Source organism: Novispirillum itersonii (genome assembly GCF_014205675.1).
GTDB lineage: Bacteria > Pseudomonadota > Alphaproteobacteria > Rhodospirillales > Rhodospirillaceae > Novispirillum > Novispirillum itersonii_A.
Genome location: NZ_JACIIX010000009.1, coordinates 112,594 through 170,264 on the forward strand (window position 1 = coordinate 112,594; position 57,671 = coordinate 170,264).

Annotated in this window: 44 protein-coding genes (2 of these 44 only partly in view); 24 read left to right on the forward strand and 20 right to left on the reverse strand. The window is 64.7% G+C overall.

Translation table 11 applies throughout. The annotated features are described in order from the left end of the window. Positions 1-789: the 5' portion of a helix-turn-helix domain-containing protein gene (locus tag FHS48_RS12665; RefSeq protein ID WP_184263933.1), read on the reverse strand. 51 nt of this gene lie to the left of the window's left edge; only the first 789 of its 840 coding nucleotides appear in the window; the start codon lies at positions 787-789; its stop codon lies off the left edge, out of view. Between the two features lie 267 nt (positions 790-1,056). Between FHS48_RS12665 and FHS48_RS12670 the strand changes: the two genes are divergently transcribed. From FHS48_RS12670 to FHS48_RS12685, 4 genes are read left to right on the forward strand one after another with little or no spacing between them, the layout of a single operon-like run. After that, on the forward strand, positions 1,057-3,216 hold the full coding sequence (locus tag FHS48_RS12670) for a TonB-dependent siderophore receptor (RefSeq protein WP_184263934.1): 2,160 nt from the start codon (positions 1,057-1,059) through the stop codon (positions 3,214-3,216). A 24-nt stretch (positions 3,217-3,240) separates the two neighbouring features. Next, entirely contained in the window at positions 3,241-4,344 is a 1,104-nt protein-coding gene (locus FHS48_RS12675; protein WP_260402461.1) for an ABC transporter substrate-binding protein, read from the forward strand. Next, positions 4,341-5,405: a FecCD family ABC transporter permease gene (locus FHS48_RS12680; protein ID WP_221443498.1), complete on the forward strand. Its 1,065-nt coding sequence runs from the start codon at positions 4,341-4,343 to the stop codon at positions 5,403-5,405. The genes FHS48_RS12675 and FHS48_RS12680 overlap by 4 nt, the downstream gene beginning before the upstream one ends. Next, positions 5,402-6,181 (forward strand): ABC transporter ATP-binding protein, encoded by a 780-nt coding sequence (locus FHS48_RS12685; RefSeq protein WP_184263936.1) that lies wholly within the window; start codon positions 5,402-5,404, stop codon positions 6,179-6,181. Before FHS48_RS12680 ends, FHS48_RS12685 begins: the two co-directional genes overlap by 4 nt. A 202-nt stretch (positions 6,182-6,383) precedes the next feature. Here FHS48_RS12685 and FHS48_RS12690 read toward each other — a convergent pair whose 3' ends face one another. The 7 genes from FHS48_RS12690 to FHS48_RS12720 form a co-directional block, all read right to left on the reverse strand. Next, a complete protein-coding gene (locus FHS48_RS12690) occupies positions 6,384-8,177 on the reverse strand; it encodes an acyl-CoA dehydrogenase C-terminal domain-containing protein (RefSeq protein ID WP_184263937.1) in 1,794 nt (597 codons plus the stop codon). 72 nt (positions 8,178-8,249) lie between these two features. Beyond that, the gene (locus tag FHS48_RS12695) at positions 8,250-10,592 is read right to left on the reverse strand and encodes a 3-hydroxyacyl-CoA dehydrogenase/enoyl-CoA hydratase family protein (protein ID WP_184263938.1); all 2,343 of its coding nucleotides are present in this window, start codon (positions 10,590-10,592) and stop codon (positions 8,250-8,252) included. Positions 10,593-10,621: 29 nt separating this feature from the next. Then, complete coding sequence (locus tag FHS48_RS12700) at positions 10,622-11,764, reverse strand: thiolase family protein (RefSeq protein WP_184263939.1); 1,143 nt, start codon at positions 11,762-11,764, stop codon at positions 10,622-10,624. A gap of 252 nt (positions 11,765-12,016) precedes the next feature. Continuing rightward, positions 12,017-12,406, reverse strand: coding sequence for a MerR family transcriptional regulator (locus FHS48_RS12705; RefSeq protein ID WP_221443499.1), 390 nt, complete (start codon positions 12,404-12,406; stop codon positions 12,017-12,019). A 374-nt stretch (positions 12,407-12,780) separates the two neighbouring features. Continuing rightward, positions 12,781-14,469: a methyl-accepting chemotaxis protein gene (locus tag FHS48_RS12710; RefSeq protein WP_184263940.1), complete on the reverse strand. Its 1,689-nt coding sequence runs from the start codon at positions 14,467-14,469 to the stop codon at positions 12,781-12,783. A 489-nt stretch (positions 14,470-14,958) separates the two neighbouring features. Next, a complete protein-coding gene (locus FHS48_RS12715) occupies positions 14,959-16,689 on the reverse strand; it encodes a long-chain-fatty-acid--CoA ligase (protein ID WP_184263941.1) in 1,731 nt (576 codons plus the stop codon). Between the two features lie 240 nt (positions 16,690-16,929). Further along, entirely contained in the window at positions 16,930-18,252 is a 1,323-nt protein-coding gene (locus FHS48_RS12720) for an OmpP1/FadL family transporter (protein ID WP_184263942.1), read from the reverse strand. Positions 18,253-18,793: 541 nt separating this feature from the next. On the opposite strand from FHS48_RS12720, the gene FHS48_RS12725 reads away from it, so the two are divergent. Continuing rightward, positions 18,794-20,194: a class II 3-deoxy-7-phosphoheptulonate synthase gene (locus FHS48_RS12725; RefSeq protein WP_184263943.1), complete on the forward strand. Its 1,401-nt coding sequence runs from the start codon at positions 18,794-18,796 to the stop codon at positions 20,192-20,194. A 169-nt stretch (positions 20,195-20,363) separates the two neighbouring features. Here the strand turns inward: FHS48_RS12725 and FHS48_RS12730 are convergent, their stop codons facing one another. After that, positions 20,364-20,960: a rhodanese-like domain-containing protein gene (locus FHS48_RS12730; RefSeq protein WP_184263944.1), complete on the reverse strand. Its 597-nt coding sequence runs from the start codon at positions 20,958-20,960 to the stop codon at positions 20,364-20,366. Between the two features lie 14 nt (positions 20,961-20,974). Further along, on the reverse strand, positions 20,975-21,400 hold the full coding sequence (locus FHS48_RS12735; protein WP_184263945.1) for a DsrE family protein: 426 nt from the start codon (positions 21,398-21,400) through the stop codon (positions 20,975-20,977). 270 nt (positions 21,401-21,670) lie between these two features. Here FHS48_RS12735 and FHS48_RS12740 point away from each other — a divergent pair, with 270 nt between their 5' ends. The 11 genes from FHS48_RS12740 (at position 21,671) to bluB (ending at position 37,012) form a co-directional block, all read left to right on the forward strand. Beyond that, entirely contained in the window at positions 21,671-23,335 is a 1,665-nt protein-coding gene (locus tag FHS48_RS12740; protein ID WP_184263946.1) for an NAD+ synthase, read from the forward strand. A 36-nt stretch (positions 23,336-23,371) separates the two neighbouring features. Then, positions 23,372-24,715: a glutamate--tRNA ligase gene (gene gltX, locus FHS48_RS12745; protein ID WP_311769138.1), complete on the forward strand. Its 1,344-nt coding sequence runs from the start codon at positions 23,372-23,374 to the stop codon at positions 24,713-24,715. 208 nt (positions 24,716-24,923) lie between these two features. Beyond that, positions 24,924-27,125 (forward strand): putative bifunctional diguanylate cyclase/phosphodiesterase, encoded by a 2,202-nt coding sequence (locus FHS48_RS12750; protein ID WP_184263948.1) that lies wholly within the window; start codon positions 24,924-24,926, stop codon positions 27,123-27,125. Positions 27,126-27,493: 368 nt separating this feature from the next. Beyond that, the gene (locus FHS48_RS12755; protein WP_184263949.1) at positions 27,494-28,024 is read left to right on the forward strand and encodes a PAS domain-containing protein; all 531 of its coding nucleotides are present in this window, start codon (positions 27,494-27,496) and stop codon (positions 28,022-28,024) included. A gap of 47 nt (positions 28,025-28,071) precedes the next feature. Next, positions 28,072-29,892: a methyl-accepting chemotaxis protein gene (locus FHS48_RS12760; protein ID WP_184263950.1), complete on the forward strand. Its 1,821-nt coding sequence runs from the start codon at positions 28,072-28,074 to the stop codon at positions 29,890-29,892. A gap of 543 nt (positions 29,893-30,435) precedes the next feature. Continuing rightward, complete coding sequence (locus FHS48_RS12765) at positions 30,436-30,966, forward strand: PAS domain-containing protein (protein WP_184263951.1); 531 nt, start codon at positions 30,436-30,438, stop codon at positions 30,964-30,966. A 114-nt stretch (positions 30,967-31,080) separates the two neighbouring features. After that, positions 31,081-32,901 carry a methyl-accepting chemotaxis protein gene (locus tag FHS48_RS12770; protein ID WP_184263952.1) on the forward strand — a complete coding sequence of 607 codons (1,821 nt, stop codon included), beginning with the start codon at positions 31,081-31,083 and terminating at the stop codon, positions 32,899-32,901. A gap of 169 nt (positions 32,902-33,070) precedes the next feature. Beyond that, positions 33,071-34,663, forward strand: a complete 1,593-nt coding sequence (gene cimA / locus FHS48_RS12775; protein WP_184263953.1) for a citramalate synthase — start codon at positions 33,071-33,073, stop codon at positions 34,661-34,663. Continuing rightward, entirely contained in the window at positions 34,660-35,421 is a 762-nt protein-coding gene (locus tag FHS48_RS12780) for a DUF2927 domain-containing protein (RefSeq protein WP_184263954.1), read from the forward strand. Before cimA ends, FHS48_RS12780 begins: the two co-directional genes overlap by 4 nt. 3 nt (positions 35,422-35,424) lie before the next feature. Then, positions 35,425-36,369 carry an RNA methyltransferase gene (locus tag FHS48_RS12785; protein WP_184263955.1) on the forward strand — a complete coding sequence of 315 codons (945 nt, stop codon included), beginning with the start codon at positions 35,425-35,427 and terminating at the stop codon, positions 36,367-36,369. Continuing rightward, the gene (gene bluB, locus FHS48_RS12790) at positions 36,362-37,012 is read left to right on the forward strand and encodes a 5,6-dimethylbenzimidazole synthase (RefSeq protein WP_184263956.1); all 651 of its coding nucleotides are present in this window, start codon (positions 36,362-36,364) and stop codon (positions 37,010-37,012) included. The genes FHS48_RS12785 and bluB overlap by 8 nt, the downstream gene beginning before the upstream one ends. A 572-nt stretch (positions 37,013-37,584) precedes the next feature. On the opposite strand, the gene FHS48_RS12795 is transcribed toward bluB, so the two are convergent. The 5 genes from FHS48_RS12795 to FHS48_RS12815 form a co-directional block, all read right to left on the reverse strand. Continuing rightward, on the reverse strand, positions 37,585-38,499 hold the full coding sequence (locus tag FHS48_RS12795) for an AraC family transcriptional regulator (protein ID WP_184263957.1): 915 nt from the start codon (positions 38,497-38,499) through the stop codon (positions 37,585-37,587). A gap of 118 nt (positions 38,500-38,617) precedes the next feature. Next, positions 38,618-39,463 carry an isocitrate lyase/PEP mutase family protein gene (locus FHS48_RS12800; protein WP_184263958.1) on the reverse strand — a complete coding sequence of 282 codons (846 nt, stop codon included), beginning with the start codon at positions 39,461-39,463 and terminating at the stop codon, positions 38,618-38,620. Positions 39,464-39,530: 67 nt separating this feature from the next. Then, on the reverse strand, positions 39,531-40,421 hold the full coding sequence (locus FHS48_RS12805; RefSeq protein ID WP_184263959.1) for an EamA family transporter: 891 nt from the start codon (positions 40,419-40,421) through the stop codon (positions 39,531-39,533). Between the two features lie 161 nt (positions 40,422-40,582). Continuing rightward, positions 40,583-42,571 (reverse strand): methyl-accepting chemotaxis protein, encoded by a 1,989-nt coding sequence (locus FHS48_RS12810; protein ID WP_184263960.1) that lies wholly within the window; start codon positions 42,569-42,571, stop codon positions 40,583-40,585. A gap of 119 nt (positions 42,572-42,690) precedes the next feature. Then, positions 42,691-44,079, reverse strand: a complete 1,389-nt coding sequence (locus tag FHS48_RS12815) for an MFS transporter (protein WP_184263961.1) — start codon at positions 44,077-44,079, stop codon at positions 42,691-42,693. A 120-nt stretch (positions 44,080-44,199) separates the two neighbouring features. Between FHS48_RS12815 and FHS48_RS12820 the strand changes: the two genes are divergently transcribed. Further along, positions 44,200-45,105 carry a LysR family transcriptional regulator gene (locus FHS48_RS12820; protein ID WP_184263962.1) on the forward strand — a complete coding sequence of 302 codons (906 nt, stop codon included), beginning with the start codon at positions 44,200-44,202 and terminating at the stop codon, positions 45,103-45,105. Between the two features lie 23 nt (positions 45,106-45,128). On the opposite strand, the gene FHS48_RS12825 is transcribed toward FHS48_RS12820, so the two are convergent. Both FHS48_RS12825 and FHS48_RS12830 read right to left on the reverse strand, forming a co-directional pair. After that, entirely contained in the window at positions 45,129-45,932 is an 804-nt protein-coding gene (locus tag FHS48_RS12825; protein ID WP_184263963.1) for a DODA-type extradiol aromatic ring-opening family dioxygenase, read from the reverse strand. Positions 45,933-46,096: 164 nt separating this feature from the next. After that, positions 46,097-46,543 carry a DoxX family protein gene (locus FHS48_RS12830; protein ID WP_184263964.1) on the reverse strand — a complete coding sequence of 149 codons (447 nt, stop codon included), beginning with the start codon at positions 46,541-46,543 and terminating at the stop codon, positions 46,097-46,099. 130 nt (positions 46,544-46,673) lie between these two features. On the opposite strand from FHS48_RS12830, the gene FHS48_RS12835 reads away from it, so the two are divergent. The 5 genes from FHS48_RS12835 to FHS48_RS12855 all read left to right on the forward strand — a co-directional run bounded on the left by FHS48_RS12835 (position 46,674) and on the right by FHS48_RS12855 (position 51,450). Further along, a complete protein-coding gene (locus FHS48_RS12835; RefSeq protein WP_184263965.1) occupies positions 46,674-47,597 on the forward strand; it encodes a LysR family transcriptional regulator in 924 nt (307 codons plus the stop codon). A gap of 94 nt (positions 47,598-47,691) precedes the next feature. Further along, positions 47,692-48,228, forward strand: coding sequence for a group III truncated hemoglobin (locus FHS48_RS12840; protein WP_184263966.1), 537 nt, complete (start codon positions 47,692-47,694; stop codon positions 48,226-48,228). Positions 48,229-48,305: 77 nt separating this feature from the next. Next, positions 48,306-49,220 (forward strand): LysR family transcriptional regulator, encoded by a 915-nt coding sequence (locus FHS48_RS12845; protein WP_184263967.1) that lies wholly within the window; start codon positions 48,306-48,308, stop codon positions 49,218-49,220. 97 nt (positions 49,221-49,317) lie between these two features. Further along, positions 49,318-50,370 carry an agmatinase gene (gene speB / locus FHS48_RS12850; RefSeq protein WP_184263968.1) on the forward strand — a complete coding sequence of 351 codons (1,053 nt, stop codon included), beginning with the start codon at positions 49,318-49,320 and terminating at the stop codon, positions 50,368-50,370. A gap of 33 nt (positions 50,371-50,403) precedes the next feature. Further along, entirely contained in the window at positions 50,404-51,450 is a 1,047-nt protein-coding gene (locus FHS48_RS12855; protein WP_184263969.1) for an ABC transporter substrate-binding protein, read from the forward strand. Between the two features lie 135 nt (positions 51,451-51,585). On the opposite strand, the gene rpsD is transcribed toward FHS48_RS12855, so the two are convergent. Beyond that, positions 51,586-52,200: a 30S ribosomal protein S4 gene (rpsD, locus tag FHS48_RS12860; protein WP_184263970.1), complete on the reverse strand. Its 615-nt coding sequence runs from the start codon at positions 52,198-52,200 to the stop codon at positions 51,586-51,588. A 685-nt stretch (positions 52,201-52,885) separates the two neighbouring features. Further along, a complete protein-coding gene (locus FHS48_RS12865) occupies positions 52,886-53,473 on the reverse strand; it encodes a UbiX family flavin prenyltransferase (protein WP_184263971.1) in 588 nt (195 codons plus the stop codon). Between the two features lie 152 nt (positions 53,474-53,625). Here FHS48_RS12865 and FHS48_RS12870 point away from each other — a divergent pair, with 152 nt between their 5' ends. Both FHS48_RS12870 and FHS48_RS12875 read left to right on the forward strand, forming a co-directional pair. Further along, complete coding sequence (locus FHS48_RS12870) at positions 53,626-53,793, forward strand: YdcH family protein (protein WP_184263972.1); 168 nt, start codon at positions 53,626-53,628, stop codon at positions 53,791-53,793. A 1,000-nt stretch (positions 53,794-54,793) separates the two neighbouring features. After that, positions 54,794-56,707 carry a propionyl-CoA synthetase gene (locus FHS48_RS12875; protein WP_184263973.1) on the forward strand — a complete coding sequence of 638 codons (1,914 nt, stop codon included), beginning with the start codon at positions 54,794-54,796 and terminating at the stop codon, positions 56,705-56,707. 68 nt (positions 56,708-56,775) lie between these two features. Here FHS48_RS12875 and FHS48_RS12880 read toward each other — a convergent pair whose 3' ends face one another. Next, on the reverse strand, positions 56,776-57,671 hold the 3' portion of the coding sequence (locus FHS48_RS12880) for a response regulator (RefSeq protein ID WP_260402462.1). It continues 112 nt past the right edge of the window; only the last 896 of its 1,008 coding nucleotides appear in the window; its start codon lies off the right edge, out of view; its stop codon occupies positions 56,776-56,778.

Below are 57,671 nucleotides of genomic sequence, written 5' to 3' on the forward strand. Positions count from 1 at the left end.
CGAGAAGTGTGCCGGGCTGTATCCCACCTTATAGGCGGCGGCTGAGACGCTCATGTCCTCTTCGGTCAGCAGGCGGTAGGCGACCCCCAGGCGGAGCTGCTGAAGATAGGCGAACACGCTGTCCCCATAAAGGTGGCGGAACCCGGTCTTCAGCTTTTTGACATTGATGCCCACGGCCAGACTCAGCTCCGACAGCGAAGGCGGGGATTGCAGGCGGCTGACCAGAAGGTCGTGGGCGGCCCGGATCCGTTCGATGTCTCCCGGCGGCAGGCGCGGCAGGGCGGCGACCGCGGGGGAGGGGTCGAGGGTGTCGAGGACCAGCGCCGTGATCTCCAGGGCCTTGGCGGTCAGGTAAAGGGTGCGGGGTGCCCCTTCCTTCAGCGGGCAGGCCGCAATCTGCGCGCACAGTGCCTGAACCGGGCGGGTTGCCGCCACGGTCATCAGATGCGGGCGCCCGTTATCTTTCAGGCGAAGACGTTCCTGCATCGATTGGGCATCTTCGGCCAGATGCACCCCCAGCGACTGTGGCGACAGTTCGATGGCGGTATAGCGGATCGGTGTTCCCGGCTCGAAGGCCTGCATCCCTTCATTCTCGCCCAGATTCCAGACGGCGCAGACCGTCGGGGAGCTGATGGTGGTCTGCGGGCAATCGGGGATCTTGCAGCGCAGGCGGCCATTGCTGATGACGATCAGTTTCAGGCCCTCGCTCATCCGCTCGGTTTCCCAAGACTCCGACTGTACGGCGATGGTGCCGCTCTTCAGGGCAACGCTGCCGTCATAGAACGCCATCGCGGTCCGGCCCTCGGGCGGGGCCCATCCATTCACCGCCGTGCTGTCATATGTCATGTCGCGCCATACGCTGGGACAAAGGGGGATTCCGGACGCGATCGTATATGAGAATGATTGTCGATTGCAATGAAAACAGGCTGATGACGGGGCCGGAAAATTCATCGAAAGAAAGAGTTCCGCCAGCTAAAGCCGACAGGATTGTCCCGGGTTCGGCGGGTGTGCGACCCCTTGAGCAGGAATTCAGTCATCCAGTTCAGGGATACCGATATGAGCAGAACCGAAGGTCCGGGGCAGCATTTCCTCCCGGCGGCCCTTGCCACCACCCTGCTGTTCCCCCTCCCGGCCGTTGCCCAGCAAAGCACATCCGGCCAGCCCGTGACCCTGCCGCCCGTCACGGTGACGGAAAGCGCCGAACAGCCCAACGGGCCGGTGCAGGGGTATGTCGCCCGGGAAAGTGCGACCGCCAGCAAGACCGGTGCATCCATCATCGAGACGCCGCAGTCGGTGACGGTGATCGGGCGGGAGGAACTGTCTGACCGCAATGTTCAGTCGGTCACGCAGGCGGTCGGCTATACGCCGGGGGTCTTTGCCTCGACCTCGGCCATCAGTCAGCGGTTCGACTATTTCAGCATCCGGGGGTTTGACGCTACCAATACCGGCACGGTTCTGGACGGGCTGCGGTCCACCACCAACCAATCCTATGTGCGCTACCAACCCTATGGCATGGAGCGGGTCGAGGTTCTGCGCGGCCCCAGTTCCTTCCTGTTCGGGGGGAATTCGCTGGGCGGGACGGTCAATCTGGTCAGCAAACGCCCGACGGCTGAGACCCTGCGTGAGGTCGGCGTTCAGTTCGGCAATCATGGGCGGCTGCAAGGGCAGTTCGATCTTTCCGGGGCTGCTGACAAGGACAAAACGCTGCTGTACCGCCTTGTCGGTGTCGGCCGCGACAGCGAAACCCAGTTTGACGGCGTGCCCGACGATACCGGGTATATCGCCCCCTCCCTGACCTGGCGCCCCAATGCCGACACCAGCCTGACCCTGCTGTCATCCTACAGCCGGGATGAGTTCGGTCCGCCGCGCCCGTTCCTGCCCTTGAAGGGAAGTCTACAGGCCAATCCCAACGGTGCCTTGCCCCGCAATCTGTACCTTGATGGCAAGGAACTGGAAAACAACAATACCCAGGTCAATTTTGGCTACAGTCTCGACCACGCGATCAGCGATGGCTGGTCCCTTCAGTCTTCGGCGCGCTACACCTATAACGATCTGATGACCCAAACCTTTTCGGGTCTTGCTTTGGCTGCCGACAACCGCACCCTGAACCGCCGTGCTTACGAGTTCGGCATCACCGGCCGTGTTTTTGCCACCGATAACAGCGTCCGGAAGGACTGGGATGCCGGGCTGCTGCGTGGCACTTCGACGGTCGGGCTGTCCTACCGCCATACCGGGGAAGAGTATTACCTCAACACCGGCGCGGCCCCGGCCATTGATATCTATGCCCCGGTCTATGGCGGGGCCTTTGCGGCCAACACCCCCTTCACCAAAACCGACCAGACCGGGCACGAGGCCGGGCTGTACGTCGCCAACACGGTCCATCTTGCCGACCGTTTCGTGGTCGATCTGGCCGGGCGGCGCGACTGGGTCTCTGTTGATACAGACAATCTGCTGACCAACAGGAACACGTCGCAGCAGGATCAGGCCTCCACCTACCGTGTCGGGCTGACCTATCTGGCCGGGTGGGGCCTTGCCCCCTACACCAGCTATGCGACCTCGTTCAGCCCGGTGCTGGGCACCAATGTGTATGGCGATGCCTACAAGCCGACCGAAGGGAAGCAGTTTGAGGCGGGCATCAAGTATCAGCCTGACTTTGCCGATGCCCTGTTCACCGCAGCCTACTACGATCTGACCCAGACCAACGTCTCGACCGCGGATCCCAACAATGCGCTGAATACCCTCCAGACCGGCGAGGTCCAGTCGCGCGGGATTGAACTGTCGGCCACAGTCAGCCTGATGCCGGGGCTGAAAACCGTGGCCAGCTATACCTATAACGATCAGGAAGTGACCGCCACCACCACGGCGCAGGCGCTGGGCAAGCGCCCGACCGCGCAGCCGGAACAGATGATCAGCCTGTGGGGCGATTATACCGTGCAGGATGGCCCGCTGGCGGGGCTTGGGGTCGGGGGCGGCGGGCGTTACGTCGGCTCAACCTACGCCGATGCGGCCAATCAGATCCGGGTTCCGTCCTACACGCTGTTTGATGCCGCCATCCGGTATGACCTGAGCGGCGTTGACAGCAGACTCAGCGGACTGAATCTGGCCCTGAACGTCAATAACCTTTTCGATAAAGAGTATTACGTCAGCTGCTCCTCCACCTCGTGCAACGAGGGCTATGGGCGCACGGTCCTCGGCACCGTCAGTTATCGCTGGTAATCACACAGAATGCGGAGAAAAAACATGAACGGCTTCCTGCGCCGGGCCCGGGCCCTGCTGTGTGTGGCAGGCCTTGTGCTGCCCGCCGCTGCCACGGCAGCGCCGATTTCCGTCACCGATATGCTGGACCGCTCCGTCACCCTGCCAGCCCCGGCAAAGCGGGTGGTGCTGGCCGAGGGACGGCATATCCTGACGCTGGCCCTGCTGGACCGCCAGCCGCTGTCGCTGGTGGCGGCCTGGGGGAATGACCTCCGGCGGTTTTCACCGGAAACCTATGCCGCGCTGGGGTCTGCGTTCCCCGAGGTTGACGCGATCCCCGACGTGGGCGGGCTGGGCAACGGGTCGTTCTCCATGGAGGCGGTGATCAAGGCCCGGCCCGATCTGGTCCTGTTCACCCTGTACGGGCCGCCGCCTGAGGGCATCCGCAAGCTGGACGAGGCGGGTATTCCCTATGTGTTTGTGGATTTCTTCCGCGACCCGCTGACAAAAACGGTCCCGAGCCTGCGTCTGCTTGGCAGGGTCCTCGACCGCGAGGCGCAGGCGGAGGAGTTCATCAGTTTCTATGAAAGCCATATGGCGGGCGTTGCCGGGCGGCTGAAAACCGTCTCCCGCCGTCCCGATGTGCTGTTCCACCTCAACCCCGACGGAAAGGACTGCTGCTATTCCTCCGGGCCGGGCAACATGACGGACTTCATCGCGGCGGCAGGCGGGCGGAACATCGGTGCCGACGTTATCCCCGGGTCGATCGGAAAGCTGGGGCTGGAATATGTCCTGTCCCGGAACCCGGACTTTTATCTTGCCGGAGGCGGGTCCTCGGTGACGCTGACCGGGGTACAGATCGGGCCGGGGGTTTCCGCCGATCAGGCCGGGGCCACACTGCGGTCGGTGCTGGAGGCACCGGGTATCCGTGGCCTGAAGGCGGTGCAGGAGGGACGGGCCGGAGGGGTCTGGCTGTTCTTCTTTGACAATCCGCTGTTTGTCGTCGGGATCGAAGGGATCGCCAAGATGCTGCACCCGGCGGCCTTCCGGGATCTGGACCCTGACCGGACCCTGGCCGAGCTGAACGAGCGGTTCCTGCCGTTTCCGCTGCGGGGGACCTTCTGGACGGGTACCGGGGGCCAGCCATGAACGCGGGCGGACAGGCCGATGCGGCGGTCATGCAGGCGATTGCCGGACATGACCGCCTGATCCGGCGGCGGCTTGCCGTGATCGGCGGTCTGGCCTGTCTGGTGCTGGCGGGAGTGGTGCTCGACATGGGCACCGGCCCGGCAGGTGTATCGCTGCGGGAGGTGGTTGAAATCCTCTCCTTCCGCCACAGCGGGGATACCGCGCTTCAGGTGATCGTCTGGCAGGTCCGGCTGCCGACCGCGCTGCTGGCGGTGCTGGTCGGTGCCAGCCTCAGTCTGGCCGGGGCCGAGATGCAGACCATTCTGGACAATCCCCTTGCCAGCCCGTTCACGCTGGGGGTGTCTTCGGCGGCGGCCTTCGGGGCGGCACTGGCCATCGTCATGGGGATCACCGTGCCGATGGTGCCCAAGGGGGTGGCCGTTTCGGTCAATGCCTTCGTGGCCGCCTTCGCATCGGTGCTGCTGATCCAGCTTTTTGCCCGTCTGCGCGGCAGTTCTTCGGCTTTGGTGCTGTTCGGGATCGCTCTGGTGTTCGGCTTCAATGCACTGGTCGCGGTCATTCAGTTTGTGGCACCGACGGACTCCCTGCAACAGCTGGTGTTCTGGACCATGGGCAGCCTCAGCGGCGCTGACACGGCCTCGGTGACGGTTCTGGCCGTTCTGCTGGCGGCAACCTTTCCCTTTTCCCTGCGGGCGGCCTGGCCGATGACCCTGCTGGCCTTGGGGGAGGAACGGGCGCAAAGCCTTGGCGTGCATCCGGAACGCCTGCGTTTTGCCTGTCTGCTGCGGGCCAGCCTGCTGGCATCCCTGGCGGTGGCCTGCGCCGGAACCATCGGCTTCGTCGGCCTGATCGGGCCGCATGTGGCCCGCCTGCTGGTGGGGCAGGATCACCGCTATTTCCTGCCGTCATCCCTTCTGGCCGGGGCGGCGATCCTGTCGTTTTCCAGCGTGGTGGCCAAGGTCATTCTGCCGGGGGTGCTGTTGCCGATCGGAATTGTCACCTCGCTGGTGGGATTGCCCTGTTTCATTGCCCTGTTGATGATGGGAAGGGGCGGGAAATGAGTCTGGTCATCACCGGATTGACGGTTGGGTACGGGGCGCGGCGGATCTTCAGCGGGCTCGACCTGCCGGAGATCCGGGCCGGGCGGGTCACTGCTCTGGTGGGCCCCAACGGTGCGGGGAAATCGACGGTGCTGCGTGCCATCGCCGGAGGGATCGCCGCCTCGGGGCAGGTTTTCTGGAAGGAAAACGATCTGCTGCGGATGGATGTCAGGGCGCGGTCCCGGATCATCGGCTTTATGCCGCAGGGCCTCCGCGATACGCCGGGGCTGTCGGTTCTGGACAGCGTGATTGCCTCGCTGCGGGTTTTTGCCCCGGGTCTGCCGATGTCCGCCTGCCGGGGGCAGGCCCTGACGGCGCTGTCCCGCGTTGGGATGATCGATCTGGCGCTGCGGCCGCTGGCGCAGGTGTCAGGCGGGCAACGGCAACTGGCGGGGCTGGCCCAGTCCTTGGTCCGGGATCCGGCGGTTCTGCTGCTGGATGAACCGACCAGTGCCCTTGATCTGCGCCACCAGACCGATGTGATGGGACTCCTGAAGGGGCTGGCTGCCGAAGGGCGGACCATTGTCACGGTGCTGCATGACCTGTCGCTGGCCGCCAACTGGGCCGATGAGATCATCGTGCTGGCCGATGGCGGGGTTTACGCGGCCGGGCCTGCCCGCACGGTGCTGACCCCGGATCTGTTCCGCAGCGTCTACCGGGTTCAGGCCTGCACCGGGCAGGCGGCAGACGGTGGCACCTATGTGGTGGTGACGGGGCCGCTGGAGCCCCCGCCGTGAGAGAGACCGTCGCGGAGGAAGGGAAGGCTCCGGCCCTGACCCCGGACAAAAAAGCCCCGCCCCTGTTGCTGCTCAGGGGCGGGGGTCAGTCTGTCCGCCTTGGTTCGATGGGGGTGAACCGCAGCGGAGTGGCCCGGGCAGTCCGCGGGCCGGATCCCCGCCGGGGTTGCGCACCCCGGCGGAAACTCTGTCAGCGTAATACTCAGAACTCGTGGTCGGCGAAGTCCATCATCGACGCGCCCCCGGCCATGATGCAGGAGAACAGCGCCCCGGTCTGCGGCAGCACCCGCTGCATGTAGAACCGCGCGGTCTTGATCTTCGCCTCGTAGAAGGCCGCATCGCCGTTGGCCCCTTCGGCCAGTCTGGCGCGGGCGACATCGACGGTGCGGCACCACAGGTAGGCCAGTGCGGTCAGGCCGAACAGGCGCAGGTAATCCGTCGCCGCCGCCCCGGCCTCGTCACGGTTGACCATACCCTTCTGCGCCACCGCGCCGGTGGCCTGTTGCAGGCGGGTGAAGGCCTTGGCCAGCGGCAGGACGAATTCTTCCATGTCGTCGTCATCGCCCTTGGCTTCCAGATACTCCGCCACCGGATGGAAGAACCGCCGCAGCGAGCGCCCGGCGTTGGCCGGCATCTTGCGCCCGACCAGATCCAGCGCCTGAATGCCGTTGGTGCCTTCATAAATCTGGGCAATGCGGGCATCGCGGATGTACTGCTCCATGCCCCATTCGCGGATGTAGCCGTGGCCGCCGTAAACCTGCACGCCGATGTTGGTGGCTTCATACCCCAGGTCGGTCAGCAGGGCTTTCACGATCGGGGTCAGCAGCGCCACCAGATCCTCGGATTCCTGCCGCACCGCCGGATCCGGGTGATGATTGGCAAGGTCCAGCGCCTGCGCCACCCAGCCGACCAGCGCCCGCGATCCTTCCATGGTTGCCTTCTGGGTCAGCAGCATGCGCCGCACGTCCGGGTGGACCAGAATGGGGTCGGCCTTGGCCTCCGGGTTCTTGGTGCCGGTCAGGGAACGGCCCTGAATCCGGTCTTTGGCATAGGCCAGCGCCCCCTGATAGGAGGCCTCGCCCAGCCCCAGACCCTGTACACCGACGGCCAGCCGTTCGGTGTTCATCATCGCGAACATCGCCTGCATGCCCTTGTGCGGCTGCCCGACCAGCCAGCCGGTGGCACCGTCGAAGTTCATCACGCAGGTGGCGGAGGCCTTGATGCCCATCTTGTGCTCAATCGCCCCGCACATCACGCCGTTGCGCGGGCCGGGGGTGTTGTCGGCATCGGGCAGGAACTTCGGCACCAGAAACAGCGAAATGCCCTTCGCCCCTTCCGGCGCGTCCGGCAGCTTGGCCAGCACCAGATGGATGATGTTTTCCGTCAGGTCATGTTCCCCGGCGGAAATGAAGATCTTGGTGCCGGTGATGGCATAGCTGCCGTCGCCGCGCGGCTCCGCCTTGGTGCGGATCATGCCCAGATCGGTGCCGCAGTGCGGTTCGGTCAGGCACATGGTGCCGGACCATTCGCCGGAAACCATCTTCGGCAGATACTGCTGCTTCAGCTCGTCCGCCCCATAGGCTTCCAGCGCCACATAGGCCCCGTGGCTGAGGCCGGGATACATGCCGAACGACAGGTTGGAAGAGCAGATCATCTCTTCCACCATGCTGTTGACCAGCTTGGGCATGCCCTGACCGCCGAATTCCGGCTTGCAGGCGATGGAGGTCCAGCCGCCGTCGCAGAAGGTCTGATAGGCTTCCCTGAAGCCCTTGGGGGTGCGGACCACCCCGTTCTCATAGGTGCAGCCCTCTTCATCGCCGGAGCGGTTGATCGGGTGCAGCACCTGTTCGCAGATCTTGGCGGCTTCTTCCAGCACCGCATCAATCACGTCCGGGGTCATGTCTTCATACCCGGGCAGCTGGTGCAGCGTGGTGCCGCTGAACAGTTCGTTCATCACAAAGCGCATGTCGCGCAGGGGAGCCTTATAGGCGGCCATGGCGGGGAATCTCCCTAAAGGGTGACGGAAAGCGGGGGAGGGCCGGGCGGCAGCCTCACCCCGTCCGGATCATCAGTTGCGCAGCGGCTTGCCGGTCAGCAGCATGTGTTCCACGCGGGCCAGCGTGCCGGGGTGGCGCACCAGCGTCATGAACGCCTTGCGTTCCAGCGCCAGAATGTCCTCTTCCTTCAGCACTTCGGTGTGGTCGGTGGCCCCACCGGAGAGGATCCCGGCCAGCTGCATCGACACCACCTCGTCATGCGGCGTGGCTTTGCCCATGCGGCGGAACTGCCCCAGCGCCATTTCCAGCGCCACCTTGCCGGACGGACCGGGCAGGCGGAACTCGATCGGCTCGGCGGGGGCGTAGCCTTCCACCAGCGCCAGCGCTTTGGCCTTGGCATCGGCCAGCAGGCGGTAGCGGTTCATGGTGATGCCGTCGGTCTCACGCAGGAAGCTCTTCTCCTGCGCATCCATTGCCGACTTTGCAACGGTGGCGGTGGAGATGGTTTCAAACGCCTTGGCGACGGCGGGCATCGGCCCGCGCGGCAGCACCTTGGACCTGGACAGGCGGTGCAGCATTTCCTTACAGCCGCCCCAGCCGGGGATCAGGCCGACGCCCACTTCGACCAGACCCATGTAGGTCTCGGCGTGGGCCTGCACCGCATCGCAGTGCAGCAGGATTTCGCAGCCGCCGCCAAGCGCCATGCCGCTGGGGGCACCGACCACCGGGAACGGGGCGCGCTTCAGGGCCATATAGGCCTTCTGCCCGCCTTCGACCATCTCTTCGATGATCGGCCACGCGGCGATATTGGCGGCGAAAATCGCCAGCCCGAGGTTGGCCCCGACCGAGAAGTTGGACCCCTCGTTATACACCACCAGCGCCTTGTAGCCCTTCTGCGGCACCAGTTTCACCGCCTGCCCGATCAGCTTGAGGATCTCGGGATCCAGCGCATTCATCTTGGAGGTGAACTCAAGGCAGACCACACCGTCGCCGATATCCCACAGGGCGGCGGAACCGTTCTTCAGCAGCGGCTTGCTGGTGCGCTTGATGTCTTCCAGCATCAGCACACCATCGGGGCGCTTCAGCTCGGCATAGGATCCGTCAAGGCGCAGCTCATACCGCTTGCCGTCTTCGACCTTATAGAAGGTCTTGCCAACGGCGGCGGTCAGGAACGGCGGGACCTCCATCCCTTCGGCGCTGAGGATGGCAATCAGGGCATCAACCCCGATGCTGTCGATCAGCTCGAACGGGCCGAATTTCCAGTTGTAGCCAAGGCGCATCGCCTCGTCGATATCAGCGACGCTGTCGGTGACATCGGGCACGAGGGAGGCGGCATAGGCCAGCGTGCGGGCCATGACGCGGCGGGCGTAGACCCCGCCCTTGTCGGGATGGGCCAGCAGGGCGGCGGCGGCCTTCTTCCCGGCCTCAGTGGCGGCGGAGATCGAGGCCAGCTGCGGCTTGACGGAAACCCGGTACTCCCCGGTCTTCAGATCGACCGCTTCCTTCACCTTGCCGCCACCGGCCTTGTTGATGCGGTAGAAGCCGCCCTTGCCCTTCCGGCCGGTGTAGCCGTCGGCGATCATCTTTTTGATCAGGTCAAGGTCCCGGTTGAGGATATGGAAGGTATCCCCGGCGGGCAGGGACCCGACCATCGACGCCAGCACATGCGGCATCAGGTCCAGCCCGACCAGATCCATCAGGCCGAACACCCCGGTTTTGGGGATGCCGAACGGACGGCCGATGATGGCATCGGCTTCTTCCACGGTCAGGCCGTTGTCGATGGCTTCGACGGTGGCGGCCAGAATCCACAGGATGCCCAGACGGTTGCCGATGAAGCCGGGGCGGTCCTTGCACATCACCACCGACTTGCCCAGCCGCACATCGGCAAAGGCCGACACGGTGCTGATGGCGTCAGCCCGGGTCTGCGGGCCCTGCACGATCTCCAGCAGGCGCATGTAGCGCGGCGGGTTGAAGAAGTGGGTGATGCAGAAATCGGCCTTGAAGGCGTCCGACAGGCCACCGGTCAGCTGGTCCAGCGGAATGGTCGAGGTGTTGGACGACACCACCGACCCGGCCTTGCGGACGGCATCGACCTTTTTGTACAGGTCCTGCTTGATGTCCAGCCGTTCGATCACCGCTTCGACGATCCAGTCGCAGTCGGCCAGCAGGTCGAGGTTGTCCTCGATGTTGCCGGTGGTGATCAGGCGGGCGCAGCGTTTGGACATGAACGGGGCCGGATCCGCCTTCAGCATCTTTTCGACGGCGGTTTCGGCGATGGTATTGCGGTTGGTGGCCCCGGCCGGAACAATATCCAGCAGCACCACCGGCACCCCGGCATTGGCGACGTGGGCGGCAATGCCGGCCCCCATCACGCCCGCGCCGATGACGGCGACTTTTTTGATGGTCGTTTCCATTGGTTTCGGTCCTTCCCGTCCGGTGCCGGTTACGCCACGGCTTCCAGAACGGTGGCGATGCCCTGACCGCCGCCGATGCACTGGGTGGCAAGGGCGTAGCGCCCGCCTTCCCGCTTCAGCAGGCTGGCGGCCTTGCCGACGATGCGGGCCCCGGTGGCGCCCAGCGGGTGCCCCAGCGCAATGGCGCCGCCGTCAAGGTTGATGCGGTCCAGCGGCAGGCCGAGATCGCGGATGCAGGCCAGCGACTGGCTGGCGAAGGCTTCGTTCAGCTCGATGATGTCGATATCGGCAACGGTCAGACCGGCACGGGCCAGCGCCTTGCGGGTGGATTCCACCGGGCCGATGCCCATGATTTCCGGGGCGCAGCCGGAGACGGCAACGCTCTTGATCCGCGCCAGCGGGGTCAGGCCATGCTTCATGGCGTAGTCTTCCGAACACACCAGAACGGCGGCGGCCCCATCGGTCAGGGGGGAGGAGGTTCCGGCGGTGACGGTGCCTTCGGCATTGAAGGCGGGCTTCAGACCGGCCAGCGTTTCCGCCGTGGTTTCCGGGCGGATGCAGCCGTCGGTGCTGATCTGGGTGCCCTTGGCGTCGGTGATGGTGACCATCTCGGCGTCATAGCGGCCTTCGGCCTGCGCCTTGGCGGCCTTGGCGTGGGAGGCGGCGGCAAAGGCTTCCTGATCGGCGCGGCTGATCTGGTATTTGGCGGCCAGATTTTCAGCGGTGTCGCCCATGCCGACAAAGGCCTGCGGATAGGACTTGTACAGCCCCGGATGCGGCATCGGGTTGAAGCCCATGATCGGCACGCGGGTCATGCTTTCCACCCCGGCGCACAGGAAGGCATCCCCGGCCCCGAGCTGGATCGCCCCGGCGGCCTGATGCACCGCCTGCATCGACGACCCGCAGAAGCGGTTGACGGTGACCGCCCCCATCGACAGCGGCAGACCGGCGACAAAACCGATGATCCGGGCAACGTTGAAGCCCTGTTCCCCTTCGGGGAAGGCATTGCCGACGATCAGGTCTTCCAGATCTTCCGCCTTCACCCCGGTGCGTTCCACCAGCGCCTTCACCACCTGTCCGGCCAGATCTTCCGGCCGCACCTTGGTCAGGCCGCCCTTGTTGGCGAGGTGGAAGGGCGACCGGGCATAACCGGCGATAACCACGTTCTTCATACCATCTCACTCCGTTTCCCGATGACGGGCCGCGCTGGCGGGTCCCTGCGGACCCGGCGGCCGTTCCCCCTGCGGTGGTGTCCCGGTGGGTGTGTACCCGGCGGGGGGTGTTCCCTATGGTGACGTCCCCCGAAAAGGCCGGGTGGCCCCCGGGGGTTGGTCGGTGGCAAACCTGCCCGCGCGTGGCGGGAAGGGGTCAGGGGCAGGAACAGGAAGCGCCGGAGTGGCGGGGAACGGGGTGGACCGGCGGGATTATTGTCCCGCCATTTTGTTCCGCAGGGCGTCTTCAACCAGCAGGTTGATTTCGCTCAGCTCCGACAGGGTCTGTTCCAGATCTTCCTGCTGCTTGCGCAGGTCGGCCAGACGGGCCTGAACCTTGCCCTGCAACAGGGTCAGCTGTTCGGTCTGGGTGGTGTCGACCACGTACAGATCGAGGTATTCCTTGATATCGGCCAGACTGAAGCCCAGCCGCTTGCCGCGCAGGATCAGCACCAGACGCGCCCGGTCCTTGTGGGTGTAGATACGCGTCGATCCGGCCCGCCGCGGCTTTAACAGCCCTTTGGTCTCATAAAAGCGCACGGCCCGGGGGGTGGTCCCCAGTTCGTCCGCCAGTTCGGTCACTGTGTAGAATTGCTCGCTCAAGGGATGCTCCCGTGGATGGGGTGGCGACTCTCTGTCAGTGACCTAACCGTATAATGGGTGACGTATACGTCATGGTCAAGTCCTAACATTCCTTTCCCTAGCACAAGTGCAGTGCAAAAAACGAGAGGAGAGATCCCTGCCGTAAGGGGAAGATGAGGCAGCATCGGCGGAACCCTGCTGTCGCAGCGGCAGATGGGGGACGGAAGGATAGAAAAAGCCCCTGACGGCAGGGTACCGACAGGGGCGGGCAAGGGGGGGAAGCAACCGGAGGCCCGAAGGGCCGACTGGCGCGTTGAGCGCCCGCGCGACCATTCGCGCGTAAGGCAAGCGGGCGGACGCCCGCGCCCGCCGCCTGAGGGGCCCAACACTAAAAATCAAGCCGTCCGCACGTCGTGCAGGAAAATGGTGACGATGGATTTCAGCTGTTCGGCCTCGCTGGACAGGGACTGGGCTGAGACCAGAACCTGCTGGGAGGCAGCCCCGGTGCTGGCGGCGGCTTCGGTGACATCGCCGATGCTCGACGAGATCAGGCCGGTCCCCTGCGAGGCCTGCGCCACGTTGTCGGCGATTTCGGCGGTGGCGACCGCCTGTTCCTCGACGGCCCCGGCGATGGCGGTGGAGATATGGCTGATGTCGTCAATGCGCCGCACGATCTGGCGGATGGCATCCACCACCAGCTGGGTCTGGGTCTGCACATCGGTGATCTGGGTGGCGATCTGGTCGGTGGCCTTGGCGGTCTGGCTGGCGAGGTTTTTCACCTCGTTGGCGACGACGGCAAAGCCCTTTCCGGCGTCTCCTGCCCGTGCGGCCTCAATGGTGGCGTTCAGGGCCAGCAGGTTGGTCTGGCTGGCGATATCGTTGATCAGGCTGATCACGTCGCCGATGCGGGCGGCGGTGGCGGCCAGACCGCGCACGGTCTCATCGGCCTTGGCGGCATCGGCGCTGGCGCTGGCGGCGACGCTGCTGGCATCTTCCGCCTGACGGCCAATTTCGCGGATGGAGGCCGACAGCTCTTCGGCCGCGCTGGCGACGGTCTGCACCGCGCCGGACGCCTGGGCGGTGGCGGAGGCAACCGTGGTGGCCTGACGGGTGGTCTGCTCGGCGCCTGCCGCCATCGAGGTGGCGGTGGCTTCCAGCTCCGTGCTGGCCCCGGCGACGGTTTCCAGCACGCTGCTGACGGAACGGTCAAAGTCTGCGGTCAGGGCGGAGATGGCGACGGCGCGCTGCTCCCGCTGTTCCTGATCTTTCCGGATCTGCTCTTCCACCCGTTGGCGCTCGACGGCGTTTTCCTTGAACACTTCGACGCTGCGGGCCATCAGGCCGACTTCGTCGCCGCGGTCGCGGTCCGGCACCTCGGCGGTCAGGTCATTTTCCGACAGGCGTTTCATCACCCCGGCCAGCGCGGTCAGGGGGCGGACGATCTTAGTGGTTGACATCCACAGGCCGAGGGCGGCGGTCAGCAGGGTACCCCCCAGAACGACGGCGATCGACAGCAGGGTGGTGACGTTACTGTCAGTCTTCAGGATGGCAACCTGCTCGGCGCAGGTGTCGTACAGATGGTCTGTCAGGCTTTTCTGGGCCTCGTAAGCTTTCAGAATACCGAGTTCGCAGTAATTCTTCAGGGCAATCCCGGCGCGGTAAGCCTGATCGGCTCCGCTGCTTTGTGCCGCCTGCCGGATCAGGGGATTACAGGTTTTGAAAGCGGAATCGGCAAGGGTCCCGGCCTCATCAATACGGGCCTTCAGGGAAGGGACTTCCTGCCGCAGTTCTTCCAGGGCGTTGCGATAATCCTGCTGGGCCCGGTCAGAGACATCCAGCTTCCAGTCGTTACCGGATTCATCGGTTTCAAGGGCAAGGCTGTAGGCGGTACCGATCATCACCCGCAGCATCCGTTCAGCCCGGGCGCTGATGATCGCGGCCTTTGCTTCCTGCGAGATCAGGGCGCTGTAGCCGGTGCTGATGGAACGCATCATGGAGCCGGCATAAACCGACCCAAGGATACTGATGATGCCGAGGGACGACAGGATCAGGAGAATTTTGAGACGGATACTGATGTTGTTCATGGGGGGTGGGGCTCTGTAAAACAGGGGGCGGGGGGAGGGGTTTCTTTTTGGCGTTCTATAGGATGGGTCTGTATATCATTTTGTTGTTATATTTTATGTGGATACTGCACATTGAATTTTGTTTATCAATAATCATTCGCCATTTATTTCATAATTGCCCCGCATAAATCATTTTTATGGATGACTATTGTGGAATATCTTCGGTCGGAATGAGGTTCTGTCAGGAGTAAAATGATAAATTAAAAGTCTTAGATAGAAAGTTTAGTGTAATCGGCACAATAAAGCCCGGCGTGGAGCCGGGCTGTCTGTTGTTGCGAATGAGGCGATATGGCGGAGGGGGAGGCTGATCGAGAAAGCTCCGGTCCGTTACAGAAAAAGCATCTGTATTGAAAGGGTTATGGTGTTTCCGCCCGCCAAACCTTGTGCCCCCTTCGCAGAGGATGGATTCAGAAAAAAAGCCCTGCAATCGCAGGGCTTTCCGGGTTTATCTCACAGCGGGGCGTTGGCTTTTTCCGCCTCCAGCCGTCGTTTTTCTTCTTCAACCAGTTCTTTCTTCGACAGCTTACCAACCATGGTCTTGGGCAGTTCGTCCCTGATCTCAATCGCTTTTGGCATTTCGATGCGTGAAATTTTATCCCCAAGAAACGCCTTCAGATCGTCGGGGCTGACCTCTCCGGCGGCGGATTTCAGGCGCACAAAGCACTTCGGCGCCTGCCCGCGGTACTGATCGGGGATGCCGATGCACACCACCTCGGCAACATCCGGGTGCAGGTACAGGGCTTCCTCGATCACCCGGGGGTAGACGTTATAGCCCCCGGCGATGATCACATCCTTGATCCGGTCGACCAGAAAGATGAAGCCGTCGGGATCGACGTAACCGACATCGCCGGTGTGCAGGCGGCCGTCGCGGATGGTCTGGGCGGTGTCCTCGGGGCGGTTCCAGTAGCCTTTCATCACCTGCGGCCCGCTGATGCAGACCTCGCCCTTTTCGCCGGGCTCAACCTCGCGGTCGGGGTGGTCGAGGGAGTGGATGGTGATGGTGGTGCCGGGGAAGGGCACGCCGATCGCCCCGTCCTTGTTGGGGCCGTCAATCGGGTTGCAGGTCGCCAGCGGGCTGCTTTCCGACAGGCCATAGCCTTCCACCAGACGGCAGCCGGTCAGGCTTTCAAATCGGTGTTTGACTTCCACCGGCAGCGGGGCCCCGCCGGAAATGCAGAAGCGGAAGGCCGACAGGTCGTACTTTTCGCGGTCCTTGGCATTGAGGATGGCGGTGAAAATGGTCGGTACCGCCGCCATCAGGGTCGGGCGGTACTTGTGGATCGCCTTCAGGAACTGCTCCAGCTCGAACCGGGGCAGCAAAATCAGCTCCGCCCCGGCGGCGGTGCCGAAATTGAGGATCGCCGTCATCGCGAAGACGTGGAAGAACGGGATGACCGCCATCACCTTTTCTTCCCCGGCCTTGACCCCGGGGAACCAGCGGCGGGCCTGATCGGTGTTGGCCGACAGGTTGGCGTGGGTCAGCATCGCCCCTTTCGGCACACCGGTGGTGCCGCCGGTGTATTGCAGCACGGCGACATCATTCAGCGGGTCAATCTCCGGCACGGTGAATTTACCGTCGTTGTCCACCAGCTGGGTGAAGGAGGCGTGTTGCAGATCGTTGGGGATCTCCGCCAGTTCCGAGCGCTTGAACACCCGGAACAGCACCCCCAGCACGGTCGGCATCACGTCACGCATCGGGCAGATCACCACCCGTTCCAGCGGCGTCGACGGATCATTCATCACCGCCTGCACCTTGGGGTAAATCTGCTTCAGGTCCAGCGTTACCATGATGCGGGTGCCGGAATCGCGCACCTGATGGGCGATTTCCCGTTCCACATACAGCGGGTTGAAGTTCACCACCGTGCCGCCCGCCTTCAGGATGCCGAAATAGGCGATCGGGTAATAGGGGCAGTTGGGCAGGCACAGGCCGACGCTGACACCTTTGCGCACGCCCATCTTCTGGAAGCCTTTGGCGGCGCGGTTGATCAGGTCGGCGGTTTCGGCATAGGTCCAGACCCGGCCGAGAAAGTTAAGGTAGGGGCGGGGGCCATGGCGGGCGACGGACCGGTCCAGCGCCGCAAAGGCGGGCTCCGGCGTGATCGGGCTGTCCCAGTCGACCTGCGGGGCGTTGTGCCGGTGGTCCGGCCGGGCCGCGGGCGTTGCCGTGATGGAAGAGGTCATCGCAACACCTGTCTGCTGACAAGAAAATCGGGGAAGGGTGCTGCCGGGCGGGCCATCGGGCCCATCCACCGACAATACCACGGATCACCACCGCCGATCTGCGGAAACCGTGCCGGAAAGGCCTGCGGACCGGATCGTTACGGTGGATTGGAAGAGTGCTAAAGTCTGCTTGAGGGTCTGGGGTAAGAAAAGGCCGGTCCCGCCCCGCCGTACCGGCGGAACGCGGGACCGGCCGCAGCCTCAGAACTTGGCGGTCAGGCCCAGCGTGAAGATATCAATCGCACTGTCGTAGGTACCGCGCAGATTGTCGGTACTGGCGTTCAGGGCGAAGCGGGTGGAGTCATTGATGGTGGCATCCGCCACCCAGATGTGGGTGTAGGCGGCGTTCAGGCGCACGCCTTCCAGCAGAGTATACCCGAGACCGGCGGACAGCCAGGTACGGTCCGCATCCGGGATGCGGGCGGTGCGGTAGGTGTCGGAGACCGGGGTCTGGTCGTAGGCGATACCGAAGTTCAGGTCGAGGTCCTTGGTCGCCTGATAGCGGGTGCCGAGGGCCAGGAACCAGGTGTCGCTCCAGTTTTCTTCCTTGACCGAGTCCGCCCCGCCATCAGCCCGCTTGACGCGCAGTTCATCAAACACCGACCAGTTGGTCCAGGCGGCATCGGCCATCACCGACCACTGGGGGGTGATGTCCTGATGAATGCCGATGCTGATCACGTCCGGGGTGGTCAGGTCGGCGGTGGCGGCGGTGTTGCGGAAGGCGGCGGCAACGGCGGCGTTGGCGTAGGTGGGGACGTTGCTCTGGGTGATTTCCCCGTCAAGGGTATGATCCACCCGCGACTTGTAGGACACCCCGATGCGGGTGGTGTCGGTCGGCTGAATGGTCAGGCCGGCGGTGAAGCCCATGCCCCAGTCATCACCTTCCAGCTTGGTCACCCCATCCTGCGACCCCGGCGAGGCCCCCGGCATGCCGAGGGCGGCCATGATGCGGCCATGGTCAACGGCGTTGGTCAGTTCGGCTTCGGCACGCTGGAAGTTCAGCCCGGCCCCGACCGAGATCAGGTTGCTGAGGCGGTAGGCCACCGACGGCTGGATGTTCAGGGTTTTCAGCTCGGACTTCAGGGCGTGGTAGCGGCCCTGCCAGCCGTTGTCATATTCGGTGGTCAGGCCGTAGGGGGCATTGATGCCGATGCCCAGCTTCAGGTTTTCGTTGACCGAATACATGCCGTACAGCGACGGCACCAGCGCCCCCCCACCGGCATCACCGCCGCTGCTGCCGGTGGCGGCACCGCCGCCGTAGGTGGTCGACCCGCCGTTCTTGAACTTGGCGGAGGGAACAATGTAGTTGTTGTTCACCTCAAACCCGTTGCCGGAGAGATTGGTCATCCCGGCGGGGTTGAAGAAGATGGTCGACAGGTCTTCGGCAGAGGCGGTGGCCCCGGCGGTGGCGCGGCCCTGTCCGGCGGCGGCCTGTTCCTTCAGCTGAAAGCCCGAGGCAAAAGCCTGCCCGGAGACCAGCGCCAGCGCAGAGACGGCTGTGGCGCCCATAAGAAAACGACGCATACGGAAAACCTCCCAAGAAATTCGTTTTTGCTTCGTTGGAGCGGCAGCCTTTGTTTTGGTTATGGCAGCCATTGCCTCTACGGTATTCACGGATTGGGTCACGTCAAGGTTTTTTAGATGACGTATGCGTCATGCTGAGTCTGTGTTGCATCTGCGAGAAATGTTCGCATTTGCGGTTTATTGATATTTTTCAAAGAAATAAACTGTGCTTACGACCAACCTGCGGTATTGGGAGTCTCGTTGACCTATACGTCAGTATGGGGTCGGTGCATGCGCTTTCATGGCGGTGAAACTCTGCTGTCATATTTCCTGTGTCATCAGGATGACCTATGCGGAATCAACATAATCTGTCCTGTGGGGTAATATTCTTTCGTGCGGCAGAACGAATGAACCCGCGCCGAAAGAATGCGGCTTTTTTTATCGCACCCGCCCCGGCGTGTTGCAACGCGGCGCGGTGCGGCGTATAGCTGATTCCCCGCCAGACGGCGGACAGTCTTGGATCAGAAAACAGTATCTGTTCGGATAACAAAGGAAGACAGCCATGACCGGCACCTGGACCCCTGAAAGCTGGAGAAGCATCGTCGATGCCGCCATTCGGGATGGGAAGACCTTTGAGTCCTTTCAGATGCCGACCTATCCGGATGCTGCGGCCCTGACCCATACCGAAGAAACCCTGAAGGTGATGCCGCCGCTGGTGTTCGCCGGGGAAGCGCGCAACCTGAAGAAGCACCTCGCCGAAGTGGCCGAAGGCCGGGCCTTCCTGCTTCAGGGCGGCGACTGTGCCGAAAGCTTCGCCGAATTCCGCGCCGACAACATCCGCGACACCTTCCGCGTGCTGTTGCAGATGGCGGTGGTGCTGACCTTCGGCGCCGCCTGCCCGGTGGTCAAGGTCGGCCGCATGGCCGGTCAGTTCGCCAAGCCGCGCTCCGCCCCGACCGAAACCTTTGATGGCGTCGAACTGCCGAGCTACCGCGGTGACATGATCAACGGCCCGGATTTCACCCCGGCTGACCGCATCCCCGATCCGCAGCGCATGCTGCGCGTTTACAATCAGGCGGCGGCGACGCTGAACCTGCTGCGCGCCTTTGCCGAGGGCGGTTACGCCGATCTGCACAAGGTGCACCAGTGGACTCTGGGCTTCGTCAGCGCCGAGCAGTCAACCCGCTATCAGGAAATGGCCGACCGCATTCAGGAAACCCTCGGTTTCATGGAAGCCTGTGGTCTGACCGGTGACCGGGTGCCGCAGATCCGCAAGACCGACTTCTACACCTCGCACGAGGCGCTGCTGCTGCCCTACGAGCAGGCGATGACCCGTGTCGACTCCACCACCGGGGATTGGTACTGCTGTTCCGCCCACCTGCTGTGGATCGGCGAGCGCACCCGCGACCTGACCGGCCCGCATGTGGAATTCCTGCGCGGTGTCGGCAACCCGGTCGGGGTCAAGGTCGGCCCGTCAACCACCCCGGAAACCCTGCTGCGCCTCTGTGACGCCCTGAACCCGCAGAACGAGGCGGGCCGCCTGACCCTGATCACCCGCATGGGCGCCGGTCCGTTGCAGGAGAAGCTGCCGGCGCTGATCCGCGCCGTGCAGGCGGAAGGCCGCAAGGTGGTGTGGTCGTGCGACCCGATGCACGCCAACACCATCAAGGTGGCCAACGGCTACAAGACCCGGTCCTTCGACAGCATTCTGGCGGAACTGAAGGCCTTCTTCGCCGTCCACCGCGCCGAAGGCAGCCATGCCGGCGGCCTGCACTTTGAACTGACCGGCCGCGATGTCACCGAATGCATCGGCGGCTCGCAGGAAATCACCGAAGCCCGTCTGGGCGACGCCTACCACACCTTCTGCGATCCGCGCCTGAACGCGGCGCAGTCGCTGGAACTGGCGTTCCTGGTGGCCGAGGCCCTGAAGGAAGAACGGACCCGCGTCGCCGCTCTGGCGTAACGGATCCGCCCCTGTTTTCCTGAAAAAGGCCCCGCTCCGGCGGGGCCTTTTTGCGTCAACGGGCAGGAACCGGGACGGGGAACAACCGGGGCGGGGAGCAACCGGGGAGGGGGCTGGCCCTTACACCTTCACCATCGGCCCGTGTTCCGCCTTTCTTCCGCCGTTCCGGTCAGGGGGCGGCGACATAGACGACCCCGGACGGCAGTCTGTAGCTCCACGGCAGACCGGCATTGCGCCAGCCGTCCACGTCTCGGACCCCTTTACTGGGGCCGTCCTTGCGGGTGTTGCCTTCGAAACCGTCAACCATGGTGTAGGTCCGGGCCCAGCCGCGGGCATGCAGAAGATCAGCCGCCGGGGCGCTGCGGGTGCTGCCGGAGCGGCACATGAAAATGACCTTGGTGGTGGCCCGGTCGGCACCGAGGGCGGCGAGTCTGGCCTCCATTTCAGTGGCGAAGGACGGATTGACCTTCATGGCGAAGGTGCCCTTTTCGGCGTTCAGGCTGCTGCGGTCGGCCATCATGTAAGGAACGTGAATATCGGTGTCGGAGGCAAAGCCGGTGAACATCGCCTCCACCGGATCCCGGACATCGACAAGCACCACCGACGGGTCTGCCTGCATCAGGGCCCAGGCTTCGGTGGCGGTGACATAGAGGTCGGACTTGACCTGTGCCCCCGCCTCAGCCGGGCGGTCAGCGGCCTGAACGCAGACCGGCGCGGCCAAGGTGATGGCCGCGGCCAGAAACAGGGAACGGATTCGGTTGGGCATGATTGGCTCCTGTCTCAGAAGGCGAGATAGCGGACGTCGGGCTGGATCATGTAATCGCCGATTACCGGCGGCGTCACCGGGCTGACACCATCAATCAGGGTGTCGGCGGTTTTGCCGCTGTTGGGCAGGTAAAGTGCGCAGACCTCTGCGGTGGCACCCTGCGCCAGCAGGCCCTGCAACATCTGCTGGGGCGTTTTTCCGGCCGGTTTCAGGGGCGGCATTTCTGCCCCTTTCAGGGCAAGGTCGCCCCCGGGGCCACACAGCAGGATCCGCACGTCGGTTCCGCGTTTGCGGGCTTCCATGCCAAGGACCATGGCCATGCCCTGCACCTGCGGTTCAGCCGTTGTGACGGTGATGAACAGTTTTTCCGCCGCCTGTGCGGGCAGGGTCGCGGTGGCGGCGATGGTGCCGATGGCAAGGGCGGACAATAAAGAGCGCATGGCAGTTTCCTTCCGGTGATCGACTGCCGGGGACAGTATCGGGGGACGTTATATTCGTCATTGCTAATTATCAATCGGACTGAAGCTCCTGCCGTTGTTGCAGTGCGGCGGGAACGTGCCGCCTCACCGGAACGATGTGGTGGAACAGGGTGTCCTGAACCGACCGTGCTGCAACGCGTTGACATCGCCGCCACACCCCCCTAGCTTCGACCTCTGTTTTTCCGGCGGTTGGCCGGGGTGTCTGAGGCAGGATAAAGGGGGTGTCTGGCGATGGCCGAGACCCTGAGGATTGCGCTGGCGCAGTTGAACCCGGTGGTCGGGGATGTGAGCGGCAATGTGGCGCGGGTGCGGGCGGCGCGGGCGCAGGCAGCGGCACAGGGTGCCGATGTGGTGGTCTGTACCGAGCTGGTGCTGTCCGGATATCCGCCGGAAGACCTGATTTACCGGGCTGCCTTCATGGACGCCATCGAGGAGCAGGTCCACGCGCTGGCGGCGGAAACCGCCGACGGCGGACCGGCCCTGATTGTCGGCAGCCCGTGGCGCAAGGACGGCCACAGCTACAACGCCGCGCTGGTGCTGGATGGTGGGCAGATCAAGGCCGCCGTGCTGAAGCACCACCTGCCGAACTACGGCGTGTTTGATGAAATCCGCGTTTTTGCCAGCGGTCCGCATCCCGGCCCGGTGGAGGTGCGCGGCGTCCGCCTTGGCATCATGGTCTGCGAAGACATGTGGTATACCGATGTGGCGGAAACCCTGTCGGAGACCGGGGCGGAACTGCTGGTGATCCCCAACGGATCGCCGTTCGAGCTGGACAAGGGCGATGAACGCCTGAGCCACGCCGCCGCCCGGGTCAAGGAAACCGGCCTGCCGCTGATCTACGTCAATCAGGTCGGCGGGCAGGATGAGCTGGTGTTTGACGGGGCCAGCTTTGTGCTGGATGCCGACTGCGCCCTGCGTCACCGTGCCCCGTCGTGGCAGGAAAGCCTGACCGTCACCGAGTGGCGGAAGGGGCCGCAGGGCTGGTCCTGTGTGCCATCCACCCTCGCGGCGGAAGGATCGCGGGAAGAGCAGGTTTATCAGGCGATGGTGCTGGGCCTGCGCGATTATGTCGGCAAGAACGGCTTCCCGGGGGTGATTCTCGGCCTGTCCGGCGGCATTGACAGTGCGCTGGCCGCCGCCGTTGCCGCCGATGCGCTGGGGCCGGACCGGGTGTGGTCGGTGATGATGCCGTCGCCCTATACCTCCGACGACAGTCTGGAAGACGCGGCGGAGGTGGCGCGGCTGCTGGGCTGCCGTCTGGATACGGTCAACATCATTCCGGCGATGACCGCCTTTGACCAGATGCTGGGCAGCTTCTTCAGCGGTCTGCCGTCCGATATCACCGAAGAGAACCTTCAGTCCCGCGCCCGGGGCGTCAGCCTGATGGCGCTGTCCAACAAGTTCGGCCCGATGGTGCTGTCCACCGGCAACAAGTCGGAGATGAGCACCGGCTACGCCACCCTGTACGGCGACATGTGCGGCGGCTATGCGGTGCTGAAGGACGTTTACAAGACCATGGTGTTCGCGGTGTCGCGCTGGCGCAATGCCAACACCCCCGCCGGGGCGCTGGGCCCGCAGGGCGCGGTGATGCCGGACCGGGTGATCACCAAGCCGCCGACCGCCGAACTGCGCCCGGACCAGAAGGACGAAGACAGCCTGCCGCCCTATGCGGTGCTGGATGATATCCTTGAACGCCTGATCGAGCGCCGTCAGCATCTGTCGGAGATCGTCAGCCAGACCGGCTATGAGTCGGCGGTGGTAGAACGGGTGTGGCGTCTGCTCAACCGGGCGGAATACAAGCGCCGTCAGGCCCCGCCGGGGGTGAAGATCACCCGCTGCGCCTTCGGGCGGGAACGGCGCTACCCGATCACCAACGCCTACGTCGGCCCGCGCTGATCCGGTCTTTTTCCTTTTTTCTGATCTGTAGAGAGCATCATGTCCGTTCTGGTCCGTTTCGCCCCGTCCCCCACCGGCAAGCTGCATGTCGGCAACATCCGGGTGGCGCTGATCAACTTCCTGCTGGCGGGCGGCCGGGCGGAAAACCTGATCCTGCGCTATGACGACACCGATTTTGAACGCTCGAAGCAGGAACATGTCGATGATATCGCCCGCGATCTGCGCTGGCTGGGGATTGAGTGGGGCCAGACCTTCTATCAGTCGCAGCGGCTGGACCTGTACAACGCGGCGCGGGATAAACTGATTGCCGCCGGGCGGCTGTATCCGTGTTACGAGACGGCGGAAGAGCTGGAATACATGCGCAACCGCCAGCGCATGCGTGGCAAGCCGCCGATCTACGACCGCTCCGCCCTGTCGCTGACCCCGGAACAGATCGCCGCCTATCAGGCAGAAGGCCGCCGTCCGCACTGGCGTTTCCGGCTGGTGGACGGCGACATCCGCTGGACCGATCTGGTGCGGGGCGACTGCACCTATGATGCCGCCCATCTGGCCGATCCGGTGGTGATCCGCGAGGATGGCACCTATCTGTACATGCTGCCGTCGGCGATTGACGACGCCGACATGGGCATCACCCATGTGGTGCGTGGCGAAGACCATGTGACCAACACGGCGGTGCAGATCCAGATGTTCGAGGCGCTGGGGGCAGCGGTTCCGGCCTTTGCCCATCTGCCGCTGCTGGTCGGGGCCGATGGCAAGGGCCTGTCGAAGCGCCTTGGCTCGCTGTCGATGGGCGATCTGCGCGGGCAGGGGATTGAGCCGCTGTCGATCTGTTCGCTGCTGGCGCGTCTGGGCTCGTCGGAGGCGATTGACCTGACCGACAGCATGGATGCGCTGGTCGCCGCCTTTGAGATCACCCACTTCGGCCGCTCCACCCCGCGCTTTGATCCGGCGGAGCTGGAACGCCTGAACCAGAAGCTGCTGCATCACCTGCCGTGGGAGGCCGCACAGGCCCGCCTGCATGCGTTGGGCTGTGCGCAGGCCACCGAAGCCTTCTGGGAGGCGGTGCGCGGCAACCTGACCGTTTTTGCCGATGTCACGGAGTGGTATCAGGTGGTCTATACCGTCTCCGGCCCGCTGCCGGGGGTGGAGGTTGATCCGGCCTTCCGTCAGGCGGCGCTGACCTGCCTGCCGGACGGGGTGTGGACACAGGAGACCTGGAAGCAGTGGACCGATGCCGTCAAGGCCGCCACCGGGGCCAAGGGCAAGGATCTGTTCCTGCCGCTGCGCCGCCTGCTGACCGGGCATGACCACGGGCCGGAGCTGAAAGCCCTGCTGCCGCTGATCGGGCGGGACCGGGTGCTGGCCCGTCTGGCGGGGTAACTGGCCGGGGAAGACGGGCAGGGCTGGCGGCGGCGGCGACATTTATATAAAAATTGACTCATGTCAGTGTCGCGATCCGAAATCCCCGGTATTCAGCCACCACGGATTGACGTACCCTGTCGGCCTTGCCGTCGCGTCAGGATGCTGCCGCAGGCCTGATGTTGCCCTGTTGCCAGACCATCGCCAAAAACCATCATCGGTTATGCCCATGCCTTTCCACGGTTCTTTTGCCCCGACCTCCGCCTTCACGCTGCCGACAGTTCTGCTGATCGAGGATGACCCGCTGTTTGCGGAACTGGTCGAGGGCTATCTGGAAGCCGGGGCCGGTGCGGTGGCGGGTGCCGATGTCGCCGGGTTCCGTGTGCTGCGGGCGGCGACGCTGGAACAGGGGCTGGCGGTGCTGCACGGCACCGGGCCGGGGGCCGGGGAAGAGGACGGCGGCGGTGCCGACGTGGTGCTGCTGGACCTGTCGCTGGGCGACAGTGACGGTCTGGCGACGCTGGAGGCGGTGATTGACCATGCCCCCGGCGTGCCGGTGGTGGTACTGACCGGCGATGCGTCGGAGCGGATGGCCCTTCAGGCGGTGCGCCGGGGGGCACAGGATTATCTGGTAAAGGCCGATATGCGCCCGGTGTCCCTGCGCCGGGCGTTGCTGTATGCGCTGGAACGGCGATCCACCCTGACGGCGCTGTTGCAGGCGGGGTCAGCGGTCAGCGGCCTGCTGGACAGCCTGAATGCGGCGGCGGCGGTGGTGGAGGCGGTCCGCGACAGCAGCGGCGCGGTCACCGGCTTTGCGTGGTGTCTCGGCAACCGCAGCTGCCAGCGGCTGCTGGGGCTGGATGTGGCGGCGGTGGAAGGCCGCCCGCTGCATGACACCCTGCCGTGGTATGCCGACAGCGGGCTTCCGGCGGCGCTGGAGCGGGTGGCTGACGGCTATGGCGATATTGACCGTGAACTGACGGTGGTGATTGCCGGGCAGACGCGGTGGCTGCATGTCTCGGCAGTGCGCCTGAGCGGCGGGCGGCTGGGCGGCGGCCGTCTGGCGGTGACACTGGAAGATATCACCGAACGGCACCAGCATCAGGAACGGCTGCGGTTTCTGGCCACGCGGGATCCGCTGACCGGCCTGCCCAACCGCACGCTGTTTCAGGATCATCTGGAAGAGGCGGTCTCGCGGGCGGAACGCGGCAGCCAGCGGGCGGCGGTACTGTATATCGACCTTGATCATTTCAAAACCATCAACGACACCATGGGCCACAGCACCGGCGACCGGGTGTTGCAGGATGTGGCGCGGCGGCTGGAAATGATCAGCCCGCCGGAGGCCTTTATCAGCCACCTGTCCGGCGATGAATTCGCCGTGCTGCTGCCCCGGGTTTCCGATGAGGCGGAGGTCACGGCGGCGGCGGCGGCGGTGCTGAAGCATCTGGAACAGCCGTTTGTCATCGACGGGCGGGAGATCTTCATTTCCGGCTCTATCGGGGTGGTGCTGTACCCTGACAGCGCCCGCAACCCCAACGGCCTGATGCGTAACGTTGATGCCGCCGTGCATCACGCCAAGCGGCAGGGCCGCAACACCTACAGTGTGTATTCGGAACACCTGTCGCACGAGATGGTCCGCCGCCTGCATCTGGAAACCGGCCTGCGCCGGGCGCTGGAGCGGGGCGAGATGCGGGTGGTGTTCCAGCCGAAGATGGATCTGGCCACCGGACAGATCAGCGGGGCGGAAGCCCTGCTGCGCTGGGACAGCCGGGAACTGGGGGCGGTGTCGCCGGTGGAGTTCATCCCGGTGGCGGAAGATACCGGCATGATCATCGCCATCGGCGAATGGGTGCTGGAAGAGGTCTGCCGCTGGCTGGCCCGCTGGAACCGGCAGGGCCACCGGCCGGTGCGGGTGGCGGTCAATCTGTCGGCGCGGCAGTTCCGTGATCCGCTGCTGGTGGAGCGGGTGAAGGCAATTGTCGCCGCCGCCGGGGTGTCGGCCCGCCAGCTGGAATTTGAACTGACGGAATCAGTGCTGGTGGAAAATGCCACAGAAGCCACCAAGGCCCTGTGGGCCCTGCGCGGACTGGGGGTGACACTGTCGGTGGATGATTTCGGCACCGGCTATTCCTCCCTCAGCTACCTCAAGCGCTTCCCGATTGATGCCCTGAAGATTGATCAGTCTTTCGTCCGTGACCTGCCCGACAGTTCCGACGACAAGGCGATTGTGCGGGCGATTATCCTGATGGGCCGCTCGCTGGATCTGGCGTTGGTGGCGGAAGGGGTGGAAACGCAGGCGCAGGCTGATTTCCTGAAAGCCAACCAGTGCACCTATGCACAGGGGTATCTGTTTGCCCGCCCGATCAGTGGGCCGGAGTTTGAGGCCTTCATGGTCGGTTGCGATGATGATCTGGAGCTGGGGGTCGGCTGAGGCCGGGTGTCTGGAGCAGAGAGGCCGGATTGGGATCGGCGTTTTCGCAAAAAGAGAAAAAAGCATTCGCAATATGCGGTGTCAGTTTGCAAAACACTCTTTAAAATGAAAATTTCATTATATTAAAAACATTCTAATTTATTCTGGATTGATTGATCCGATTAATTTTTATCCTTTCCTGATCGCTTTGAGCTGTTCATCTATGACCTAAGGCATAGACCCTAAAGATTCCATCCTGATGCTTACGACCGTCAGGGTATGGCTTGAGTCGGTCCCTCCGGTGGTACGGCATTTGCTACCCCGGACGCGTGTTGTGGTCTCCGGCCCATCAGAGGGAGGGAGGCGGCGTCCAGTGAGGAGCAAAGCCCATGGGGCAGGTCCTGTTGACCGGTGCGGAACGGTTTCTTGATCCCAATGATGTGATCGTCAGCAAGACGGATCTGCGCGGCCGGATCGTCTATGCCAACCGCCGGTTTTGCAGCATCGCCGATTACGAGGAGCATGAGGTTCTGGGGCAGCCGCACAGCATCGTGCGCCACCCGCTGATGCCCCGCTGCGTGTTCAAACTGCTGTGGGACACCATCATGGAGGGGCAGGAGCTGTTCGCCTATGTGATCAACCGCACCAAACACGGCGATCATTACTGGGTGCTGGCCCATGCCACCCCGGACCGGGCGGCGGATGGATCGGTCAGCGGCTTCACCTCCTGCCGCCGGGCACCGGGCAAGGCCGCTCTGGCGGCGATCCGTCCCCTGTATGAAGATCTGCTGGGGATTGAGGCGGCGATTGAGAACACCAAGGACGGGCTGGCGGCGTCAGTCCGCGCCCTGCACGACCATCTGGGGCGGATCGGCACGCCCTATGACCAGCTGATGCACCGGCTGATCGCGGCAGGCTGACAGAATAAGAACAGGCGGCGGACGGCCGCGCAGGGGTGAGGGTTGAGATGAAGGTGTTTCTGACCACGCTGCGGGCACAGGCCTGGGCGGCCGGACTGGTTCTGACGGCGATGATTGTTCTGGCCGGGGGGGCTCCGCTGTGGTCGCTGGTGTCGGTCCGTACGGCTGTCATAGATATTGATGCGGCGGTCAAGGTCCGGATGAACAGCGGGGTCGCGCTGCTGAAGGCGGCGCGGGACGTGAAGTTCGATGTGGTACAGGTGCAGCAGTGGCTGACCGATGTTTCCGCCACCCGGGGCCGGGATGGGCTGGATGACGGCTTCGCCAAGGCCGCTGATTTCTCCCGGCGCTTTTCTGAAGACCTGACGGAAGTGGAGAAACACGCCACCGCCCTGAATCTGCCGCAGGTGATGGCGGTGACGGCAAAAATGCGCAGCGCGTTCACGGCCTATTACAGCACCGGGCAGGCGATGGCCACGGCCTATGTCGACGGCGGCCCGGAGGCGGGTAACCGGCAGATGGAGGCCTTTGATACCAACGCCGAAACCCTGACGGAGATGGTCGATGCCCTGAATGCGGCGGTTGATTCCGTGGTCGAAGGCAACAGCGCGGACCTTGATCAGGCCGCCGGACAGATTACCGAAGATGTTGCCACGACTGAGGTTGTAACGGTGGTGTTGCAGGCTGTGGCGTTGGTGGTGGCATGGCTGATCGTCCGGCGGATGCTGGATACGGTGCGCGGGGTGCGCCGCACCTCCGGCATTCTGCGGCAGGCGGCCGAGGGCAGTCTGGGGGTGCGGATCCTGAACATCTGGCGCCGGGATGAGCTGGGCATGATCCAGCATGACGTCAACAGCCTGCTGGACTCGGTGGAAGCCTTCATCCGTGAGGCGCAGGCCTCGATGGAGCATGTGGCCCGTGGCCAGTATTACCGCCGGGTGTTGGAAACCGGAACCCGGGGTGATTTCCTGACGGCATCGCGGAAGCTGAACGGGGCGATTGATCAGATGTCGTCGAAGGTCGATGCGTTCCGGGGCGTGATCGGCACCTTCGAGCAGAACGTCAGGCAGGCGGTGGAGCAGGTCAGTGGATCCTCGCGGGATCTTCAGACGGTCTCGGGGGAAATGCGGGACCTTGCCTCGGTCAACAGCAGCCGGACCGGCAGCGCCGCCGAGGCGCTGTCGTCGACCTCGATGGATATTCAGGCGGTGGCCGGGGCCTCGACCCAGCTGGCGGCGTCGATTTCCGAACTGGCCCGGCAGGTGTCCTATGCCTCCGATGCCACTTCCGATGCGGTTGGCCGGGTGGAAAGCGCCGGGGCCGAGGTCGGATCGCTGTCGGAGGCCGCCGACCGGATCGGCGATGTCATCAGCATCATCACCGCGATTGCCGATCAGACCAATCTTCTGGCCCTGAATGCCACCATTGAGGCGGCCCGCGCCGGAGAGCTGGGGAAAGGTTTCGCCGTGGTGGCGAACGAGGTGAAATCGCTGGCCAATCAGACCGCCAAGGCCACCGGCGAAATTGCCGGACAGATCAATGGAATCCAGAGTGCCACCGGTCGTGCGGTCCATGCCATTTCCGGCATTGGCGGCGTGATCGGCACCATCAGTGAAGTGGTGCAGTCGGTTGCTGCCGCCATCGAGGAGCAGGAAGCCGCGACCCGGGAAATCACCGAGCGGGTTGAGAATGTGGCCCGCGATACCCAGTCGGTCACCGACAGTGTCGAGGTTGTGCGGGATGGCAGCGTCCGGACCGGCGATGCGGCACAGGTGGTCAACCGGTCAGCGGACAGTCTGGCGGTGTCGGCGGACCGGCTGCGGGTCAATGTCGATGACTTCCTGACCTCTGTCCGGCAGGTGATCTGAGGATTCACCCTTAAAAGGGACCGGTAAAAGTGACCGGACGGAAACACGGCGCAGGCCCCGGAAGACACCGGGGCCTGTTTCTGTTTTATTGACTGTGGTGATGCAAGCAGGGGTGGCGTCTGGGTATGGCCGCGGTCACGATTTCTTAACTGCTCTGATCCCAAAGAACTGCATCAAAATTGATCTAGATCATCTGTGCAGAGGTGTCTCTGTGGTATTCAGGCTCCGCATTTGCAAAATGCGGATTGAATATCCGGGATGGCACTCCAATAAAATCGGGAAAAACCCTCTGAGATGTAAGTCCTTTTCCGTCGGAAAGTGACCGCTGATTCCTGTTTATTAGGATTTTTTAATTTTCAGGAGCCCGTCTCCGGGCTCCTGTTCTGGCCCGGAGCCCGGAGACGGGCTCCTGTTCTGGCCCGGAGCCTGGAGACGGGCTCCTGTTCTGACAGTGTGAAGGGTTAAGCTGATGGCTGAAGACCATCAGCCCCACCAACGGCGCAGGGGCGCCAGCCGCACAGGAGCGGCAGGAAGGGGGAGTGGATGTCACAGAGTGCTCTGACCGGGGTTGAACGGTTCTTTGGCCCGGAAGAAATCATCGTCAGCAAAACAGACCTTCAGGGCCGGATCACCTATGCCAACGATGTGTTTCTGCGGATCGCGGACTATCGGGAGGAAGAGGTTCTCGGCCAGCCGCATAACGTGATTCGTCATCCGGACATGCCGCGCTGCGTGTTCCGCCTGTTGTGGGATACGGTGGCCGCCGGTCAGGAAATCTTTGCTTATGTCGTCAACCGGACTAAGCACGGGGATCATTATTGGGTCTTAGCCCATGTGACCCCCACCCGGATGCCGGACGGGTCCGTCATCGGGTTCCACTCCTGCCGCCGGGTCCCGTCCCGGTCGGCGGTGGAGGCGGTGTCAGGCCTGTACCGCAGCCTGCGGGATATTGAAAACAAAGCCGAAAACCGCAAAGACGGCATGCACGAGTCCAGCCGGACCCTGTCAGCCCATCTGGCCGGTCTCGGAAAGCGCTATGACCAGTTCATGTTTTCGCTTATTCAGGGGAGATGACAGTTTTTTCTGCTTCTAAATGACGGAATGCTGATTATTCCGCGGCAGAACGGTATGGACCGGTGAAAGCCCTGCGGGGGGCGCCGGAAGCGGTATAAAAGGGGCCAGAGGTTGATGCGGACATTTCTTCAGACCCTGCGGGGTCAGGCATGGGTTGGTGGTATTCTGCTGGTGCTGGTCATGGGGGCGCTGGGCGGCGTTGCCCTGTGGTCGCTGAATGCGATCCGCGATTCCATCGTCCATATCGAGAAGGATGTTCAGGCCCGGACCAACGCCGGGATCGCCCTGCTGAACGCCGCACAGGATGTGCAGTTTGATGTGGTGCAGGTGCAGCAGTGGCTGACCGATATTTCCGCCACCCGCGGGCAGGATGGTCTGGATGACGGCTTTAAGAAGGCCGAGGACTTTGCCGGACGCTTCAAGGCCGATCTGGCCGAGGTGGAAAAGCAGGCGACCATCCTTGGCCTGCCGCAGGTGCTGAAGATCGCCGGGGAGACCCGTGCCGCCTTCATCCCCTATTACCAGATGGGCCAGACCATGGCGAAGGCCTATGTGGCGGAAGGCCCGGAGGGCGGCAACCGCATCATGGGGCAGTTTGACGGCACCGCTGAGAAAATCACCGGTATGGTCGAAGTGCTGGGCGTCGAGGTTGACAAGGTGGTGGCCGGTAATGCGCAGTCGCTGAACGAGGCTGCTGTGGCGGCGCGGGACGGGGTGCGCAACACCGTCATCATCACCGCCATTCTGCTGGCGATCGGTCTGTCGGTGCTGGGCTATGTGGTCAAGCGCCTGCTGGATACGGTGCGCGGGATCCGTCGCACCTCCGGGATTCTGCATCAGGCCTGTAAGGGCGATCTCAACGTCCGGGTGCTGCACATCTGGCGCAAGGATGAGCTGGGCGCGATCCAGCACGACGTCAACCGTCTGCTGGATTACGTGGAATCCTACATCCGGGAATCGCAGGCGGCGATGCAGTATGTGGCACAGGGCGAATACTTCCGCCGGATGAACGAAAGCGGTTCACGCGGCGACTTCCTGACCGGGGTGCGCCACATCAATCAGGCCATCGAAACGATGGAACGCAAGATTGATGACTTCAAGGGGGTGGCAGACACCTTTGAAAAGACCGTCAAGGCGACGGTGGCGCAGGTGACGGATTCCTCGCACGAGCTTCAGGGCGTTTCCGGCGATATGCGGGAACTGGCGGCAACCAACAGCCAGCGGACGCACGATGCCGCCACCGCGCTGTCGTCGGCGTCGATGGACGTGCAGGCGGTGGCCGGGGCCTCGACCGAGCTGGCGGCCTCGATCTCCGAACTGGCGCGGCAGGTGGCCTATGCCACCGGGGCGGCGACGGAGGCGGTGCAGAAGATTGATTCCGCCAGCACCGAAGTGGCATCGCTGTCGGAAGCGGCCGACCGGATCGGCGCGGTGATCCAGATCATCACCGACATTGCCGACCAGACCAACCTGCTGGCGCTGAACGCCACCATCGAGGCAGCCCGGGCCGGAGATCTGGGCAAGGGCTTTGCGGTGGTGGCGAACGAGGTGAAAAGCCTTGCCAACCAGACCGCGAAGGCGACCGGCGAGATTTCCAGCCAGATTTCCGGCATCCAGACGGCCACCGGCCGGGCGGTGCATGTGATCTCCGGCATTGGCGGCGTGATCAACAGCATCAGCGAAGTGGTGCAGTCGGTGGCGGCGGCGATTGAGGAGCAGGAAGCGGCCACCCGCGAGATCAATCAGCGGGTGGAAAACGTTGCCCGCGAAACGCAGGCGGTGACGGACAGCGTCGATACGGTCCGCACCGGGTCGGTCCGCACCGGCGAGGTGGCACACTCCGTTAACCAGTCGGCCGACAGTCTGGCAGACTCGGCGGAGGTGCTGACCCGCAGTGTCGATGACTTCCTGATCACCATGCGTAAAATCGTTTGACCCTCATAATTTTATTTCTTCAAAAACTCCCGTTTTGTAATGGAAGAGGGCGGTCTGGTCTTGAGCCGGGCTGCCCTCTGGTGCATTCTGCGCCTCTTGCCCGGTGTCCCGGGGCATGATCGACAGGTCCGGCTGATATCCAGTCGGCGGCATAAGGAGCCAGCCGCAAATGAGCGACAAGCGCGTTTACCTCTACGACAGCACGCTGCGCGATGGTGCGCAGACGCAGGGTGTGGACTTCTCCGCCATTGATAAGGCGGCGATTGCGCGCGAGCTGGATTCCATTGGTATTGATTATGTTGAAGGCGGCTGGCCCGGGGCCAACCCGACGGATGACGCCTTTTTTGCTGACCGCCCGAAAATGGGGCGCGGCAAATTCTGCGCCTTCGGGATGACCCGCCGCGCCGGGCGCTCGGCGGAGAATGACCCCGGCCTTCAGGCGGTGGTCGGGGCCGGGGCCGATGTGGTGACGCTGGTCGGCAAGACCTGGGATTTCCAGTGCGCGGTGGCGCTGGGCGTTGATCTGGATGAAAACGTCCGGATGATCGGCGACAGCATCGCCCATGCCAAGGGCCGGGTCGGGGAAGCGATGTTCGATGCCGAACACTTCTTTGACGGCTACAAGGAAAACCCGGAATACGCCCTGAAATGCGTGCGCGCCGCCTACGAGGCCGGGGCGCGTTGGGTGGTGCTGTGCGATACCAACGGCGGCACCCTGCCGCACGAGGTGACGGCAATCGTCTCCGAGGTGGTGAAGCATGTGCCGGGCAGCCATCTCGGCATCCACTGTCATAACGACACCGAAAACGCGGTGGCCAACAGCCTTGCTGCCGTGCTGGCCGGGGTGCGGCAGATTCAGGGCACCCTCAACGGGCTGGGCGAACGCTGCGGCAACGCCAACCTGATTTCCCTGATCCCGACCCTGATGCTGAAAATGGGTTTTGAGACCGGGGTCAGCCCCAACGACCTGACCCGGCTGGTGCAGGTCTCCCGCCTGCTGGACGAACGGCTGAACCGCGCCCCGCTGCGCAATGCCGCCTATGTCGGCGAGGCCGCCTTTGCCCACAAGGGCGGGCTGCATGTGTCGGCGGTGGAAAAAGACCCCAAGTGTTACGAACACATCCGCCCGGAACTGGTCGGAAACCATCGCCGCATTCTGGTGTCGGATCAGGCCGGGCGGTCCAACTTCCTCGCCCGCTTCCGCGAAATCGGCCTTGATGTTGATCCGACCGATCCGAAGGTCGCCAGGCTGATCGACGAGGTGAAAACCCGTGAATTCGGCGGTTATGCCTATGACGGTGCCGAAGCCAGCTTCGAGCTGCTGGCCCGCATGGTGCTGGGCGATGTGCCGGACTATTACCGGCTGTCGTCGTTTCGCGTCATCGACGAACGGCGCTGGAATGCGCAGGGGGCGCTGATCACGTTGTCGGAAGCCACCGTCAAGGTGACCCTGAACGACGGCCCGCATATGGCGGTGGCTGAAGGCAACGGCCCGGTCAACGCGCTGGATGCGGCGCTGCGCAAGGTGCTGGTGCCGGTCTATCCGCAGCTGGCCGACCTGCGGCTGGTGGATTACAAGGTGCGGATCCTGACCCCGGAAGCCGCCACCGCCGCCGTCACCCGCGTGCTGATTGAAAGCGGCGACAGCAAGGGCAACACCTGGACCACCGTCGGCGTCTCCACCAACGTGATTGATGCGTCCTATAACGCCCTGCGGGATTCCATCACCTACAAGCTGTACCGGGCGGGTGTCGAAGCATGAAAATGTTCCGCAACATGCTGTTGCTGACGGTCGGCACGCTGGTGTTGATGCTGGGGATCGGCTTTTACACCGCCGACCCCGGTGCCATCGAGAAGCCCCCGGCAGAAACGGTGATCCGCCTGTTTGACCGCATTGCCTTTTCCGCGCAGGAAGGCAAGGGCGCGCCGCTGCTGCGCCGCTGGACCCAGCCGGTCAAGGCGGTGCTGATCGGTGCCCCGGCCAGGCAGGAAGACGGTCAGATCCGCTGGGCTGACGGCGTCACCGCCATGCTGAACCTGTGGGACAGCCTGCGCGGGCTGGAGGTCAGCGTGGCCGGGCAGGCGGATCTGGCCGCCCTGAAGGCCGGAACCGCTCCGGCGGGCAATCTGGTGATTGCCGTGGTGCCGGAAGCCGAGGTGGCGGGCCTCAACCTGCCGCCCGCCGCCGCCGCCGCCGTGTTGGATACCCGGGGCGGCTGCGCCACCGTCGGTGCCGATGCCACCGTGCTGGCGCAGGTGATGGTGGTCATCCGCGATGACCTTGGCCCGACGATGCGGAATGCCTGTCTGGGGGAACAATTGGCCAAGGCCTTCGGCCTGACCATTGAATCCAAGCTGGCTGCTGATGTATTCCGTGTGCGCCCCAGCGGTCTGTCCTTCCACGGGCAGGGCCGGATGGCGGTGGAACTGGCTTATGATCCGGCGATGACGCCGGGCATGCCGCGGGAGGAGGCCCTGAAAGCAGCCCGGACCGCGCTTGCAAACCGAGGAGTGGAGTAAGGGATGGCGGACGAGACCGGCCAGCAGGCGGGCCAGCAGGTTGGATGGCGGGAACGCGGACGGGCACTGTTGCCCAAGGACGTCACCGCCTCCCGCGGGGTAACCCCGGCGATCATTCTGGTGGAACCGCAGCTGGAAGAAAACATCGGCACCTGTGCCCGCGCCATGGGCAACTGCGGGCTGGGCGACCTGCGTCTGGTCCGGCCGCGCCCGGACCACATGGCGGAGCGCGCCATTGCCGCCGCCTCCGGCGCTGATGCCATTCTGGAACAGGTCCGCATCTTCGACACCACCGAAGAGGCGATCGCCGACCTGACCCACGTCTACGCCACCACCGCCCGCCGCCGCGATATGATGAAGCGGCTGGTCACGCCGCGCTCCGCCGCCACCGAAATGCACGGGGCGCTGCACCGCTCCCCGGTGGAGCACTGCGGCATTCTGTTCGGGCGGGAACGCTCCGGGCTGCATAACGATGATGTGGCGCTGGCCTCGGCGGTGCTGGAAATTCCGCTGAATCCGTATTTCTGCTCGCTCAACCTGGCGCAGGCGGTGCTGCTGGTCGGCTATGAATGGTTCCAGCGGCGCGATGACACCCCGGATGTCCGCGCCGCCGAGCGGTCGTCGCCGCTGGCGACCCAGAAGGAACTGGATGTGTTATACCGCCATCTGGAAACCGAACTGGACGCCTGCGGGTTCCTGCGGGTGGAGGCCAAGCGCCCCGGCATGGTCCGCAACATCCGCGCCATGTTCGCCCGCAACAACCTGTCGGCGCAGGAAGTGAAAACTCTGCACGGCATCATCCGCGAACTGCGCTGGGGCCGCCGCCCGGACCGCCCGCACCGCAACGAGGAAGGCAACATCATGGGCTGGGCCGCCGAGGAAGGCGCTTTGCCGCCCGAAGCCGGGATGCCCGAAACGGATGGCCCGGACACCCCGGCCCATGACTGACGCCCCGGCTCCCCCGGTGTTTGATGCAGGCTTCCGGCAGACGCTGGAAGACCTGCTGCTGTGGCGGCGCGACGTGCGGCACTTCCGCACCGATCCGCTGCCGCCGGGGGAGCTGGACGACCTGATCCGCCTGACCTGCCTGTCGCCCTCGGTCGGCAACAGCCAGCCGTGGCGCTTTGTTACGGTTGAGGACCCGGCCCGCCGCGCCGCCGTCCGTCAGTCGTTCCTGACCGCCAATGCCGAGGCACTGGCCGATTACCACGGCGAACGGGCGCGGATGTACGCCGGGCTGAAGCTGGCCGGGCTCGACCGTGCTCCGGTGCAGATGGCGGTGTTCTGCGACACCGCCCCCGCCGCCGGATACGGCCTCGGCCGTCGCACCATGCCGCAGACCCTCCAGTATTCCGTCGCCGGGGCGATTATGGCGCTGTTTCTGGTCGCCCGCGCCCGGGGGATTGGCATCGGCATCGTCAGCATCATCGACCCTGCCGCCGTCAAAGCCGCCCTTGATGTGCCGGAGCCGTGGGATCTGGTGGCCTATCTGTGCATCGGCTACCCCGAGGAAGACCATAAGGTCCCCGAACTGGTCCGCACCGGCTGGCAGGACCGCCTCAGCCCGGATGCGCTGACCCTGCGCCGGTGAGGGCGTCGCCGCCTTCGTGCTGCTTTTGCCTCCGCATGCTTAATGAGGTGATCTGGCCTCGATCTGACGCAGGGCTTTGCCCTGCACCCACAAGGAGCCTCAGGCTCCTTGACCTCGTTTTGGAGGACGTCTGTTGGGGGCAGGGGCGGAAAACCCCGTTCCGTTCAGACGCACGGGAGGCCAACAGACCGTGAGTGGAAGAAAACAGGCTTCAAGGGCTTCTGCTGAGGTTTCGGTCCCCAGCAGGATCGCCGCATCATCGCGCCCTTCCTGTCTGGCCTGAGGCGGGCCGTTTCTGAGAGGAAGCCTTTGTCTTCCTTCGGCATCTTATCAAAACGGAGGTCAAGGAGGCCGGGCCTCCTTGCGGGCCAGCGGGCAGAGCCCGCCAGCTTTTCCGTCTGCTGGCGAAGCCAGCGGGGGGCAGAGCCCGCTTGATTCTTTAGTCTGCTGGCAAAGCCAGCAGGGGGCAGAGCCCACCGGTTTTCACGTTTCCGGACGAAGCCAGCGGGAGGGAAGACGATCCCGCTGGCCTGACCGATACGGTTACAGCCGGTTGCCTTTACCCGGCTCTGTTATTCGACCGGCAGCAGGATCAGGGTCTGCAACTGCTCCGGCGCGGTGGTGGCGGGATTGTTCAGGTAGATTTCCTGACAGGGGCGATGGGCGACCTCGTGGCCGCTGTCCGGCAGCCAGGTGGCGTAGAGCCAGCTGTAGGCGGCATCCAGACCGGTGTAGGGCCCGGTGTAGAGAACACGGGCGTAGCGGCCTTCGGGAATGTCCTGCCGCACCAGCGGGGCGAGGGTGGCGGTGTCGGGGATCGGGGCGGACAGGGTGATGCAGGCGTCGGCGCGCAGTTTGTCGGCATCGGTCTGGCGCGGGTCATCGTAACTGATCTGGATCACCTGTGTTTCGGCGCTGAACAGCCCTTTTTGTCCGGCCAGTGCCATCAGCCGTTCAAACACCGGGCCGATTTCGGTGTAGGGGCCGGTGTGGCGCAGGCTGGCGACGCTGCGGGCGGGCAGGGTGATGACGGTGACGGCGGAGATGTCCAGTCCGGTCGGGGCGGCGGGGCGGTGCAGGGGCATGGTCATGGCGGTGTCTCCTGTGCTGGCCGGGGCGGGGGCGAAGACGCTGCGGTCCCGCCGCCACCGCGACGGCGGCAGCCCGAAATGGGCGCGGAAGATCCGGCTGAAACTTTCCGCGGCCTCGAAACCGCAGTCGAAGGCGATATCGGTGACGGTGCGGCGGGAGTAGCGCAGGTGCCACGCCGCCCGTTCCATCCGCAGGCGGCGGATGTACTGGGCGACGGTTTCCCCCATCATCGCCGTGAACAGGCGGTGAAAATGATAGGGGGAGAAATTGGCGACCTCTGCCAGCCCGTCCACCGTCAGCGGTTGATCGAGATGACGTTGAATATGCCGCACCACCCGGTCAAGACGGTGGGAATAGCCGGGATCCGTCCTGATGGTGTGGGGGCTGGCGGTCATGGAATGTCTCTTCTGGTCCGGGTGGGGCGGGATGCCCCACGCCGTCAACACTGCCGCAGTCCGGCGGCGTCTGCCTGACCGTTCTTGCTCTGTCAGGAGAGGGCGACAGTCACGGGGATCAGGAAATCACCTCCTGCCCGGCGAAGTACTCTTCCATCCGGGCAAAGCCGATGGCCTGCGACACCGTGCCGAAGCTGCCGGTCCCGAGGATTTCCTGTGCGGCACTGATCGCCGCGCCATAGGCGACGCGGGCGAGGGACGATCCGATGCTGATCCGCCGCACTCCGGCGGCGGCAAGATCGCTGACGCTGAAGCTGATACCGGGCAGCCCCATGATGACGTTGACCGGGCGGCTGACGGCGGCACAGACGGCGCGGATGCTGTCCAGATCGCGCAGGCCGGGGGCAAACAGCACATCGGCCCCGGCTTTCTCAAAGGCCTGAAGGCGGGCGATGGTATCGTCCAGATCGGGGCGACCCCACAGGAAGTTTTCGCAGCGGGCGGTCAGGACGAAATCCTCGGCCAGTCCGGCGCGGGCCTCAGCGGCGGCGGCGATGCGCTCCACTGCCAGCGAGGTTTCAAAGATCGGATTGGCCGGGTCCCCGGTGAAATCTTCGAGCGAGCATCCGGCCAGCCCGAGCCCGGCGGCGGCGCGGATGGTTTCGGCGGCTTCCTCCGGGCTGTCGCCGAAACCTTTCTCAAGATCGGCGGACACCGGCAGTGGAGTGGCCTGCACCAACTGGCGGCAGTGTTCCAGCACCATGGCATGCGGCACCTTGCCTTCGCCGACCCCGTAGGCAAACGACATTCCGGCGCTGGTGGTGGCCAGTGCCGGAAAGCCGAGGGCGGCCAGCAGGCGGGCGGAGCCCACATCCCACGGGTTGGGGATGACAAAGGCACCGGGGCCGTCGTGCAGCCGCCGGAAGGCGGCCCCTTTGGAAACAGTGTCGGATGCGGCGGTCATGGGGAGTCTCCGTTGAACATCAGGCGGGCAGGGTGACTCCTGATTGCGAACGAATCAAGAACATTTTTTACGCTGCCTGCGACCGCAGCCGGTTCAGCAGCCGGTCGCCAAAGGTGTTCAGCAGCAGCCCGGACAGGATCAGCGCGGCGGCCATCAGCTTGGCCGGGGTCAGGCTTTCGCCCAGCAGCAGCGTGGCGCTGCCCATGCCCCACACCGGCACCATCAGGGTAAACGGTGCCACCTGTGCCGCCGGGTGGTGGCTCATCAGCCAGCCCCAGATGGCAAAGCCGAGCAGGGTGGCAACCGCGGCCAGAAACACCACGGCGGCCCATCCGGCAACGCTGGCCGACAGAATGGTCTGCCACGCCTGCGCCGGTCCGGCTTCCAGCCCGAAGGACAGCAGCATCAGGGGAATCGGCGGGATCAGACTGGCCCAGACCATCAGGTTCAGCGGCTTGGATCCGGCGCAGCGCTTCTGGATCAGGTTGGCGAAGCCCCAGGCCACGGCGGCGGCAATCGCCAGCGCCAGACCGGTCAGCGGCAGTTCGGTGGTATCAGCCCCGGCGATCAGCACCGCGATCCCGGAAAAGGCGATGGCGGCAGCGGCGACGCGCATCACGGTCAGCCGTTCCCCCAGCAGCAGCACCGCCAGCAGAATGGTGAAAAACGCCTGCGTCTGGAGCACCAGCGACGCCAGCCCGGCGGAGACGCCGACCTTCATGCTGACGAACAGCAGCCCGAACTTGACCACCCCCAGCACGCCGCCAAGGGCGATAATCCATTTCCACGCCACATCGGGGCGGCGCAGGAAGAACACCGCAGGCAGGGCGGCGAACAGAAACCGCAGGGCACACAGCATCAGCGGCGGAAAATCGTGCAGTCCGATCTTGATGACCACAAAGTTGATGCCCCACAGGGCGGTGACCAGAACGGCAAGGGCAATGTGCGGCAACGGCATGATGGGGAGTCCGGTTGCGGGAGGGGTGTGCGTACTGTGCGCCCGCCCGCGTGCCCGGTCATGCGGAGAAATGTTGTACCTGACGATTTTTCCACAGGGTTAAGAGTCTGATCAGAATTTCTTATTGATGGCCAACCCGGGGCCGTGGCGGTGCCGGGCGGTCAGCGGCGTACCTCCCCGATAAAGGTCTGAATCAGCCGCCGCAGCACCCCGGCTTCCTCCTCCATCGTCCGCGCCGCCGTCTCCACCGTTTCCGCCGCCGCCCGGGCCTCCACCGCCGCCCGCTCGACATCGGCCATCATCCGCGCCGCGTCGGCGGTCCGGTCGGAGGCTTCGGTGATGTTGCGGGTGATTTCGGCGGTGGCGGCGGTCTGCTCATCCATGGTCTGCGATACCGTGCGGGCGATTTCGCCGCTTTCGATGATCACCTGCCGCACCGCGTCGATGGTCCGCAGCACCTCCTGCGTGCTGCCTTCCACATCATGGATGTGGGTGTTGATCTGAAGCGTTGCTTCGGCGGTCTGGGCCGCCAGAGCCTTGACCTCGCCCGCCACCACGGCAAAGCCTTTTCCGGCGTCCCCGGCGCGGGCGGCCTCGATGGTGGCGTTCAGGGCCAGCAGATTGGTCTGGCTGGCGATGGCGCTGATCAGGCCGGTCACCTCGCCGATCCGCCCGACGCTTCCGGCCAGACTGGCCGCCGCCGTTCCGGCGCGGGCCGCTTCGGCATCGGCCCCGGCTGCCTTCTCCGCCGAGGCATCAATCTGGGTGGTGATCCCGGAGATGGAGCTGCACAGTTCTTCCGCTGCCGCGCTGATCACCGCTGACCGTGATGACATCTCCTGCACCGAGGCGGAGACCGCCTCGGCCTCGGTGCCGGTGCGGGCGGCAACCCCGGTCATCACCCCGGCGGTATCGCGCAGGGCGGCAGAGGCGGCGCTGACCCGGTCCATGGATCCGGCGGCGGCCTGTTCAAAGGCTTCAATCGCCGCCTGAATCTGCGCGGCATGCCGGAGTCTGTCCTGTTGCTCCGCCGCCCGTTCGGCCTGATGGTCGCGGTCGGCCTGCAAGGTTCCGCGCAGGTCGGCCACCGCCACCGCTGCCCGGCCGATTTCATCGCGGCGGTTGGTGTCCTGCACCGCGCCGTCCAGATCCCCGGCGGCCATGCCGCCCAGACGGCCGGTCAGCCGCAGGATCGGGGCCGCCATCGCCCGCCCCAGCAGAATGGCGACGCAGCCCCCGGCCAGTGCCGCCACCGCGAACGACAGCACCGCCTGCATCAGGGCATCGCGTTCTTCCGCCGCGTAGCGGGCCCGGTCGGCGGACACCTTCAGCACCGCGATGATCTTGCCGGAATAATCACTGACCGGGGCCAGCAGCACATCGTGGCTGCCGTTGTCTCCGGCGGACAGGGTGATCCGGCGGGTCCCGTCCTTCAGCACGGCGGGCAGGGCCGGATCGGCGCTGCTGTCAGCCAGACCGGCGGAGGAGGCGGCCAGACGCCGCAGCCCGTCCTTGCGGGGGGCATACAGTTCAAAATCCACGCCATCCCGGCGCAGCCCGGCCAGAAAAGCATCCTCAATCAGGAAGCCGACCTCCAGCGATCCGGCGTGGCGGTCATCCGGGCCGGGAACCGGCACCGCCCCGCGCACCGCCAGACCGGAAACCCCGTCTTCCAGCCCCTGAAGGCTGACTTTGTCGCGGTTGACCTGCACCAGCATGTGGCGGAAGCCGCTGAGGTCATCGCCGAACTGCTCCGGCTTGTTGACCCGCAGGAAGGAATGCACATCGGGGGTGTGGACCTGCATCTGCGAAATTCCGGTGCGGGCCTGAAGGGATTTGAACACCGGCCCCAGCACCTGAAGCATCTGCGGGCGGTCGCCACCGGCCAGTGCGGTCCGCACCCGGATCAGCGATCCCAGCGTTTCCGCCACCGACCGCACTTCCCGGGCATGAACGCCGAGGGTGGTGTGGAAGCTGGCCTCGGCCTGCGCCAGCGTTTCCTGCTCCGCCCGGTTGATTACCCCTTCGATCAGCCGCCCCTGCACCACCGACTGCACCAGAGAGACCACCGCCACCAGCAGGGCAATCGACAGCGACAGGCGCCCGGCCAGAGAGCGGCTGGGAGCGAAGCGGACGGCAAGGGCGGGCATGGGAAAACCTCCTGCATCGGGATCCTGAGGGAGCCGGGGCAGACTACAGGAGGATTAATTCAGAAGTACAGAATATTAGGGGGGTTTAAATTTTATGACAGACCCAAGGGGCAGGCGGCTTATGCCCTCCCGCTGCGGCGCAGCAGGATCAGCCCGCCGATCAGCCCGGTGGCGACGGCCAGCATCGCCGTTCCGGCCAGAAAGACCGCGCCGATCCGTTGCGCCAGTGCCGACGGGCCGGTCTGGTCAGCGGGCAGGGCGTGGGAGAAGACCACCACCAGCACCGCCAGCCCCAGCGCCCCGCCCAACTGGTGGGCGGCGTTGACCAGCCCGGAGGCTGCCCCCGCCCGCTCCGGCGGGATACCGGCGACGCTGACCACCATCAGCGGGCTTAACGTCAGCCCCTGTCCGAGCCCCAGCCCGATCAGCGGCAGGGCCAGACCGGGGAGACCGGCCCCGGCGTCAACGGCGGCGGTCAGCGAGGCCAGCGCCAGCAGCGTCGCCCCCATGCCGGTCATCAGCAGCGGCCACGGCCCGGTCCGGCGGCTCAGGCGCGGCACCGCCATCGCCCCGGCAAACTGCGGCACCGCAATCAGCAGAAAGGTCACCCCGGTGGCGGAGGCGCTGAGCCCGAGAGCCCCTTGCAGAAGCTGACTGGTGAAGAACCACATCCCGACCATCGCCCCCAGATAAAACATCCGGGCCAGCAGGGCACCGCTGCGGCTGCGGTCGGTAAACAGGCCCAGCGGCATGATCGGCTGCACCGCCCGCCGTTCGTGCCACACCAGCACCGCCAGCAGCAGGCCACCGCCGCCAAGGGCCGCCAGCGTCAGCCGTTCCGTCCATCCGGTTTCCGCCGCGTGGATCAGCCCGAACACCAGCGCCCCCATCCCCAGCGTGGAGCACACCGCCCCCGGCAGGTCAAACCGGCCGGAATGGCGGGCCGTTTCCGTCACATACCGCCGGGTTCCGGCAATCAGGGCCAGCCCGACCGGCAGATTGATGAAAAACCCGGCCCGCCACGAAACCCAGTCGGCCAGCAGCCCGCCCAGCACCAGCCCGACGCTGGCGGCCACCCCGGCGGTGGCACCATACAGGCTGAGGGCATGGGTCCGCTCCGGCCCTTCCGGAAAATGGACGGTCAGCAGCGCCAGCGTCGCCGGGGCCAGCACCGCCGCCCCCAGCCCCTGCACCGCCCGCCCGGCCAGCATCACCCCGGCGGTCGGGGCTAGCGCTATCACCACCGAGGTCAGGGTGAAAATCCACAGCCCCAGCAGAAACATCCGCCGCCGCCCCAGCAGATCCCCGGCCCGGGCCCCCAGCAGCAGAAACCCGCCGAAGGTCAGCGTATAGGCGCTGTGCACCCACGACAGCCCGGCCGGGGTAAACCCGAGGCTGTCACGGATCCGGGGCAGGCCGGTGATGACAATGGAAACATCGACCACCAGCATCAGATAGCTGGCGAGGACGAGCAGCAGGATCGGCAGGCGCTCTTTGGCAATCGGCATTATCACAGTCCGGGTTTGTGCCACCGGAGCCCGGCGGCAGGCAGACTGCGGAGAATAGGGCTTGTCCGGTCCGGCGATTACCCTGAAAAATGCGGATGGACTTATCGAAACGGCTCATCAATGCAGCGACCTCCCCTGAATGACCTCGCCGCTTTCCTGATGGTGGCGCAGGAATGCAGCTTCACCCGCGCCGCCGCCCGGCTGGGGGTGTCACAGTCCGCCCTCAGCCATACCATCAGCACGCTGGAACAGCGGCTGGGCCTGCGCCTGCTGACCCGCACCACCCGCAGCGTGGCGGTCACCGAGGCGGGGGAGCGGCTGATGCAGTCGGTCGGGCCGAAACTGGCGGAGATTGAGGCTGATCTGGCGGCGCTGACCGCCCTGCGGGACAGGCCCGCCGGGACCATCCGCATCACGGTGGCGGAGCATGCCGCCAATACCGTGCTGTGGCCGGTGCTGGACCGGCTGCTGCCGGAGTATCCGGATATCCATGCCGAAGTGGTGATCGAGTCCATCCTGCGCGATATCGTCGCGGAACGTTTTGATGCCGGAATCCGTCTGGGGGAGGATGTGGACCGTGACATGATCGCGGTACCGCTGGGGCCGCCGCTGCGGATGGCGGTGGTCGGGGCCCCGGCCTATTTTGCCGGGCGGCCGCTGCCGGTGGTGCCGCAGGACCTGACCGCGCACCGCTGCATCAATCTGCGGCTGCCGACCTTCGGCGGGCTGTATGCGTGGGAGTTTGAAAAGAACGGCCATGCCCTGCGGGTGCGGGTGGACGGGGGCCTGACCGTCAACAGCGGGGCGCTGGCGCGGCGGGCCTGTCTGGCCGGGCACGGGCTGGCCTATGTGCTGGCCGATACGGTGGCGGAGCCTATCACCGCTGGTGACCTGATCCGGGTGCTGGAGGATTGGTGTCCGCCGTTTCCCGGATATCATCTATATTACCCCAGCCGCCGCCAGCCGACACCGGCTTTCTCGGTGTTGCTGGCGGCCCTGAAACGGCAGGCGGCCGAAATGGGGTAAGGGGCAGGGGGAAGAGTAGCGGCTCAGGCGAAGCGGTAGGCGTCCAGCGACAGCACCCCGTATTCCATCGCCCGGTGGATCCGCTGCCCGGCCCCGCCGGCACCCAGGGCGACAAACAGCGGCAGCAGGTGTTCCGGCGTCGGGTGGTTGCGTCTGGCGTTGGGGGCCTGCGCAGACCAGTCCAGCAGGGCCGGAATATCGTTGCGGGCGATGGCGTCGTCGAACCATTCGGCAAAGGTGTCGGCCCAGCCTTCCGGGGCGGCATCGAAGGCGGCGCGGCGCATCATCCATTCCCGCAGATTGTGGGTCATGGCGCCGGAAGCCAGCACCATCACCCCCTCATCGCGCAGCGGCTTCAGGGCCTGCCCGACGCGGTAGGCATGGGCGGCCCCCAGATGCGGCTGCACGGAAAGCTGGAACACCGGCAGATCCGCCTGCGGATACATCAGCTTCATCGGCACCCACGCGCCGTGATCCAGACCATAGTCCGGGTCGGCGGCGGTCGGCAGCCCGGCATCACGCAGCAGGCCCTGAACCCGCCGGGCCAGATCCGGTGCGCCGGGGGCCGGATAGACCATTCGGTACAGTTCCTGCGGGAAGCCGTAAAAGTCATGGATGGTGTCCGGCCGGGCGGCGGTGCTGACCGCCACCTGATCGGTGCACCAGTGGGCGGAAACGGCGATCACCGCCGTCGGGCGCGGCAGATCCGCCCCCAGCCGGTCGAGGAAGTGCCGGGTCGGCGACTGTTCCAGCGGCATGGTCGGGGCACCGTGCGAGACGAAGATGCTGGGGGCAGGGGTGGGGGCGGCAGGGGTGACGGTCTGCATGAAGGGGACTCCGGATCCGGGGGCCGTGGCGGCACTGTGCCTGCGCTGCGGCCGGAACACATCTGGAAAAGAGGTCAGCGGGGAAAGAAAAAGGGCGCCGCATGGTCTCCCCTGCGGCGCCCGGGTGTCCGGACGGGTCTGCCCTGAGCGTTTTCAGCGCAGGATCAGGCCGGTTCGGACCGGGTGCCAATGCCGACCAGAGCCAGCAGATCGACCGGAACGGCGAAGGCACCCTTCCCCAGCAGCGCCTGAACCAGCAGGCTCACGGTCCAGAACGCCGGAAATTCCCAGCCGCCACCCTGCGAGGAGAACACCCAGCCGTTGCCGGAGTGGGCCAGCGCCGCCCCGATCAGGGTCGGCAGCAGCAGGACGGAGGCCAGACGCACATGCAGCCCAAGGATCAGGGCCAGACCGCCGACGACTTCGGCGAAGATCACCAGATAGGCGGCAAAACCGGGCAGGCCGAGGCTTTCGAAGAAGGCGGCGGTCCCGGCCGGGGTGAACACGAAAATCTTCATCAGGCCGTGCGACAGCGTCATCACGCCAAGGGCGAGGCGCAGCAGCAGGGCGGCGTAGGCGGAGGACGGGGTTTCGAAGGTGGTGTCGGACATGGTCAGAATTCCTTGGGGTCTGCTGTGGGTGCCGTGGATCACGGCCCGGTCGATGAAGGAACCTTACCCTCTGGCCACCCATCACGGAACTTTGGTATGGTGAGTATCACTATTCATGTGGTGAATGATCATGCTGCCAGACCTGAACCTGCTGCGGGTGTTTGACGCCATCTGGCAGGAACATTCCCTGACCCGGGCCGCTGCCCGGCTGCACCTGACCCAGCCAGCGGTCAGCAATGCTCTGCGCCGCCTGCGGGAGCATCTGGGCGATGACCTGTTCCAGCGCGGGCCGGATGGCATGGTGCCGACCGCCACCGCCGCCACCATGGCCCCGCATGTGCGGGCGGCGCTGGAGGCCGTTGACACCGCCTTCAATGCCGGAAAACCGTTTGATCCCTGTACCGCCACAGAACGGCTGGTGCTGGCGGTGTCCGATCAGGCGGAGGTGGCGCTGGGGTCACCGCTGCTGTCGGCGCTGCGGCGGCAGGCCCCGGGGATGCAGGTGCTGTTCCGCCACATCGGCCGCGATGACGTGACGGAGGAACTGGACAACCAGCGCGCCATGCTGGCCCTTGGCGTGCTGCCGGAACCGCCGTCGCGCATGACCCGCATCCGCCTCTACCGCGATCCGCTGATGATGCTGGTGCGGCCCGGCCATCCGCTGCTGGCGGCGGAAGACCGGATGGCGGCCTATCTGGCTTTGCCGCACATCCTGCTGTCGCCGGTGGGGGATCTGCACGGGGCGGTGGACCGTATGCTGGCGCAGATGGGCCACAGCCGCCATGTGGCGGTGGTGGTGGCCCATATGGCCTCCGCCGCCATCATGACCGCGCAGGAAGACCTGATCTGGTCGCTGCCGGACCGCGCCGCCCGGCTGTGGGAGCAGCACATGGGGCTGATCCGGCTGCCGGTGCCGTTCGAGCCGGAGGGGGCACCGCTGTCGATGGTGTTCCACCGCCGGTTCGAGACCTATCCGCCGCACCAGTGGCTGCGCCGCCTGATTGTCAGTGTGGCCCGGGGGGAGGACACTGGGGAGGGGGAACAGCAGGTCTGACGGCGGCGGAAAATGATCTCTATCAAGGTGGCCGGGCCGGAAAAACAGGAGTATGACAGCATCCAACGATTCCTCCTGTCCGGAGCCCCCTGTGATGATTGACCCGACTCCCCCCGTCACCTATGCCGCGTGGCAGCCGAAGGATCCCTCCCGCGACCTGAACGAAGAGGATATCACCAGACTGGTGCATACCTTCTACGGTCATATCCGCGACCATGACACCCTCGGCCCGGTGTTCAAGACCGCCCTGCACGATGACTGGGGCCCGCATCTGGATAAGATGGTGGACTTCTGGTGTTCGATGATGCTGGGCGTCAAACGGTATGACGGCCGCCCGCTGCCGGTGCATGTCAACATGCCGGACCTGAAGGATGAGCACTTCGGGCAGTGGCTGGCGCTGTTCCATGTCACCACCCACAGCCTGTTTACCCCGGAGGTGGCTGGGATTTTCATGGAACGGGCGCAGCGGATGGCCCAGTCGTTCCGCTATGCCATCGCCCTGCATGCTGACCGTTCACCGGCCCCGGCCCATGACCATTCCAACGGTCATTCTCATGGGCATTCTCATGGCCATTCCCACCCGACCGGCGGCTGTGGCTGCGGTGGCGGGGGCGGTGGCTGCGGATCCTGATTGTATTTCTGGCCCCTTGTATGCTTCCCCTCCACAGGTGTACGCCTGTGGAGGGGCGGTGAACGGGGGAGGGTATCATGCTGGGAAATCTCAGCGATCTGGATCTGCGGCATCTGCGGGTGTTTCTGGCGGTGGTGGATGCCGGGGGGCTGGCGATGGCCCAGCACAGCCTGAATGTCAGCACCTCCACCATCAGTACCCAGCTTGCCAGTCTGGAAGGCCGCCTTGGGTTCCGGCTGTGTGAGCGGGGGCGCAGCGGTTTCCGGCTGACGGAAAAGGGGCGGCGCTTCACCGATCTGGCCCGCAGCCTGCTGACCGCCATTGACGATTTCGGCATGCAGGCCCGCAACATCGACCGCACATTGGTCGGCACCCTGCGCATCGGCACCATCGGCCACCTGCCCGCCGGGGAAAATGCCCGCATCAGCCGGGCCATCGCCCGCTTCCGCCAGCGGGATGAGGCGGTACACCTGCATGTGGTGATCCGGTCCTCCCGCGTGCTGGAAGACCAGCTTCTGTCCGGGGATCTGGATCTGGCCATCGGTTACTTCTGGCACAACAGCCCCAGCCTGCACAGTGTGCCGCTGTTCCGGGAGCGGCAGATTGCCTGCTGCGGGCAGGGCCATCCGCTGTTCTCCCGCGCCGGGGACATCAGCACCGGGGAAGCCCACCGGTACCCGTGGGTGTGGCGGACCGGGTTCCTGCCGGAAGACACCACCCCGGCCCCGCCGGAGATCACCGCCCATGCCGATAATATGGAAGCCCGGGCGATGCTGATTCTGTCCGGCACCCATCTCGGCTATCTGCCGCAGCACTTTGCCCGGGCCTATCAGGCGCAGGGCCTGATGGTGCCGCTGAATCCGGCCGGGCTGTGGTACGACGTCACCTTCTCCCTCGCCACCCGGCTGCCGGAGCGGCAAAGCGAGATCACCCGCGCCTTTCTGGCCGATCTGGCAGCGGTTTCCCCGGCAGATCCGACGCCGATACATTGAAGCGGATCAAACTGAACATCGAAACGTCATGATTTTTCGGCAGTCCCGGCCTGTGGCCTGCTGAAGGGGTTGTTGCACCCCCATGCAGGAGGTTTTGATGTCGGACCCCGCCAGACTGTCGGCGCTGCGCCAGAAATATGCCAATGCCAAAGGCAGTGATGTGTTTGATCCGGCCTTCCGCGCCATTGCCGACGCCCAGTTTCCTGAAGGCGACCGCCGTTTGCAGCCCTACGCCGGGGTGCCGACCTTTCTGGATCTGCCCTATGCCGCCGATGCCGCCACCCGCGAGGATTTCGGCGGGCTGGATGTGGCGCTGATCGGGGTGCCGATGGATCTGGGCGTCACCAACCGCTCCGGGGCCCGGTTCGGGCCGCGCGCGGTGCGGATGGTGGAGCGGGTCGGCCCCTACAACCATGTTCTGCGCCGGATGCCGGGCCTGCACTGTAAGGCCGCCGATATCGGCGATGTGCCCTTCCGCAGCCGCTACAGCCTTGACCGCTCGCACGAGGATATTCAGGCCTTTTTCCACCGGGTGGTGCAGGCCGGGGTGATCCCGCTGGCGGTCGGGGGGGACCATTCGATCAGCTATTCGATCCTGAAGGCGGTCGGGGCGCGGCAGCCGGTGGGGATGGTGCATTTTGATGCCCACTGTGACACCGCCGGGGATTACGAAGGGGCGAAGTTCCACCACGGCGGCCCGTTCCGCCATGCGGTGCTGGAAGGCCTGATCGACCCGGAACGCTGTGTGCAGATCGGCATCCGGGGGTCCGCCGAATACCTGTGGGAGTTCTCGCAGGAGGCGGGCATGACGGTGATCCATGGCGAGGAGGTGCCGAAGCTGGGCACCGCCGCCATTCTGGAGACCGTGCGCCGGGTGGTCGGGGACGGCCCGGTGTATGTGACCTTTGATGTCGACTGTCTGGACCCGGCCTTTGCCCCCGGCACCGGTACCCCGGAAATCGGCGGCCTGACAACGCGGGAAGCGCTGGAGCTGCTGCGCGGGCTGGATGGCCTGAACATCATCGGCGGGGATGTGGTGGAAGTGGCCCCGCAGTATGACCCCACCACCAACACCGCCCATGCCGCCGCACAGATTCTGTTCGAGCTGTTTTCGCTGGTGGCCGGGCGCTTTGCCGCCACTCCGGCCTGATCCCTTCTCACTCTTTTTCTCACAGGTGCCTTCATGAAGACTGCTGTTGTGTTTTCTGCTGCCCTGCTGGCGGCTGTTGCCGGGGCGGCGCTGCCGTCTCAGGCCCGGGATCTGACCGTGGTCGGCTTTGGCGGATCGGGGCAGGATGCGTTCCGGGAAGCGTATTTTAAGCCGTTCAGCCAACAGACCGGCATTCCGCTGACCGAAGAAAGCTGGGATGGCGGCGTCGGGGTGCTGCGCGCCAAGATCGAAGGCGGCAACGGCACCTGGGATGTGGTGCAGATGGATTCCTCTGAACTGGCGATCGGCTGCGAGGAAGGGCTGTATGAACAGCTCGATTTCAGCCGGATCGGCGGCAAGGATGCTTATCTGCCGTTTGCCGTCAGCCCCTGCGGGGCCGGGCTGATCGTCTATGATTATGTGCTGGCCTATGACGGTGACCGCCTGAAAGATGGCCCGAAGAGCTGGGCGGATTTCTTCGATACCGCCAGATTCCCCGGCAAGCGGGCGCTGCGGCAGGGGCCGCAGACCAATCTGGAAATCGCCCTGATGGCCGACGGTGTGGCCCCGAAGGATGTCTATACCCTGCTGGCGACGGAGGACGGGGTGAACCGCGCCCTGCGCAAGCTGGAGACCATCAAGAAGGAACTGGTGTTCTGGAAGGCCGGGGCGCAGCCGCCGCAGCTTCTGGCCTCCGGCGAGGTGGTGATGACCACGGCCTACAATGGCCGCATCTCGGCGGCGATCGAGAAGGAGAAGAAGAATTTCAGGCTGATCTGGAATCAGGCGATTTTCGTGATCGACAGCTGGGCGATCCTGAAGGGCAGCCCCAATATCGACAAGGCCTATAAGTTCCTTGAGTTCGTCGGGCGGCCGGAGGTGCAGAAAAACCTGCCCAACCATATCAGCTATGGCATCACCTCGGCCAAGGGCAGCGCGCTGATTGATCCGGCCCGGCTGGCCAACCTGCCGAGTGCCCCGCAGAACATGGCGGTGGCCCTGCCGTATAATACGGAATTCTGGCTGGAACATACCGACCGGCTGACCGAACGCTTCAACAACTGGGCGGCCAGACTGTAAGGGAGACCGGGCGGGGACCCCTGTGGTTCCTGCCTTTTCTGTCTTTCCTGCCTTGATGACTGGCAGCCTGAAAAGCAGAAGGGCCGCTTCCCGGAGGAAGCGGCCCAAACTGTAACGACCCTGTGTCGCAGCCGATTAACGGCTGTAGAATTCGACCACCAGGTTCGGTTCCATCTGCACCGGATACGGCACGTCGGCCAGCTTCGGGGTGCGGACGAAAGTGCCCTTCAGTTCCTTGGCGTCGACGTCCAAGTAGTCCGGCACGTCGCGTTCGGAGCTGGTGGCAGCTTCGACGATCAGCGGCATTTCCTTGGACTTGTCACGGATGGAGACGACGTCGCCTTCCTTGATCATGTAGGACGCGATGTTGACGCGCTTGCCGTTGACGCGGACGTGGCCATGGTTGACCACCTGACGGGAGGCGAACACGGTCGGGACGAACTTCATGCGGTACAGCACGGCGTCCAGACGGCGTTCCAGAATGCCGATCAGGTTCTCGGAGGTATCGCCCTTACGACGGACGGCTTCCGCATAGTACTTGCGGAACTGCTTTTCGCTGATGTTGCCGTAGTAGCCCTTCAGCTTCTGCTTGGCCATCAGCTGCACGCCGTAGTCGGACGGCTTCTTGCGGCGCTGACCGTGCTGGCCCGGGCCGTATTCACGCTTGTTCAGCGGAGACTTGGCGCGGCCCCAGAGGTTAACGCCAAGGCGGCGGTCAATCTTATATTTCGCGGAATGACGCTTCGACATCGTCGGTCCTTTGATCGCTTCGGTTTGTTGTCCCGATAGTCCGGCCCCGAAGGGTGGGCGTTGCGGCCCGCTTCAGGCGGCGGGGCCACGGCGGAAGTGCCGGTGCCCGCATTCTCGGGAATGTGAGGCGCGCATTATCGTCAAAGCGCCCCTGATGTCAAACGGGAAATGCCCGGTTTCGGGCGGGGCCGGATAAACAGCGCCCCGGTTCTTTTCTCCGCGTCCCATGGGCCAGACAAACGGAGGCCCAAAGGGCCGACTGGGCCATTGAGGCCCCGCGCGACCATTCGCGCGTAAGCCAAGCGGGCGGACGCCCGCGCCCGGCGTCTGAGGGGCAGAAAAAAGAAAGCGGAGCGCAGCGACTGGCCCATTGAGGGCCCGCGCGACCATTCGCGCGTAAGCCAAGGCGGACGGACGTCCGCCGCCCGGCATCTGAGGGACCCATCAAACAAACGGAGGCCCGGCTGAGCCGGGCCGACTGGCCCATTGAGGCCCCGCGCGACCATTCGCGCGTAAGCCAAGCAGGCGGACGCCTGCGCCCGGCGTTTGAGGGGCAGAAAAAAGAAAGCGGAGCGTAGCGACTGGCCCATTGAGGGCCCGCGCGACCATTCGCGCGTAAGCCAAGGCGGACGGACGTCCGCCGCCCGGCATCTGAGGGGCAAAACAAAAAAACGCTGACCGCAGGTCAGCGGCGGTTGGGTCCACAGTCCTCGCCCCAGCGGGGGAAGGCGTCGGTGTCGATGTCGAACAGGTCCAGCACCCGACCGATGCCCTGATCGACCACCTCGTCCAGACTTTTCGGGCGGGTGTAGAAGGCCGGGGCAGGCGGGGCGATGACGCCGCCCATTTCGGTCACCGCCGTCATGTTGCGCAGATGGCCGAGGTGCAGCGGGGTTTCCCGTACCATCAGCACCAGCCGCCGCCGTTCCTTCAGGGTGACGTCGGCGGCGCGGGTCAGCAGGTTGGCACCGGTGCCGGTGGCAATTTCGGCCAGCGCCCGCACGCTGCACGGGGCGACGATCATCCCCATGGTGCGGAAGCTGCCCGACGACGGCGGCGCGGCCAGATCCTCCACCCGGTGGACCACATCGGCCAGCGCATGGACATCAGAAACCTTCAGGTCCGATTCGTAGGCGAGGGTGATTTCCGCCGTCTTGGTCATCACCAGATGGCTTTCAATGCCAAGCCCTCGTAAAACCTGAAGAATTCGGATTCCATAGACCACGCCGGTGGCACCGCTGATGCCGACGACAAGACGCTTGGGGGCAGACATGGATCATCCTTCCGTTCACGGATGCCGCCCCCGCTGTTCTGGCCTGCCGAAAAAACCCAACAGACACAGAACCTTCACAAAAGGGCTGGCGGAATCAAAAAAAACGCGTACTATTACACTGTGTCCCAGAGGCAATAAAGGGAGAAAATGCAATGAGCCTTGATGCTCGGGTTGAGTCCCTGCGTACCAAACATGCCGAACTGGATAGTGCGCTGGAAATGGAAGAGCGCCGACCGATGCCGGACGCGAAAGCAATCGCTGACATGAAGCGCCAGAAGCTTCGGATCAAGGACGAGATCCAACGCATCACGATGCATTGACGATCCGCTGTTTTCCTGAGCAACAGGTAAATCTGATCGTACCGTACCGCAAACGCTTCCATCGGCCAGAGAGTGGCCTGCGGTGTCCCTCATAAGGGGTGTATCCGCCACGGGTGGACCACAGTCACGGTCGCCGTGCGGGTCGTGTCACCGCCAAGGATGATGGCTTGGGGCTGAAGACGGGAACGGAGTTCCGTGCAGTACCGCGCATGCCTGCCGGGCTTTCGGGCTGGGGCTGCGACAGTTTGCAGGCTGGAACATCCAGCTTTTAAGGACACAACCACCGGCACGCCAGCCGGGCGCCGCCCCCGTTAAGGGCGCTTACGCCGCAGGGTTTTGGCTGCCGCCAGAAATGGAGACGGTAATTCTGACGTTCCCTTGCACACCTGCGTTGGCCGCAGAGTGTGGTCGCCGTGCCGACTGACAGAGGTGGCCGTTGACCGCAGCCCCTGCACCGACCCAAGGTTCTGAACCCAGATCTCGTCAGAGGGGCCCCGCTGGATTAGCGTACCAGCGGGGCTTTTGGTTTTTATGGCCCTTCCTCTGCCGTCGGGCTATGGCGGCGGGGCCGGGTGGGGCTCCCGCCGGAAGGGGCGGGGCGGGGTGTTTTTGCGAGTCTCACCGGCTTGCGAAGGAATGTCATCAGTCCGCGCAGGGGGATCGGAGAAAACCGGACCGGATCCCTTTCTAAATTTGCCATATTTATAAAAGAGTTAACGTTGATTTCCCTAGGGGCATGCCGATTTTGCGAAGTTGCGAAGTCGACCGTTTGCATTTTTTGAAAATTCCCGCACACTGCGCAGGCGGATACCGGTGCCACTGACCCGAGTGGGTAGGTTTTCCCCCACCCCTGCGCCTCCCGGACGGTAGCAGGCGGGGCAGACCTGCTGACGGCAAGAAAACGGGCAGACACCGGCCAGAAGAGAAAAACACATCAACACCGCGCCGGGTGCCTGACACCGCAGCCGTGCGACGGAAAAAAAGCGGAGGGTTTGCGGCCATGACTTCAGCATATGCCAGCGCGCACGAACGGTCCCTGAAGGATCCCGACGGTTACTGGGGCGATGCCGCCCGCCTGATCGACTGGATCAAACCGGCGGAAAAGGTTCTGGATGACAGCAACGCGCCGCTGTACCGCTGGTTTACCGGCGGGGTGCTGAACACCTGTTACAACGCGGTGGACCGGCATGTGGCCGGGGGCCGGGCCGATCAGGCCGCCATCATTTATGACAGCCCGATCACCGGCGCCAAGCGTACCATCACCTATGCCGGTCTGCTGGATCAGGTGTCGCGCTTCGCCGGGGTTCTGGTCGGTCAGGGCGTGGAAAAGGGCGACCGCGTCATCATTTACATGCCGATGATCCCGGAAGCGCTGGTGGCGATGCTGGCCTGTGCCCGCATTGGCGCGGTGCATTCGGTGGTGTTCGGCGGGTTTGCCCCGCACGAACTGGCCACCCGCATCGACGATGCCACCCCGAAGGCGCTGGTCTGTGCCTCCTGCGGGCTGGAGCCGGGGCGGATCGTCCGTTACAAGCCGAATATTGATGCGGCGATTGACGCCGCCACCCACAAGATTTCCAGCGTCGTGGTGTTCCAGCGGGAGCAGGAAACCGCCAGCCTGACCGCCGGGCGCGATGTGGACTGGGCCGCTGAGATGGCGGTGGCGGAACCGCAGGCCTGTGTGCCGGTTGCCGCCACCGATCCGCTGTATATCCTGTACACCTCCGGCACCACCGGCCAGCCGAAGGGTGTGGTCCGGGATAACGGCGGCCATGCGGTGGCCCTGCGCCAGACCATGACCACCCTGTATGATGTGCAGCCGGGTGATGTGTTCTGGGCGGCGTCGGATGTGGGCTGGGTCGTCGGCCATTCCTACATCTGCTACGCGCCGCTGCTGACCGGCTGCACCACCGTGGTGTTTGAGGGCAAGCCGGTCGGCACCCCGGATGCCGGGACCTTCTGGCGGGTGATCGAGGAGCATAAGGTGCGGGTGCTGTTCACCGCCCCCACCGCCTTCCGCGCCATCCGCCGCGAGGACCCGAACGGCGAGCTGGTCCGCAAGTACGACCGGTCCAGCCTGAAGTACCTGTTCCTCGCCGGGGAACGGTCGGACCCGGAAACCCTGAAGTGGGCGGAAGACCAGCTGAAGGTGCCGGTGATCGACCACTGGTGGCAGACTGAAACCGGCTGGGCGATCTGCGGCAACCCGATGGGGCTGGAACAGTTCCCGGTCAAGCACGGTTCCCCGACCAAGGCGATGCCGGGCTGGGATGTGCAGGTGCTGGACGAAGGCCGCCATCCGGTGGAGCCGGGGCAGATCGGGGCGCTGGTGTGTAAGCTGCCGCTGCCCCCGGGTACGCTGCCGACCCTGTGGAACGCCGAAGACCGCTTCCGCAAGAGCTACCTGACCGAGTTCCCGGGCTATTATCAGACCGGGGATGCCGGGTTCGTTGACGATGACGGCTATGTTTACGTCATGACCCGCACCGACGACGTTATCAACGTTGCCGGGCACCGTCTGTCTACCGGCGCGATGGAGGAAGTGCTGGCCAAGCACCCGGATGTGGCGGAATGCGCCGTGATCGGGGTGGCCGATGACCTGAAGGGGCAGGTGCCGCTGGGCTTTGTCTGCCTGAAGGTCGGGGTTGACCGGGATTCCGACCAGATCGTCAAGGAACTGGTCAAGCTGGTCCGCGACGAAATCGGCCCGGTGGCCGCCTTCAAGCAGGCGGTGGTGGTCAAGCGGCTGCCGAAGACCCGCTCCGGCAAGATTCTGCGCGGTACCATGCAGAAGATCGCCGACCATCAGGATTACAAGATGCCCGCCACCATCGATGATCCGGATATTCTGCCGGAAATCGAAGAGGCGCTGGAGGAAATCGGTCTGGCCGGAAAGCGGCCTGAGGTGGTGTGACCGCTTCTGCGGTCACCGGATGACGCTGAACGGAACAGCCGGGGAGGTCATCCCCGGCTGTTTTGCCGTCATGGTGCCGCCGTCTCGGCAAAACGTTCCTTCACCTCCAGCACGGCAGGAAGCTGGCTGATGAACAGATCGACCAGCGCCGGGTCGAAGTGGCGGCCCTTTTCCTTTTCCAGCAGGGCCACGGCCTCCTCCACCGGCCATTCCGCCTTGTAGGGGCGGACGGAGGTCAGGGCATCAAACACATCGGCGATGGCGACAATGCGGGCCTCCACCGGAATAGCCTCTCCGGCGATGCCGTGCGGATAGCCGCTGCCGTCGTATTTCTCGTGATGGTTCAGGGCAATGGTCCGGGCCATCCGCAGCAACGGGGAGTCGTGGTCGCCGATGATCTCCGCCCCCATCAGGGCGTGCTGCTTCATCACCGTCATCTCGCCGTCGTCAAGCCGCCCCGGTTTCAGCAGGATGCTGTCCGGGGTGCCGATCTTGCCGATGTCATGCATCGGGGCGGCGTGGAACAGTTCCTCCGCCCACGCCGGGCTGAACCCGGCGGCCAGCGCGATGATGCGGCAATAGTGGCTCATACGGATCACGTGCAGGCCGGTTTCGTTGTCGCGGTATTCGGCGGCGCGGCCAAGGCACTGGATGATCTGAAGCCGGGTTTTCTGAAGCTCATCGACCCGCACCAGCGACAGATGGGTCCGCACCCGGGCACAGACCACCGGCGGGCTGATCGGCTTGGTGATGTAATCGACCCCGCCGACGGCAAACCCGGCGGACTCATCGCTGACATCGGTCAGGGCGGTGACGAAGATCACCGGAATCCCCTGCGTCGCCGGATCGGCCTTCAGGCGCTGGCAGGTTTCCAGTCCGGTCAGGCCGGGCATCATCACGTCCAGCAGGATCAGGTCCGGCGTTTCGGCGGTGGCCAGTTGCAGGGCCTTTTCACCGTCGCGGG

Coding starts and splice junctions, on each gene's coding strand:
- FHS48_RS12780 (WP_184263954.1), top strand. CDS start 34,660: ATGAAAATGTTCCGCAACATGCTGTTGCTGACGGTCGGCACGCTGGTG.
- FHS48_RS12710 (WP_184263940.1), bottom strand. CDS start 14,469: ATGAACAACATCAGTATCCGTCTCAAAATTCTCCTGATCCTGTCGTCC.
- FHS48_RS12750 (WP_184263948.1), top strand. CDS start 24,924: ATGCCTTTCCACGGTTCTTTTGCCCCGACCTCCGCCTTCACGCTGCCG.
- rpsD (WP_184263970.1), bottom strand. CDS start 52,200: ATGTCGAAGCGTCATTCCGCGAAATATAAGATTGACCGCCGCCTTGGC.
- FHS48_RS12835 (WP_184263965.1), top strand. CDS start 46,674: ATGCTGCCAGACCTGAACCTGCTGCGGGTGTTTGACGCCATCTGGCAG.
- FHS48_RS12800 (WP_184263958.1), bottom strand. CDS start 39,463: ATGACCGCCGCATCCGACACTGTTTCCAAAGGGGCCGCCTTCCGGCGG.
- FHS48_RS12865 (WP_184263971.1), bottom strand. CDS start 53,473: ATGTCTGCCCCCAAGCGTCTTGTCGTCGGCATCAGCGGTGCCACCGGC.
- FHS48_RS12725 (WP_184263943.1), top strand. CDS start 18,794: ATGACCGGCACCTGGACCCCTGAAAGCTGGAGAAGCATCGTCGATGCC.
- FHS48_RS12845 (WP_184263967.1), top strand. CDS start 48,306: ATGCTGGGAAATCTCAGCGATCTGGATCTGCGGCATCTGCGGGTGTTT.
- FHS48_RS12830 (WP_184263964.1), bottom strand. CDS start 46,543: ATGTCCGACACCACCTTCGAAACCCCGTCCTCCGCCTACGCCGCCCTG.
- FHS48_RS12820 (WP_184263962.1), top strand. CDS start 44,200: ATGCAGCGACCTCCCCTGAATGACCTCGCCGCTTTCCTGATGGTGGCG.
- FHS48_RS12670 (WP_184263934.1), top strand. CDS start 1,057: ATGAGCAGAACCGAAGGTCCGGGGCAGCATTTCCTCCCGGCGGCCCTT.
- FHS48_RS12700 (WP_184263939.1), bottom strand. CDS start 11,764: ATGAAGAACGTGGTTATCGCCGGTTATGCCCGGTCGCCCTTCCACCTC.
- FHS48_RS12810 (WP_184263960.1), bottom strand. CDS start 42,571: ATGCCCGCCCTTGCCGTCCGCTTCGCTCCCAGCCGCTCTCTGGCCGGG.
- FHS48_RS12855 (WP_184263969.1), top strand. CDS start 50,404: ATGAAGACTGCTGTTGTGTTTTCTGCTGCCCTGCTGGCGGCTGTTGCC.
- FHS48_RS12735 (WP_184263945.1), bottom strand. CDS start 21,400: ATGCGCTCTTTATTGTCCGCCCTTGCCATCGGCACCATCGCCGCCACC.
- FHS48_RS12795 (WP_184263957.1), bottom strand. CDS start 38,499: ATGACCGCCAGCCCCCACACCATCAGGACGGATCCCGGCTATTCCCAC.
- FHS48_RS12870 (WP_184263972.1), top strand. CDS start 53,626: ATGAGCCTTGATGCTCGGGTTGAGTCCCTGCGTACCAAACATGCCGAA.
- FHS48_RS12770 (WP_184263952.1), top strand. CDS start 31,081: ATGCGGACATTTCTTCAGACCCTGCGGGGTCAGGCATGGGTTGGTGGT.
- FHS48_RS12840 (WP_184263966.1), top strand. CDS start 47,692: ATGATTGACCCGACTCCCCCCGTCACCTATGCCGCGTGGCAGCCGAAG.
- cimA (WP_184263953.1), top strand. CDS start 33,071: ATGAGCGACAAGCGCGTTTACCTCTACGACAGCACGCTGCGCGATGGT.
- FHS48_RS12825 (WP_184263963.1), bottom strand. CDS start 45,932: ATGCAGACCGTCACCCCTGCCGCCCCCACCCCTGCCCCCAGCATCTTC.
- FHS48_RS12785 (WP_184263955.1), top strand. CDS start 35,425: ATGGCGGACGAGACCGGCCAGCAGGCGGGCCAGCAGGTTGGATGGCGG.
- FHS48_RS12675 (WP_260402461.1), top strand. CDS start 3,241: ATGAACGGCTTCCTGCGCCGGGCCCGGGCCCTGCTGTGTGTGGCAGGC.
- FHS48_RS12765 (WP_184263951.1), top strand. CDS start 30,436: ATGTCACAGAGTGCTCTGACCGGGGTTGAACGGTTCTTTGGCCCGGAA.
- FHS48_RS12680 (WP_221443498.1), top strand. CDS start 4,341: ATGAACGCGGGCGGACAGGCCGATGCGGCGGTCATGCAGGCGATTGCC.
- FHS48_RS12755 (WP_184263949.1), top strand. CDS start 27,494: ATGGGGCAGGTCCTGTTGACCGGTGCGGAACGGTTTCTTGATCCCAAT.
- speB (WP_184263968.1), top strand. CDS start 49,318: ATGTCGGACCCCGCCAGACTGTCGGCGCTGCGCCAGAAATATGCCAAT.
- FHS48_RS12685 (WP_184263936.1), top strand. CDS start 5,402: ATGAGTCTGGTCATCACCGGATTGACGGTTGGGTACGGGGCGCGGCGG.
- FHS48_RS12690 (WP_184263937.1), bottom strand. CDS start 8,177: ATGGCCGCCTATAAGGCTCCCCTGCGCGACATGCGCTTTGTGATGAAC.
- bluB (WP_184263956.1), top strand. CDS start 36,362: ATGACTGACGCCCCGGCTCCCCCGGTGTTTGATGCAGGCTTCCGGCAG.
- FHS48_RS12875 (WP_184263973.1), top strand. CDS start 54,794: ATGACTTCAGCATATGCCAGCGCGCACGAACGGTCCCTGAAGGATCCC.
- FHS48_RS12815 (WP_184263961.1), bottom strand. CDS start 44,079: ATGCCGATTGCCAAAGAGCGCCTGCCGATCCTGCTGCTCGTCCTCGCC.
- FHS48_RS12720 (WP_184263942.1), bottom strand. CDS start 18,252: ATGCGTCGTTTTCTTATGGGCGCCACAGCCGTCTCTGCGCTGGCGCTG.
- FHS48_RS12695 (WP_184263938.1), bottom strand. CDS start 10,592: ATGGAAACGACCATCAAAAAAGTCGCCGTCATCGGCGCGGGCGTGATG.
- FHS48_RS12740 (WP_184263946.1), top strand. CDS start 21,671: ATGGCCGAGACCCTGAGGATTGCGCTGGCGCAGTTGAACCCGGTGGTC.
- FHS48_RS12730 (WP_184263944.1), bottom strand. CDS start 20,960: ATGCCCAACCGAATCCGTTCCCTGTTTCTGGCCGCGGCCATCACCTTG.
- FHS48_RS12715 (WP_184263941.1), bottom strand. CDS start 16,689: ATGACCTCTTCCATCACGGCAACGCCCGCGGCCCGGCCGGACCACCGG.
- FHS48_RS12805 (WP_184263959.1), bottom strand. CDS start 40,421: ATGCCGTTGCCGCACATTGCCCTTGCCGTTCTGGTCACCGCCCTGTGG.
- FHS48_RS12760 (WP_184263950.1), top strand. CDS start 28,072: ATGAAGGTGTTTCTGACCACGCTGCGGGCACAGGCCTGGGCGGCCGGA.